At 64.3% G+C, this 46,846-nt stretch carries 38 protein-coding genes, 3 tRNA genes and 2 pseudogenes; 18 read left to right on the plus strand and 25 right to left on the minus strand.

Annotation, left to right across the window (positions count from 1 at the left end):
- Positions 1–3,318: 3,318 nt before the first annotated feature.
- From ABFP37_RS08005 to rpmH, 8 genes are all read right to left on the minus strand, one after another.
- Complete coding sequence (locus ABFP37_RS08005) at positions 3,319–4,443, minus strand: ParB/RepB/Spo0J family partition protein (RefSeq protein ID WP_347033204.1); 1,125 nt, start codon at positions 4,441–4,443, stop codon at positions 3,319–3,321.
- Positions 4,444–4,612: 169 nt separating this feature from the next.
- Positions 4,613–5,578 carry a ParA family protein gene (locus ABFP37_RS08010; protein ID WP_347033205.1) on the minus strand — a complete coding sequence of 322 codons (966 nt, stop codon included), beginning with the start codon at positions 5,576–5,578 and terminating at the stop codon, positions 4,613–4,615.
- Positions 5,579–5,751: 173 nt separating this feature from the next.
- Positions 5,752–6,402: a 16S rRNA (guanine(527)-N(7))-methyltransferase RsmG gene (gene rsmG / locus ABFP37_RS08015; RefSeq protein WP_078028423.1), complete on the minus strand. Its 651-nt coding sequence runs from the start codon at positions 6,400–6,402 to the stop codon at positions 5,752–5,754.
- A gap of 19 nt (positions 6,403–6,421) precedes the next feature.
- Positions 6,422–6,985 carry a R3H domain-containing nucleic acid-binding protein gene (locus tag ABFP37_RS08020; RefSeq protein ID WP_078028424.1) on the minus strand — a complete coding sequence of 188 codons (564 nt, stop codon included), beginning with the start codon at positions 6,983–6,985 and terminating at the stop codon, positions 6,422–6,424.
- Positions 6,985–7,962, minus strand: coding sequence for a membrane protein insertase YidC (gene yidC / locus ABFP37_RS08025; protein WP_078028425.1), 978 nt, complete (start codon positions 7,960–7,962; stop codon positions 6,985–6,987). The genes ABFP37_RS08020 and yidC overlap by 1 nt, the downstream gene beginning before the upstream one ends.
- Positions 7,963–7,978: 16 nt before the next feature.
- Positions 7,979–8,437, minus strand: coding sequence for a membrane protein insertion efficiency factor YidD (gene yidD, locus ABFP37_RS08030; RefSeq protein ID WP_347033206.1), 459 nt, complete (start codon positions 8,435–8,437; stop codon positions 7,979–7,981).
- A complete protein-coding gene (gene rnpA / locus ABFP37_RS08035; protein ID WP_347033207.1) occupies positions 8,367–8,777 on the minus strand; it encodes a ribonuclease P protein component in 411 nt (136 codons plus the stop codon). Before rnpA ends, yidD begins: the two co-directional genes overlap by 71 nt.
- A 40-nt stretch (positions 8,778–8,817) precedes the next feature.
- A complete protein-coding gene (gene rpmH, locus ABFP37_RS08040; RefSeq protein ID WP_062008104.1) occupies positions 8,818–8,955 on the minus strand; it encodes a 50S ribosomal protein L34 in 138 nt (45 codons plus the stop codon).
- 470 nt (positions 8,956–9,425) lie between these two features.
- Here rpmH and dnaA point away from each other — a divergent pair, with 470 nt between their 5' ends.
- The 11 genes from dnaA to ABFP37_RS08095 all read left to right on the plus strand — a co-directional run bounded on the left by dnaA (position 9,426) and on the right by ABFP37_RS08095 (position 22,746).
- Positions 9,426–10,847 (plus strand): chromosomal replication initiator protein DnaA, encoded by a 1,422-nt coding sequence (gene dnaA, locus ABFP37_RS08045; RefSeq protein ID WP_078028428.1) that lies wholly within the window; start codon positions 9,426–9,428, stop codon positions 10,845–10,847.
- Between the two features lie 527 nt (positions 10,848–11,374).
- Entirely contained in the window at positions 11,375–12,499 is a 1,125-nt protein-coding gene (gene dnaN, locus ABFP37_RS08050; protein ID WP_078028429.1) for a DNA polymerase III subunit beta, read from the plus strand.
- A 105-nt stretch (positions 12,500–12,604) separates the two neighbouring features.
- Complete coding sequence (gnd, locus tag ABFP37_RS08055) at positions 12,605–13,489, plus strand: phosphogluconate dehydrogenase (NAD(+)-dependent, decarboxylating) (protein WP_078028430.1); 885 nt, start codon at positions 12,605–12,607, stop codon at positions 13,487–13,489.
- A gap of 59 nt (positions 13,490–13,548) precedes the next feature.
- A complete protein-coding gene (recF, locus tag ABFP37_RS08060) occupies positions 13,549–14,751 on the plus strand; it encodes a DNA replication/repair protein RecF (protein ID WP_347033208.1) in 1,203 nt (400 codons plus the stop codon).
- Positions 14,738–15,295: a DciA family protein gene (locus ABFP37_RS08065; RefSeq protein ID WP_078028432.1), complete on the plus strand. Its 558-nt coding sequence runs from the start codon at positions 14,738–14,740 to the stop codon at positions 15,293–15,295. Before recF ends, ABFP37_RS08065 begins: the two co-directional genes overlap by 14 nt.
- Before the next feature lie 487 nt (positions 15,296–15,782).
- Positions 15,783–17,789 (plus strand): DNA topoisomerase (ATP-hydrolyzing) subunit B, encoded by a 2,007-nt coding sequence (gene gyrB, locus ABFP37_RS08070; protein ID WP_221937613.1) that lies wholly within the window; start codon positions 15,783–15,785, stop codon positions 17,787–17,789.
- A gap of 59 nt (positions 17,790–17,848) precedes the next feature.
- Entirely contained in the window at positions 17,849–20,530 is a 2,682-nt protein-coding gene (gyrA, locus tag ABFP37_RS08075) for a DNA gyrase subunit A (RefSeq protein WP_078028434.1), read from the plus strand.
- A gap of 86 nt (positions 20,531–20,616) precedes the next feature.
- The gene (locus ABFP37_RS08080; RefSeq protein WP_347033209.1) at positions 20,617–21,201 is read left to right on the plus strand and encodes a DUF3566 domain-containing protein; all 585 of its coding nucleotides are present in this window, start codon (positions 20,617–20,619) and stop codon (positions 21,199–21,201) included.
- Between the two features lie 99 nt (positions 21,202–21,300).
- A tRNA-Ile gene (locus ABFP37_RS08085) sits at positions 21,301–21,374 on the plus strand.
- Between the two features lie 256 nt (positions 21,375–21,630).
- A tRNA-Ala gene (locus tag ABFP37_RS08090) sits at positions 21,631–21,706 on the plus strand.
- 116 nt (positions 21,707–21,822) lie between these two features.
- A complete protein-coding gene (locus tag ABFP37_RS08095) occupies positions 21,823–22,746 on the plus strand; it encodes a DMT family transporter (protein WP_347033210.1) in 924 nt (307 codons plus the stop codon).
- A gap of 85 nt (positions 22,747–22,831) precedes the next feature.
- Here ABFP37_RS08095 and ABFP37_RS08100 read toward each other — a convergent pair whose 3' ends face one another.
- Both ABFP37_RS08100 and ABFP37_RS08105 read right to left on the minus strand, forming a co-directional pair.
- A complete protein-coding gene (locus ABFP37_RS08100) occupies positions 22,832–23,707 on the minus strand; it encodes a glycosyltransferase family 2 protein (protein ID WP_078028473.1) in 876 nt (291 codons plus the stop codon).
- Between the two features lie 159 nt (positions 23,708–23,866).
- On the minus strand, positions 23,867–24,820 hold the full coding sequence (locus ABFP37_RS08105) for a hypothetical protein (RefSeq protein ID WP_347033211.1): 954 nt from the start codon (positions 24,818–24,820) through the stop codon (positions 23,867–23,869).
- 155 nt (positions 24,821–24,975) lie between these two features.
- Here ABFP37_RS08105 and ABFP37_RS08110 point away from each other — a divergent pair, with 155 nt between their 5' ends.
- Together ABFP37_RS08110 and ABFP37_RS08115 are read left to right on the plus strand one after the other, a co-directional pair.
- Positions 24,976–25,521 (plus strand): peptidylprolyl isomerase, encoded by a 546-nt coding sequence (locus ABFP37_RS08110; RefSeq protein ID WP_078028438.1) that lies wholly within the window; start codon positions 24,976–24,978, stop codon positions 25,519–25,521.
- A 242-nt stretch (positions 25,522–25,763) separates the two neighbouring features.
- Positions 25,764–26,411 (plus strand): rhomboid family intramembrane serine protease, encoded by a 648-nt coding sequence (locus ABFP37_RS08115; protein ID WP_347033212.1) that lies wholly within the window; start codon positions 25,764–25,766, stop codon positions 26,409–26,411.
- Positions 26,412–26,472: 61 nt separating this feature from the next.
- Here the strand turns inward: ABFP37_RS08115 and ABFP37_RS08120 are convergent, their stop codons facing one another.
- The gene (locus ABFP37_RS08120; protein WP_347033228.1) at positions 26,473–26,979 is read right to left on the minus strand and encodes an IS5 family transposase; all 507 of its coding nucleotides are present in this window, start codon (positions 26,977–26,979) and stop codon (positions 26,473–26,475) included.
- 890 nt (positions 26,980–27,869) lie between these two features.
- On the opposite strand from ABFP37_RS08120, the gene ABFP37_RS08125 reads away from it, so the two are divergent.
- The gene (locus ABFP37_RS08125) at positions 27,870–28,343 is read left to right on the plus strand and encodes a carboxymuconolactone decarboxylase family protein (RefSeq protein WP_078028440.1); all 474 of its coding nucleotides are present in this window, start codon (positions 27,870–27,872) and stop codon (positions 28,341–28,343) included.
- 280 nt (positions 28,344–28,623) lie between these two features.
- On the opposite strand, the gene ABFP37_RS08130 is transcribed toward ABFP37_RS08125, so the two are convergent.
- Both ABFP37_RS08130 and ABFP37_RS08135 read right to left on the minus strand, forming a co-directional pair.
- Complete coding sequence (locus ABFP37_RS08130) at positions 28,624–29,223, minus strand: DNA-3-methyladenine glycosylase I (RefSeq protein WP_347033213.1); 600 nt, start codon at positions 29,221–29,223, stop codon at positions 28,624–28,626.
- Positions 29,224–29,236: 13 nt separating this feature from the next.
- Positions 29,237–29,488 (minus strand): cell division protein CrgA, encoded by a 252-nt coding sequence (locus ABFP37_RS08135; RefSeq protein WP_078028442.1) that lies wholly within the window; start codon positions 29,486–29,488, stop codon positions 29,237–29,239.
- A gap of 175 nt (positions 29,489–29,663) precedes the next feature.
- On the opposite strand from ABFP37_RS08135, the gene ABFP37_RS08140 reads away from it, so the two are divergent.
- Complete coding sequence (locus tag ABFP37_RS08140; RefSeq protein ID WP_078028443.1) at positions 29,664–30,458, plus strand: class E sortase; 795 nt, start codon at positions 29,664–29,666, stop codon at positions 30,456–30,458.
- Between the two features lie 168 nt (positions 30,459–30,626).
- On the plus strand, positions 30,627–31,268 hold the full coding sequence (locus tag ABFP37_RS08145; protein ID WP_347033214.1) for an aminodeoxychorismate/anthranilate synthase component II: 642 nt from the start codon (positions 30,627–30,629) through the stop codon (positions 31,266–31,268).
- A 66-nt stretch (positions 31,269–31,334) separates the two neighbouring features.
- Here ABFP37_RS08145 and pknB read toward each other — a convergent pair whose 3' ends face one another.
- Genes pknB through ABFP37_RS08180 form a run of 7 tightly spaced genes read right to left on the minus strand, consistent with a single transcriptional unit; the run spans position 31,335 to position 41,001 of the window.
- Positions 31,335–33,230: a Stk1 family PASTA domain-containing Ser/Thr kinase gene (gene pknB, locus ABFP37_RS08150; RefSeq protein ID WP_347033215.1), complete on the minus strand. Its 1,896-nt coding sequence runs from the start codon at positions 33,228–33,230 to the stop codon at positions 31,335–31,337.
- A gap of 51 nt (positions 33,231–33,281) precedes the next feature.
- Positions 33,282–35,087, minus strand: coding sequence for a protein kinase (locus ABFP37_RS08155; protein WP_347033216.1), 1,806 nt, complete (start codon positions 35,085–35,087; stop codon positions 33,282–33,284).
- 38 nt (positions 35,088–35,125) lie between these two features.
- Positions 35,126–36,580, minus strand: a complete 1,455-nt coding sequence (locus ABFP37_RS08160; protein ID WP_078028448.1) for a penicillin-binding protein 2 — start codon at positions 36,578–36,580, stop codon at positions 35,126–35,128.
- A complete protein-coding gene (locus ABFP37_RS08165; protein WP_078028449.1) occupies positions 36,577–38,022 on the minus strand; it encodes an FtsW/RodA/SpoVE family cell cycle protein in 1,446 nt (481 codons plus the stop codon). Before ABFP37_RS08165 ends, ABFP37_RS08160 begins: the two co-directional genes overlap by 4 nt.
- A complete protein-coding gene (locus tag ABFP37_RS08170) occupies positions 38,019–39,776 on the minus strand; it encodes a PP2C family serine/threonine-protein phosphatase (RefSeq protein WP_347033217.1) in 1,758 nt (585 codons plus the stop codon). The genes ABFP37_RS08165 and ABFP37_RS08170 overlap by 4 nt, the downstream gene beginning before the upstream one ends.
- A gap of 2 nt (positions 39,777–39,778) precedes the next feature.
- Entirely contained in the window at positions 39,779–40,261 is a 483-nt protein-coding gene (locus tag ABFP37_RS08175; protein ID WP_078028451.1) for an FHA domain-containing protein, read from the minus strand.
- Positions 40,258–41,001: a DUF3662 and FHA domain-containing protein gene (locus ABFP37_RS08180; protein WP_078028452.1), complete on the minus strand. Its 744-nt coding sequence runs from the start codon at positions 40,999–41,001 to the stop codon at positions 40,258–40,260. Before ABFP37_RS08180 ends, ABFP37_RS08175 begins: the two co-directional genes overlap by 4 nt.
- A gap of 399 nt (positions 41,002–41,400) precedes the next feature.
- Here ABFP37_RS08180 and ABFP37_RS08185 point away from each other — a divergent pair.
- Positions 41,401–41,483 (plus strand) — tRNA-Leu (locus tag ABFP37_RS08185).
- A 78-nt stretch (positions 41,484–41,561) separates the two neighbouring features.
- On the opposite strand, the gene ABFP37_RS08190 is transcribed toward ABFP37_RS08185, so the two are convergent.
- A complete protein-coding gene (locus ABFP37_RS08190; protein WP_347033218.1) occupies positions 41,562–42,473 on the minus strand; it encodes a 2-hydroxyacid dehydrogenase in 912 nt (303 codons plus the stop codon).
- Between the two features lie 338 nt (positions 42,474–42,811).
- Here ABFP37_RS08190 and ABFP37_RS08195 point away from each other — a divergent pair.
- Positions 42,812–43,312 (plus strand): annotated as a pseudogene (locus ABFP37_RS08195) (ABC transporter substrate-binding protein); the annotation flags it as partial.
- A gap of 108 nt (positions 43,313–43,420) precedes the next feature.
- Here ABFP37_RS08195 and ABFP37_RS08200 read toward each other — a convergent pair.
- From ABFP37_RS08200 to ABFP37_RS08215, 4 genes and pseudogenes are all read right to left on the minus strand, one after another.
- Positions 43,421–43,603: pseudogene (locus ABFP37_RS08200) on the minus strand (MFS transporter); the annotation flags it as partial.
- 268 nt (positions 43,604–43,871) lie between these two features.
- Positions 43,872–44,576, minus strand: coding sequence for a FadR/GntR family transcriptional regulator (locus ABFP37_RS08205; RefSeq protein ID WP_078028454.1), 705 nt, complete (start codon positions 44,574–44,576; stop codon positions 43,872–43,874).
- 10 nt (positions 44,577–44,586) lie between these two features.
- Positions 44,587–45,714 carry a mandelate racemase/muconate lactonizing enzyme family protein gene (locus ABFP37_RS08210; RefSeq protein WP_347033219.1) on the minus strand — a complete coding sequence of 376 codons (1,128 nt, stop codon included), beginning with the start codon at positions 45,712–45,714 and terminating at the stop codon, positions 44,587–44,589.
- 677 nt (positions 45,715–46,391) lie between these two features.
- On the minus strand, positions 46,392–46,846 hold a 455-nt coding region (locus tag ABFP37_RS08215; protein WP_347033220.1), incomplete at its 5' end, for a hypothetical protein.

The following is a 46,846-nucleotide window of genomic DNA, read 5'->3' on the forward strand; positions in this document are numbered from 1 at the left end:
GCATCAACTGACAGGATCAAGTCAGTAGTCGGCGACCGCTGAGCCTCCCGCTGCACGCCTGAGTCGTGAACTTTCCCACAGGCGCAGCATGACATTATTCACAGTCTTATCCACAGCTGTATCCACAGGCTTTTCCACAATCGTCTCTGGCGCGCATTCTGTCACGTCGGCGCCGGAAAGTGAAACTGATACGGCGCCGGGGTGGGACACCCGAAGGCCCCGTTCCGGGACTGGCGTGGGAACCGCTTTCCTGTTCCGATCCGCCGCCTCGCCTGGTACCAAGAAAATAAACTGATTCCGCTTAAACTCGCGCCGTATTTCTCAATATCTTGCAAGTCTCCAGTCTCGATATTTCGCGGCCTGCCTGTTTCACGTGAAACACGAAGCCGACACCGGGAAAGGGCACCTAACCCGAACTCGGCGGTGCGCCAGCCTGCTCAATTGTCTAACCATCTGGGCGAGCCGGGCGGGGCTCGTTACCAACAGAGTTATCCACAAGTTTATCCACTGTGATATCCACCGCAATATCCACTGGCCCAACAGCCTATACGGTCCTCTCGACGTCGCTGCTAGACCCCTGGCGAGGCCCGTCTCTGGTCAGTTCCGAACGGGGGGTCGCACATCGCGGCAAGTTTTCGGTTCGTATGCTGCCTCTACGCAAACACCGTCATTCCTGGATGACCCACCCAACACGATCATCTGGGAGGAAAGCGGCATGGCTGCAAGACCGGGTCCCGACACCGATCAACTGACCCGCACCGAGAGGCGGGAGCTGGATTCCGCAATTCCTGGATTCCTGGACTCCTGGACTCCTGGACTCCTGGACTCCTGGACTCCACGATAAACCCCATGATGGACACCTTCAGACAGAGCGCGTTGCCACCACATGTCGCTATGACGATCATGAGATCAAATATGAACCAATACTCACGACGTCAAGAGGCAGGGGAGTGAACGCACCGACAACGAGTCTGTGGACTAGCGCCGAGTGGTGTGGTCGGTCTACGTAGTCGCCTGACCCGTCCAGTCCTCTCGGTACGCCCGCGTCGGCCGCACGGACGTTTCACGTGAAACGTCGGTATCCAGGGCGGGGAAGCCACTGCCCTTGCGGGAAGCGAGAGCCGACGTGCGCTGGTTGAAGATCCCTGATGACCGTCGTGCTCTACCGCCGAGGGAACTACAGATGCATCGGGCTTGGCATGACCAGAGCGGCCATCCGGCTACTAGGGTTTCACGTGAAACCTTTGCCGCCGGTCCCTCGTGGCCGCTCCGCACTCACACGGCCCCTCTGATACGGGTGAGGGGTTCCAAGGACGGCCAGCGGCCCAGTATGCCACGCGGGCAGAGGACAGAGCCGTGAACAGCCGCACGTGCCGGGGAGTGCGAACTCGGTGATGCGCGCCGTGGATATAGGGGCGTCGATCCGTAGGTCTCCGTCTGAGCGTCCCGCCGTTGGCAGCTTTGGCCGCGCCCCGCCGGTCGAGCTCAGCGCCCAGGGGACTCTCCATGTTCGACGGGCAGTATCCTGCTCCTAGTCCTCTGGGCCGGCGACAGGATCCTTCAATCGCGCAACAACTCCCGCGGCATCGAAGCCGGGACTGTCGCGACAGGCGTCCTCGGAGACTATCAGCGCAATGGAGGCCACCGTCCCCACGCCATAGACCGGAAGGTTCATTTACGATGATTCACGGCCTGCCGGTTTTCCAGGACTGCCAGCAAGATCGTCCTGGTTCGAATCGCGCCTATGCGGCCGGCACGGAGCGCACCCGGCTGGCGATGGTGCAGTCCCATGACTTGTGGCAATCCTGCGATCCTGCGACGGCAAGCTGGAGCACTCACGGCGTTCCGTAGCCGAAAGACTTCCTGCAGCAATCTCGTACGTCCAAGTGTCCGCAGGGTTGAGAGTCTTGTCCGCCAGAGCGCTGGACGACTGGGAGACGGGAGCAGACGCTGCTGCACCCCCGATAGCAGTCCGAAGGCAGGCATGGCGGCCCGAGGGCGCCCCGTCCGTTGGCGTGTATGCCCGGCCATCTTCCTGACTGTCGTTCGCTGGCGGGGACGCACGGCACCGCGATCCACCACCCTGTAGACACGGTGGAGGTCTCTCGCGAACCAGACGGCCCGACCATGAGCATTTCCGCCGTTCCGACGCCTCCACATAGACGTGCGATCGTCGCCAGCATCGTGTGTAGACCGCTGATAGCGTTCCTTCCCTGGAGGGAAGGGTGCAAACTTTGTGTTCGTTTCGGAGTCGAACAGCCGATCGCCCGCGAGGGCCGATGTGATCCGGTGCTACCTGGCACGAAGTTGGGACGCCCGAATTTCGGACCCGGATAGGACCGTTTCACGTGAAACAACCTGGGGGAGCCACATGGATTACGCCTCTCCGCAGCAAACGACGCCCCGAACAGAGGAATCCAGCGGCCACGCCGCTCCCGAGGCCGGTCCGGACGTCCTGTATAGCCGGCCCGCACCCCGAAGACGATCGCGGCTGGTAGACACTGTCTGCGCCCAAGGTAAGCAGCCACGAGAGCCTCTATGCCCTCGCCGGCGGAAGCACAGAGGGCCACGTCGCGACTACGTGGACCGATGCGCGTTGCACCCGCGAGGCGCAGTGTGGCGGCATTTCGAGGCTAACCGGAGTACGAAATGCGCTGGGCAGCCCCAACATGCTCGGAAAGCCGCAAGTGGAAGACCAGTCCCGGCGACTCGGAGGACCGCCAGCACTTTGCGGCGCGGCTGATAGGTGCCTAGCCCCCGAACTAGAAGGGCAATCGGGTGCGGATCAGACTGCGGTTGTGTCGATCCGTAAGGTTTCGGACGCCCGCTGAACGGCCTTGGATACGCAGAGAGTGACAGATTCGGGCACCAACGAAGACAGAAAAATTGGCCCTGCAGCCCATTTGGGCACCTCAGCGCCGTGCACGAACCAGGCGACGGCCTGCCTGGTAGCGGCGTCGTATGCATCCGCTCACCCCGTAAACTCAGACGCGCTGGTTATTCTTTGGAAATGCTGTCCACCGAAACACTTCCCGCAACTTTGAAATGGAACGCATCAAAGGTGCCAGCCTGCACCGGCAAAGACCGCGGCACGCGGCGACCGCTGCACCGGTAAAGACCGCGGCACGCGACGGTATGGCGGCGACAAATGCGATCAGTTGCCTGGCTGCGCAGTCACGGAGAGGCCGCGACCTTGATCGACCGACTCGGCCCCGCCAGCGAGCAACAGTTCCACCAGGCAGTGGCCAGTTCGGAACACTCTGGGCAAAAGGAAAGGGCCCGTTTCACGTGAAACGGGCCCTCGGTAGTGCGGAATTCCTAGTTCTCGGCCCCAGGGGCCAACACATCCATGATTCGGTTCAGATCTTCCACGCTGGCGAACTCGATGCTAACGCGACCTTTTCGCGCGCCCAACGAAATCTTCACGTTTGTATCAAGACGATCGGAAAGTGAGGAAGCGAGATAATCCAGGCGTTCGTGGCGCGCACCGGGGCGGGGAATGTTGTTCTTCGCCGGTGCGGCAGGCTCACGATGGAGGGTCACCGCTTCCTCTGTGGCTCGCACGGACATGCCCTCGGCCACAATCTTCTGTGCAAGGCGTTCCATGGCTGCCGCGTCCGGCAATGACAGCAGTGCCCGAGCGTGACCTGCGGAGAGGATGTTGGCGGCCACACGGCGCTGTACCAGCGGTGGCAGCTTGAGCAGGCGGAGCGTGTTCGACACCTGCGGGCGCGAGCGGCCGATGCGGTCAGCGAGCTGCTCATGAGTTGTGCCGAAGTCCTCGAGGAGCTGCTGGTAGGCAGCGGCCTCTTCGAGCGGGTTGAGCTGACTGCGGTGCAGGTTTTCCAGGAGTGCGTCGCGAAGCAGGTCGTCATCAGTGGTGTCACGGACGATTGCGGGAATCGTATCCAAGCCTGCGGCCTGAACCGCCCGCCAGCGGCGCTCGCCCATGACGAGTTCATAAGGTTCGCCACCTTTTTCGGTTGAGGTACGCACCACAATTGGCTGGAGAACGCCTATTTCCCGAACTGAGTGAACCAGCTCTGCCATATCGTCCTCATCGAAGACGGTACGGGGCTGTTTACGGTTGGGGTGGATATCACCAACGGGGATTTCGGCAAACCGGACACCCGGGACCTCAACAAGTTCGACGTCGTTGCCGGCCGCACGCAGGCCCCCTACTGGAGCATCTTCCGATCCGGCACCATCCTCGGCGGACACATCACCCTTGGGCTTCACCGGGGTCGCCGCAGCAGGCTCGGACTTCGAGGCGGAAGCAGCCGGTCGCCGCTTGTCCACGGTCTTCTCGGTCGTCTCTCCGGTGCCGGCAGCTGCAGAACCCTTGGATTCGGAAGAGCGGCCGGGCGTGGTGGTCGAGGGTTCAACAGCGGTATCAGCCTCTGCGGGCGCAGACTTGCGCGCTTCCGGAAAGAAAAGGTCCACGGGGCGTGACGGCGCTGTTCCGCTACCCGCAGCGTTGGTGGAGGCGGAACTTGGTATGAGTGCGCCAAGACCGCGACCGAGCCCGCGTCGCTTATCGCTCATGGATAAATCCCTCCATTGGAAGAGCCCGGCTATGCCTGGCTCCGGCTGTTGCAGTGTTTGGAAAATTCTAGCGCTCAGCGATTTCCGCTGCGGCTTCCAGATAGGAAAGGGCGCCGCTGGAGGATGGATCGTACGTCATGACCGTCTGCTGATAGCTGGGTGCCTCGGAAATGCGCACAGAGCGCGGGACAACGGCACCCAGCACCTGGTCCGGGAAATGTTGGCGGACCTCCGCGGCCACCTGCGCGGCCAGGTTGGTCCGGCCGTCATACATGGTCAGCAGAATGGTGGAAACTTCAAGATCAGCATTCAAATGCTTCTGGATCATCTCGATGTTCTTCAGCAATTGGCTGAGGCCTTCCAGCGCATAATATTCGCACTGAATGGGGATTAGGACCTCGCCCGCAGCACAGAATGCGTTCACCGTCAGCAGGCCAAGGCTCGGCGGGCAGTCGATGAAAATGTAGTCCAGGCGTTCTTCGCCCTTTTTCTGGCGGGACTTGGCGTAAACGTCGATGGCTCGGCGGAGTCGCTGCTCCCTGGCCACGAGGGACACCAGTTCGATTTCGGCGCCTGCCAAGTGAATAGTGGCAGGAGCACAAATGAGGTTGCTGATGTCGGGGCACGGAGCCACGACGTCCTCCAGCGCCATGTCATTGATCAGGACGTCGTAGATGCTGTCGACTTCAGCATGATGTTCGATGCCCAGCGCGGTGGAAGCGTTTCCCTGCGGGTCGATGTCGATAACGAGGACGTTCAGCCCGGCGGCAGCCAGTGCGGCTGCGATGTTGACCGTGGTGGTGGTCTTACCCACGCCACCTTTTTGGTTTGAGACTGTGAAGATGCGGGTCTTCTCGGGCTTCGGGAGATTGCGGCCCAGGAGCCTCTCCCGGCGCTTGTTCTCATGCGCAAGTTCGCGGGCGATGGGGCTTGAGTCGTCCAAGGTGTCCAGTACGTTGCCGGTGGCCGGTGTTTCACGTGAAACCTTCGACGCGTTCAGGACCGCAACCGAATTCAAGTGATTCGAAGCCATAGCGACCGAGGGTACACCAAAGGCGCGCGCCGACCCCAAGGACACGAACGGGGGGATCCGCTGCGTGGAGGTTTCGCTACTGGTCACTGGGACACACTCACTCTCGTTCGGCTTTTGCTGCCGTTCTCTAGCCTAACCGCTACGCCCCCAAGACCTGTGGCAACGGGCCTTGGCTAGACGATCTTTCGCGTCTTCTTCACTACAATTCGAACGACGGTGGTGGGTTCCTCCAGCAGATCCTGCCCCACTGTCACTACGGAAGTCTGCACACCGCCAAGCTTGCGGATCACCTTGGCGGCCTTTTCAATTTCCTCGGCGGCGCTTCGCCCCTTGATGGCTACGACTTCACCGTCGCCATCCAACAGCGGAATAGTCAGGCCAGCCAGATTGCTCAGCGCCGACACTGCCCGGGCGGTCACAACGTCCGCCTTCACCATCCCGACAGCCAGTTCGGCCCGGGTGCGCATAACCGTAACATTGCTCAGGCCGAGATCGTCAACGACCTCCTGCAGCCAGATGACCCGCCGCTCCAGCGGTTCAATGAGGGTCAGCTCCAGATCCGGGCGGGCGATGGCCAGGCAAAGGCCCGGCAAGCCGGCTCCGCTGCCGACGTCGGCCACGTGGCTTCCGTGCGCAATTTCGCTCTCAATAACCGCACAGTTCAGGACGTGGCGTCCCCACAGCCGGGGAACTTCCCGGGGACCGATGAGTCCACGTTCGGTTCCCGACGTGGCGAGGTGCTCCACATACCGCTCGGCCAGGCCAAGGCGATCGCCGAAGATCTTTTCCGCTGCCTGGCGCTCGGCCGCAGTAATTTCCACCATCAGTAGTCCAGCCGGCTGTTCAGTCAGCAGAGACGACGATGTGCCGGCCGGCGCCTTCGCCCTCGGACTCGCTTACGAACCCGAGATCGGCAACGGCGTCGTGCACGATCTTGCGCTCGTAGGCGCTCATCGGCTCCAGTGCGACGGCCTCACCGGTTTCCTTGACGGACGCCACGGCATCCTCGGCGATCTTCTGCAGGTGGCCCGCGCGTTCTTTGCGGTACCCGTTGATGTCGAGCACCAGGCGTGACCGGTTTTCCGTTGCGGAAAGAACCGAAAGACGTGTCAGCTCCTGGAGTGCTTCCAGTACTTCGCCATCCTTGCCCACCAGGTTCTCCAGGCCGGCCGATTCTTCCTCGGTGACGATGGAGATGTAGGTCCGTCCGTTGCGGACCTCGATGTCAATGTCGCCGTCGATGTCGGCGATATCAAGCAGTTCTTCCAGGTAGTCGGCCGCAACGTCGCCTTCTTCTTCAAGGCGGCTCGCAGACGTACCCTTACCGGCGTTCACTGCCTCGGTGGCGTCGTCCTGGTCTTCGCTGACATCAGCGGAAAGTGCGTGCTCAGAGCTCTCAACAGACATTACTTCTTCTTCCTGTTCTTACGTTGTGGCTGTATGCGCTGGCTGCGGGCTTCCGAAACCGCAGCGGCGGCAGCGGCCTCAGCCTCGGCGTCGGCCTTCTTGCCTCCCAGGATGGGGAGCACCGGCAGGCCCTTCGCGGCACGGCGCTCGGCCAGGGCCTTCGCGGCGGGGGATCCCGGCGTGGGCATGCGGCGGATGACAAAGAACTGCTGGCCCATGGTCCACAGGTTGGTGGTGGTCCAGTAGATGAGGACACCGATGGGGAAGTTAATTCCGCCGACGCCGAAGACGAGGGGAAGGATGTAGAGCATCATCTTCTGCTGGCGCATAAACGGGCTGGCCATGGCCTCTTCGGACATGTTCTTGGCCATGATCTGCTTCTGCGTGATGAACTGCGACGCCGTCATGGCCAGGATCATCACGATCGAGAGGATCCAAACGGCAACCTCACCGCCTGCGGTGCTGCCGTGAAGCAGGGATGCGGAGAGCGGAGCGCCAAAGATGCTGGACTCGTCGAACTGCCTGACCTGCTCGACGCTCATGGCACCGATGCCCTGGCCGCCGGCCTTGGCCGTACTGATGCCGGAGAGCACCTGGAACAGGGCGAAGAAGAACGGCATCTGGATCAGCATCGGAAGGCACGCCGAGAACGGGTTGGTCCCGTGCTTCTTGTACATGGCCATCTGTTCCTGCGCCATGGCCTGGCGGGACAGCTGATCGGTCTTGCCCTTGTACTTGTCCTGCAGTTTCTTCAGGTCAGGCTGCAGCAACTGCATGCCTCGCTGGGCCTTGATCTGCTTGACGAACACGGGGATCAGGGCGGCACGGATGACCAACACCAGCCCAATGATGGACAGCGTCCATGTCCAGCCGTTCGCGGCCGGCAAGCCGATGAAGCTCAGTCCGTCATGGAAGCCGACCATAATGACTGAAACCAGCCACTTGAACGGAGCCATGATTGTTCCAAAGATGTCCATGCGATATCCCTATTCGTTAGGCCGCAAGGCGGCCTTCTCCATCAGTCCGAGCAGCCAGGTACTTATCCGGGTTGTTCAGCACAACAATTGTGGGGGTCTGGTTGTCTGGCCATTCGCGGTGGCCGGCGGGGACATGGTCCACTCCGCCGGCGTTCCAAGGGTGGCAGCGCACCAGTCGCTTGGCTGCAAGCCAGCTTCCCCTGACGGCTCCGTGAACCGTGATTGCCTCCAGCGCATAGGCCGAGCACGAAGGAAAGAAGCGGCAGACCTGCCCGTACAAGGGCGAAATCACCTTGCGGTAGGCCATCAGCAGAAGAATGAGGATATTGCGCGGCAGGTTCCAGACGAATCTGCCGGCAGCCGCTGCAGCGGACTTAAGGAAGGGGACGACGGCGCCAGTCAGGTCAAGCACGCTGTGTCCCTTCCTGTGTTGTTCCGTTCGATCGCAATGCAGCCGACTTTGGATGGCGGCCACCCAGCCGCCTCATGGTTACTTCCAAGGCAGCGTTGTAATCCGCCAGCAGTTCCTGCCAGCTGGCAGTCGCCGAGGCAGGCAGGGCACGCACCACAATAGCGAACCCGGTACCGTACTCGCGCAGCGAGACAGCACCGGCTTCCCTAAGTCTCCTCTTAACGAGGTTCCTGGCAACAGCGTTCCCGACACCCTTGGAAACGATGAACCCGATTCTGCTGGGTTCATCGGCCCCGATAGTTGCCGTATATAAGACTACGTTCCGGCGTCCATTGCGGACGCCGGAACGTACAGTTGTTGAAAAATCGGTTGAAGTCCTCAGACGGTTCCTGGTGGCCAGCACCGTTAAACTCGCAAAGGAAAGATAACCGACGAGTCAGTATTTAGGCCGACAGTTCGATGCGGCCCTTGCCGCGGCGGGCGGCCAGGATGGCGCGGCCTGCACGGGTGCGCATACGAAGGCGGAAGCCATGCTTCTTGGCCCGACGGCGGTTATTCGGCTGAAAAGTCCGCTTGCTCACGTTAGTTACTCCAGTGGATCAAAGGTGCGCCCACCCGATCAAAAAAGGGGAAGAACTGGCCGACGCTAAGTTTTGTATGTGTCTGCTTCCCCCGATTTCCCGGAACGCTGGGCGTCTGGAAGGTCAAAATGGGGTCAGAAAGCAGGCACAAAGGACTCCACAACGTTAGGCCAAACTGCGACCCCGAGTCAAACCGGGAGGTGGCCCGCCACCTTTCCCCAACTGTGGCTAACCGGTGTCCCCAGCCTGTGGATGAAGTGGGTCACAAGCCCCTTTTTCGAACCACAACGGTGTAATTATCCACAAGCCACTTCCCAGCTATCTTCTGGCCTTTTCATCCCCTAGAGTGGCCCAGTAGCCGATTATCCACGGACTGTGCATAACCCTGTGGATGAAGCCGGGACAGCACCCTGGATCCAGGCTTGCGGCTGCATGTAATGCAGGTAAGCAAGCTTTGAGGAACCCGATTGATGACAGTAGACGAAGCCAACCACGCCAATACTGTCGGAAGTTCCTGGCGGCGCGTGGTGACCCTTCTTGAGCAGGACGACCGTGTTTCCCCGAGGCAGCGCGGCTTTGTCATCCTGGCCCAGGCGCAGGGCCTCATCGGTTCCACCCTCCTCGTGGCCGTGCCCAATGAACTCACCAGGGAAGTGCTGCAGACCCAGGTCAAGGACGCACTCGACGACGCGCTCCGCAATGTTTTCTCAGACGACATCCGCTGCGCCATCGACGTTGACACCGATCTGGTGCCCGTCCACGAAGAGCCGGAACCCGCCGTCGAGCTTTCCCTCGCTGCCGACCCGTCGGTGGAACTGAAGCCGCAGCCCATGCTGCCGAGCACTTCCCACGAGTTCGGCCGGTTGAATCCCAAGTACGTTTTTGACACCTTCGTGATCGGCTCATCGAACCGGTTCGCCCATGCCGCCGCCGTGGCGGTGGCCGAAGCGCCCGCGAAGGCCTACAACCCGCTGTTCATTTACGGCGACTCCGGACTGGGCAAGACCCACCTGCTGCACGCGATCGGCCACTACGCCCGGCGCCTCTACAGCGGCATCCGCGTCCGGTACGTGAACTCCGAGGAATTCACCAACGACTTCATCAACTCGATCCGTGACGATGAGGGCGCCAGCTTCAAGACCACGTACCGCAACGTGGATGTGCTGCTGATCGATGACATCCAGTTCCTCGCCGGCAAGGACCGGACCCTGGAGGAGTTCTTCCACACCTTCAACTCCCTGCACAACAACAACAAGCAGGTTGTGATCACGTCCGACCAGCCGCCCAAGCTGCTGGCCGGCTTCGAGGACCGCATGAAGTCGCGCTTCGAGTGGGGCCTGCTGACCGACATCCAGCCGCCGGAACTCGAAACCCGCATCGCCATCCTCCGGAAGAAGGCCCTCAGCGAAGGTCTCTCCGCTCCGGACGACGCCCTGGAATACATCGCTTCCAAGATCTCCAGCAACATCCGCGAACTCGAAGGCGCCCTCATCCGCGTCACGGCCTTCGCCAGCCTCAACCGCCAGCCGGTGGATGTTGCCCTGGCCGAGATGGTCCTCAAGGACCTCATCACCGATGACGGCGCGCAGGAGATCACCTCGAGCCAGATCCTGACGCAGACGGCCGAGTACTTCAAGCTCAGCATGGAAGAGCTCTGCAGCAAGTCACGGACCCGGACGCTGGTCACGGCCCGTCAGATCGCGATGTACCTGTGCCGCGAGCTGACGGACATGTCGCTGCCCAAGATCGGCCAGGAACTCGGCGGCCGGGACCACACCACGGTGATCCACGCCGACCGCAAGATCCGCGAGCTTATGGCTGAGCGCCGTGTGATCTACAACCAGGTCACCGAGCTGACCAACCGGATCAAGCAGCAGCAGCGCGACTCCTGACCCTCGGTTCTTAACCTTATTAACAGGCACGTGTGGATAACCCTGTGGACAGTTAAGGGGACAACCGCGGTTAATGGGCTTAAAACCCTTAAGGTGTCTGTGGATCACGGAAACGGCCAAAAATGTTATCCCCATCCACAGCCTGTTTAAAACGTGCTCCGCCCACAGTCCATGAACAGGGCTTAACCGCGGATTCCAGCAGTGGGACGGGGTTATCCACAGTTTCCACAGCAGTTATTAACACTACTAATCCCAAAAAATTGAAATTCCCTCAAACAACAATCTCGTTCCCTGCCCCACACGCCTCCGGGCCCCTGCCCCCGAGGGGCCGAGGTCATTGACGGGGATGGGGAAATCCCCGATGTTCCGGCTAAGCTGTCAGCAGCGCTCCCATCCTCGGGTCTTCCAGTGGTCCAGCAAGTGCGGACCATGCAGGTTCCGGCGTTCCGGGAGCAACGGTTTTGTGGACTCCACGCAGGAGTTCCCGTTCAGAAAATGGCAGCAGCAATGAAAGGCGGCACCCTTCCGTGAAGTTCAGAGTCGAACGGGACGTCCTGGCAGAAGCCGTAACGTGGACAGCCCGATCGTTGTCTCCGCGGCCGCCGGTACCGGTCCTGTCCGGCCTGCTCCTCAAGGCCGAGTCCGGAACTGTGAGCCTGTCGAGCTTTGACTACGAGACGTCGGCCAGGCTTGAAATCCCTGCCGACATCGCGGAGGAAGGCACCATCCTGGTCTCGGGCCGGCTGCTCGCCGACATCTGCCGCAGCCTTCCGTCCGCCCCCGTCGAGGTGGTAACCGACGGCAACAAAGTGACGCTTACGTGCCGCCGAAGCAGCTTCCACCTGGCCACCATGCCGGAAGCCGAATATCCGCCGCTGCCGGCCCTGCCCACCATCAGCGGCACTGTCGCCGGCGATTCCTTCGCCCAGGCTGTTTCCCAGGTGATCATCGCCGCCAGCAAGGACGACACCCTGCCCATCCTCACCGGCGTGCGCATGGAGATCGAGGATGACCTCATCACGCTCCTGGCCACCGACCGCTACCGCCTGGCCATGCGGGAAGTGCCGTGGAAGCCGGTCACCCCCGGCATTTCCACGAGTGCGCTGGTCAAGGCAAAGACCCTCAACGAGGTTGCGAAGACGCTCGGCAGCAGCGGGGACATCAACCTCGCCATTGCCGACGACGACAGCCGCCTCATCGGGTTTGAAAGCGGCGGACGCACCACGACATCGCTGCTGGTCGACGGCGACTACCCCAAGATCCGCTCCCTGTTCCCGGACTCCACGCCGATCCATGCCACCGTGCAGACCCAGGAACTGGTCGAAGCAGTCCGGCGCGTGTCACTCGTTGCCGAGCGCAACACCCCCGTCCGCCTCGCGTTCACCCAGGGCCAGCTCCACCTTGACGCCGGCACCGGCGAGGATGCGCAGGCCTCCGAGGAACTCGAAGCGCAGCTGTCCGGCGACGACATCACCGTGGCGTTCAACCCGCACTACCTCGTTGAGGGCCTGAGCGTCATCGAAACGAAATACGTCCGTTTCTCGTTCACCACCGCGCCAAAGCCGGCCATGATCACCGCTCAGGTTGACGCCGACGGAGACGACCAGGACGACTACCGCTACCTCGTGATGCCGGTCCGGCTGCCCAACTAAGTAGCAGCTGATGTCGTCAAGGGCACCCAAAACGACACCCAGTGCGACCCAGTTGGGTGCACCACCGCAGCACCTCCACCACCAGCGCAGAAAAGAGCTCACACCGTGCACATCGGACTGATCGGCCTTGGCAAAATGGGTTTCAACATGCGCGAACGGCTGCGCAAAGGCGGCGTTGAGGTCACGGGCTACGACCGCAACCCCGACGTCGCCGATGTGTCCTCCGTCGACGAACTCATTGCGGCCGTTCCGGTTCCGCGCCTGGTCTGGGTCATGGTCCCGTCCGGGGACATCACTGACGCTGTCATCACCGAACTCAGCGTGAAGCTGCAGCCCGGCGATTTGGTGATCGACGGCGGCAACTCGCGCTTCACCGAGGACCAGAAGCACGGCGCCGCGCTGGCCGAAAAAGGAATCCGCTTCGCCGACTGCGGCGTCTCCGGCGGCGTCTGGGGACTCCAGAACGGCTACGGCCTGATGGCCGGCGGAGATGCAGAAGACATCGAGCGCGCGCTGCCCGTTTTTGACGCCCTCCGCCCGGAAGGCGAGCGGGCCGACAGCTTCGTCCATGTCGGTGGCGTCGGCGCAGGCCACTACGCCAAGATGGTGCACAACGGCATCGAGTACGGCCTGATGCAGGCTTACGCCGAGGGCTATGAGCTCCTCGCTGCCAAGGACATCATCACCGATCTTCCCGGCACTTTCCGGGCCTGGCAAAAGGGTACGGTTGTCCGTTCCTGGCTCTTGGACCTCATGGTGAAGGCCCTGGACGAAGATCCGGGCCTGGCCTCGATCGATGACTACGTCGAGGACTCCGGCGAGGGCCGCTGGACCGTGGAGGAAGCCATCGCGAACGCGGTTCCGGCCCCGGCCATCACCGCCGCGCTGTTCGCGCGCTTCTCATCTCGCGAGGACAATTCACCGGCCATGAAGATGGTGTCCGCCTTGCGCCAGCAGTTTGGCGGTCATGCCACCCGGCCGGCCAAGTAACACCGAGCCCGGGATCCGCAGGGTCCCGGAATGAGGGCTCCCGAGAATTTGAAGATCTTGTGTACCTAGAACACCTGTCCCTGACCGATTTCCGCAGTTACGCCCAGGTTGACCTCCGGCTGGAACCCGGCGTCACCGTCCTGGTGGGTTCCAACGGCATTGGCAAAACCAACCTGATGGAAGCAATCGGCTACCTGGCGACGCTGAGTTCGCACCGGGTCAGTGCGGACGCCCCGCTGCTGCGCTTCGGAACCGAACGGGCCATGATCCGGGCTAAACTGGTGCGCGGGGAACAGTCCACGGTCCTGGAGCTGGAGATCAACGGCGGCCGGGCCAACCGCGGACGCATCAACCGCAGCAACCCGGTCCGCGCGAGGGACCTCCTGGGCATCTGCCACACGGTCCTCTTCGCTCCCGAGGATCTGGCACTCGTTAAGGGTGATCCTTCCAGCCGGCGACGCTTCCTCGACGAGTTGCTGGTCAGCCTCGTGCCCCGGCACGCCGCTACGAGGAGCGACTACGACCGTGTGCTCAAACAGCGCAACGCCCTGCTTAAATCTGCGCGTGCCGGCAAGTTCACGTCCGGCCATGAGGCCACCCTGGATGTCTGGGACCAGCACATGGCGCGCGCGGGAGCGGAGCTGCTGCATGCCCGGCTGGAACTCGTGGAGCGCCTTCGCCCGCATCTTAACAACGCGTACGCCCAGCTCACCGACGGGTCCAAGGCCGCGGACGCCGTCTACCGGTCCACGCTCCAGAACATGATCGACGACGACGGCGCACCGGCGGCCGCAGGAGCCGAATCGTCTGCAGCAGGAGACCCGGTTGAGGACCTGCGGCTACTGTCCGTCGATGAGCTCACCGAACGTTATGTGCGCGCCTTCGCGGCGTCCCGCCGCAAGGAACTCGAGCGGGGCATCTCGCTCGTGGGACCGCACCGGGATGAACTGGAACTGGTCCTCGGCCAGGCACCCGCCAAGGGATATGCCTCGCATGGTGAGACCTGGTCCATGTGCCTCTCCCTGCGGCTCGCCTCCTACTACGTCATGCTGGACGACGCCCGCACCGGTGGTTCGGCGCCCATCCTCATCCTGGATGACGTTTTTGCCGAGCTCGATGTGCAGCGGCGGCGTAAACTGGCCGCAATCGTTGCTGGTGCCGAGCAGGTGCTGGTGACCGCCGCCGTCGATGCCGATATTCCGGAAGAACTGACCGGGCGGCGGGTGAAGGTTATCCCGGGAGGAATCGATGAACAGGGATAAGGACGGCGGCCTGCAGCCCGGCCGCGATCCCGATGAAATCGATGCCGCGCAGTCGGCCCTGAACAGAATGCGCGACGCCGCAGCCGCCCGCGGCGAGGTCCGCCGGGCCGCGCCGCGCTCCGGCAGCAGCCAGAAGCCCCGCACCTCCGGGCGGAGCACGCGCGGCTTCAGCCAGTTCCATTCCACCGGCCGTGATCCCTTGGGGCTCGGTAAGGTGGTGGGCCGGCTGGTGGCAGAGCGCGGCTGGACCTCACCCGTTGCCGTCGGTTCGGTCATGGCGGAATGGCCGACCCTCGTAGGCCCGGAAATCGCGGCGCACTGTACGCCCGAAAGCTTCACCGACACCACGCTGCACGTGCGGTGCGACTCCACGGCCTGGGCCACCCAGCTCCGGCTGCTGAGTATCAGCCTGCTCGACAAGTTCCGAACAGAACTGGGCGACGGCGTGGTCACCAGCATTCAGGTCCTTGGGCCGGCGGCGCCGAATTGGCGCAAGGGCGGGCGCACGGTCAATGGCCGCGGGCCCCGGGACACGTACGGATAGCCTGCTATCGCAAGGGATCGCGGCCCGGCCCGGTGCCGGATCCCTTGAAAAATGCGCAAACGGCGTGTAGGGCGTTCAAACCGCCGTGAGTCGTATAGGAACCCAAAGACGGGACCGCTGGGGCCTTGCAGGCGGGGTCAATGGCCAGCGAGCGGCACATTGCCAGCCGTTCGAGGCCCCGGAATGCGGGAATCGTGCCCCTTTCGCGATAGAATCTCCGTAGATAACTGGGCGCCGGTGAAACGTTGACTGAGTCCGTTTTCCCGCGCGATTCCAGCGGCGGAAGACGGGTCCGCAGGTCAATCGAGTAGCCGGCGCTATCAGTGACGTGCCTGTCGGCGGAAGCCTTTCCCTCGGGAGACGGCATCAGCCGGCCATCATCGAAACAGAGGAGTCGAAAGCGCCTGTGGCTAACGACAATGCAGATATCCAGGCAGTGGAAACCGCAACGGAAGATGCCCCGACGCCTGACACGCCGGCGGAAGCGGTGACACCGCGGGAATACGGTGCCAGCGACATCACCGTTCTCGAAGGCCTTGAGGCCGTGCGCAAACGGCCCGGCATGTATATCGGTTCCACTGGCCTGCGCGGCTTGCACCACCTTGTTTACGAAGTGGTGGACAACTCGGTGGACGAGGCCCTCGCCGGATACTGCACGCACATTGAGGTCGTCCTCCAGGCCGACGGCGGCGTCAAGGTATCCGACGACGGCCGCGGCATTCCGGTGGACATCCACCCGAGCGAAGGCAAGCCCACCGTCGAGGTGGTCATGACCATCCTGCACGCCGGCGGCAAATTCGGCGGCGGCGGATACGCCGTGTCCGGCGGCCTCCACGGGGTAGGCATCTCCGTGGTCAACGCGCTCTCCCGCTGGGTGGACACCGAAGTCCGCAGACAGGGCCACGTCTGGCGGATGTCCTTCGCCGACGGCGGCAAGCCCCAAGGAGACCTGGTCATGGGCGAGGAAACGGACGAAACTGGCACCACCCAGACGTTCTACGCCGACCCGACCATTTTCGAATCAGTCGAGTTCGACTTCGAGACGCTGCGTGCACGCTTCCAGCAGATGGCCTTCCTCAACAAGGGCCTCCGCATCACACTCACGGATGAGCGCGTCACCACCAAACCCGGCGAGGACGACGATCTGGACCTCGACGCCGTGGCCACGGAGGGTGAAGTCAACGCCGAGCACCGCACAGTGGTGTACCAGTACAACGACGGCCTGCTGGACTACGTCAAGCACCTGAACTCCGGCAAGAAGGTGGACGTCGTCCACGAGGACGTCATTGCGTTCGAAACCGAGGACACGGAACGCAAGATCGCCGTGGAAATGGCTATGCAGTGGACCAACGCGTATTCGGAGAGCGTCCACACCTACGCCAACACCATCAACACGCACGAGGGCGGCACCCACGAAGAGGGCTTCCGGGCCGCGATGACCTCGCTCATCAACCGCTATGCGCGGGACAAGAGCATCATCAAGGAAAAGGAAGAAAACCTCACCGGCGATGATATCCGCGAGGGCCTGACGGCGGTCATCTCCGTAAAGCTGGCCGAGCCGCAGTTCGAAGGCCAGACCAAGACCAAGCTGGGTAACTCCGAGGTCAAGGGCTTCGTGCAGCGCGTGGTCACCGATCAGCTCGGTGACTGGCTGGAGCGCAATCCCGGCCCCGCCCGCGACGTCATCCGCAAGGCCATTTCCGCGGCCCAGGCACGCATGGCCGCCCGCAAGGCCCGCGACAACGCGCGGCGCAAGAGCCCCCTGGAATCCTTCGGCATGCCCGGTAAGCTCTCGGACTGCTCCTCGAAGGACCCGTCGAAGTGCGAGGTCTACCTGGTGGAGGGCGACTCCGCCGGCGGATCCGCCAAGCGCGGGCGAAACCCGGAGACCCAGGCAATCCTGCCCCTCCGCGGCAAGATCCTCAACGTGGAGCGTGCGCGCCTGGACAAGGCCTTGGGCAATAACGAAGTCCAGTCCATGATCACGGCCTTCGGCACCGGCATCGGCGAGGATTTTGACCTGAGCAAGCTGAGATACCACAAGATTGTGCTCATGGCCGATGCCGACGTGGACGGGCAGCACATCACCACCCTGCTGATGACCCTGCTCTTCCGCTACATGCGCCCGCTCATCGAAAACGGCTACGTCTACCTCGCGCAGCCTCCGCTGTACAGGATCAAGTGGTCCAACGCGCCGCACGACTACGTATACAGCGACCGCGAACGTGACGCCGTGCTTGTCTCCGGGCAGGCGGCCGGACGCCGTATCCCGAAGGACAACGGGATTCAGCGCTACAAGGGCCTCGGCGAGATGGACTACACCGAGCTTTGGGACACCACGATGGACCCCGACCGGCGTACCCTCCTGCAGGTCACTATGGAAGACGCCGCGGCCGCGGACCAGATTTTTGCGGTCCTGATGGGCGAGGACGTCGAATCGCGCCGTAACTTCATTCAGCAGAACGCCAAGGATGTCAGGTTCCTGGATATTTAGCGTTAGTTCGCGCCTAATATTCCAGATCCGACATATACCTGAAACGGAAAATACAGATTATGAGTGACGAAACCCCCGAGGTTCCCGCGGAATCCGCAGATGCCACGGAGCCGGTGCTGGAAGGCGACGTGCTGATCGACCGCGTGGAGCAGGTTGACCTCCAGACGGAGATGCAGCGGTCCTACCTCGACTACGCCATGGCCGTCATTGTGGGCCGCGCCCTCCCTGACGTCCGGGACGGCCTCAAGCCCGTGCACCGGCGCGTGCTCTACGCCATGTTCGACGGCGGCTACCGCCCCGACCGCTCCTTCAACAAGTGCGCTCGTGTGGTGGGCGAGGTCATGGGCCAGTACCACCCCCACGGCGACACCGCCATTTACGATGCCCTGGTCCGCCTGATCCAGGACTGGACCATGCGCTACCCGCTGGCGCTGGGGCAGGGCAACTTCGGCTCACCCGGCAATGACGGCGCGGCCGCACCGCGGTACACGGAAACCAAAATGGCGCCGCTGGCCATGGAGATGGTCCGTGACATCGATGAGGAAACCGTCGACTTCCAGGACAACTACGACGGTAAGAACCAGGAACCCACCATCCTCCCGGCACGGTTCCCCAACCTGCTGGTCAACGGATCCTCAGGCATCGCCGTCGGCATGGCCACGAACATCCCGCCGCACAACCTCCGCGAGGTTGCGGACGGCGTCCAGTGGTACCTGGCCAATCCCACGGCGAGCCGCGAGCAGCTGCTCGAAGAACTGCTGCTGCGCATCAAGGGACCCGATTTCCCCACCGGCGCCACCATCCTGGGGCACAGGGGCATCGAAGACGCCTACCGTACCGGCCGCGGATCCATCACCATGCGCGCCGTGGTCAACGTGGAGGAACTGCAGGGGCGCACCTGCCTCGTGGTCACCGAGCTGCCGTACCAGGCCAACCCGGACAACCTCGCCATCAAGATCGCCGAACTGGTCAAGGACGGCAAGGTCCAGGGCATCGCCGACCTCCGTGACGAGACCTCGGGACGCACGGGCCAGCGACTGGTGATTGTGCTCAAGCGCGACGCCGTGGCAAAGGTGGTGCTGAACAACCTCTACAAGCACACGCAGCTGCAGGAAAACTTCGGCGCGAACATGCTGGCGATCGTGGACGGCGTGCCGCGCACTCTCAGCCTCGATGCCTTTATCCGGCACTGGGTCACCCACCAGCTCGATGTCATTGCCCGGCGCACGCGGTACCGCCTGCGCAAGGCCGAGGAAGAGGCGCACATCCTGCGCGCGCTCCTGAAGGCCCTGGACATGCTGGACGAGGTCATCGCCCTGATCCGGGCCTCCAACACGACGGAGGCGGCCCGCGACGGCCTGATGGAACTGCTGGATATCGATGAACTGCAGGCCAGGGCAATCCTGGACATGCAGCTCCGCCGGCTCGCTGCCCTGGAACGCCAGAAGATCCAGGACCGCCATGCCGAACTCGAGGCCATGATCGCCGAATTCAACGCGATCCTTGCCTCCGAGGAACGCCAGCGCGAGATCATCAGCACCGAGCTCGCGGAAATCGTGGCCAAGCACGGCGATGACCGCCGCACCAAGATCCTCATGGGCTACGACGGTGACATGTCCATGGAGGACCTGATTCCCGAAGAGGAAATGGTGGTTACCATCACCCGCGGCGGCTACGTCAAGCGGACCCGGAGCGACAACTACCGCTCGCAGCATCGCGGCGGCAAGGGCATCAAGGGCGCGCAGCTGCGCGGCGACGACGTCGTGGAGCACTTCTTCGTTACCACCACCCACCACTGGCTGCTCTTCTTCACCAACCTGGGACGCGTTTACCGGGCCAAGGCCTATGAACTCGCCGAGGCCGGACGCGACGCCAAGGGCCAGCACGTGGCCAACCTGCTGGCCTTCCAGCCGGACGAGCACATCGCCCAGGTGCTGGACCTGAAGGACTACCAGCACTCGCCCTACCTGGTGCTGGCCACCAAGCGGGGTCTGGTCAAGAAGACCCGGCTGGAGGACTACGACACCAACCGGTCCGCCGGCGTCATTGCGATCAACCTGCGGGACGGGGATGAACTAGTTTCGGCCCAGCTGGTCTCCGAGACGGACGACCTCATGCTGGTGTCCCGCAAGGGCCAGTCCATCCGCTTCACTGCCACCGATGACGCACTCCGGCCCATGGGCCGGGCGACGTCGGGCGTCACGGGCATGAAATTCCGTGAGGATGACGAGCTCCTGGCGGCAAACGTCATCACCGAAGGCTCCTACGTCTTTATCGTGACCGAAGGCGGCTACGCCAAGCGCACCGCCGTCGAGGAGTACCGTCTCCAAGGCCGCGGCGGCCTGGGCATCAAGGTGGCCAAGCTTGCCGAGGAACGCGGCGATCTGGTCGGCGCCCTCATCGTCCAGGAGGAAGATGAAGTCCTCGTGGTCATGGGTGGCGGCAAGGTAGTCCGGTCATCCGTGGCAGGAGTTCCGGCCAAGGGCCGCGACACCATGGGCGTCATCTTCGCGAAACCGGACAAGAACGACCGCATCATCGAAGTGGCCCGCAATAGCGAACGCGGCATTGAGGGAGAGGAATCTCCGGAGGATGACGTAACGTTGGCTGAAGGTGCCGGACCCGTAGACGGGTCCGCAGAGGCAGAAACAGCAGAGGCAGAGTCGGCAACCGCCACAGCATCCGAGGATGCGGGCAGCGACGCCGAGCTGAACGAAGACAACACCGGAGGTAACGAGTGAGTAATTCCGACTCATTTCCCAAGCCGAGCAGCAATGGTCCCGGCGGGATACGGCAGCCGGCATCCGCTCCCCGAGTGAATGCCCCGGTGCGTCCGCAGCAGAGCCCGGGCACGCCGTCGGGCGTTCCGGGACAGCGCCCCGCTGCTCCCGGTCAGCGGCCGGCGGGTGCGGGTCAGCGGCCCGCGCAGGGACAACGCCCTGCAGCCCCCGGGCAGCGTCCTGCGACGCCGGGCCAGCGCCCGGCCACTCCGGGTCAGCGCCCCGGCCAGGGCGCCCCCGGCCTGGTCAAGCCCGCCCCGAAGGCAAAGGTCCGCCGCGCGCGGCTCCTAGTCAGCAAGGTGGACCCCTGGTCCGTGCTGAAGATGGCCTTCCTGCTGTCCGTGGCACTCGGCATCGTCACCGTGGTAGCCGCCATCGTTCTCTGGACGGTCCTGGACCTCACGGGAATCTTTGACCAGGTGGACAGCCTCCTGGGGACGCTGGCCGGCTCCGAGGGCGGCGGCTTCGAACTGAAGAAGGTCGCGTCCCTGGGCCAGGTGGCCTCCTTCGCGACCATTATCGCCGTGGTCAACGTTGTGCTGCTGACGGCCCTGTCCATGCTGTCCGCGGTGCTCTACAACATTTCCGCGACCCTCGTGGGTGGCATCGGCGTCACGCTGACGGACGACTAAAAAGCCCGCGATTCCGCGGAAAAACTCCGGTGGAATGCCTCGATTTGAGATCGGGCCGGGATGTGCTGTAAAGTCATGTCTCGGCCCGATGAGGCATCGGGGCGTATAGCTCAGGCGGTTAGAGCGCTTCGCTGATAACGAAGAGGTCCCAGGTTCAAGTCCTGGTACGCCCACGGAACCTGCACAGGTTTCATGTAGTTGAGGTGGGATTCGAGAGAATCCGGCCGGAACGGGGTGCGTGTGAAGAAGTTGCTGGTTATTGCAGCTGCGGTCGCAGGCGTCCTGCTCTACAAGAAGGTGCAGGAGTCCGAGGCCCGGAAAACGGTCTGGAGTAAGTCAACCGATACGGTTGAATAGTCCGGATCCCCGGTCCGGAAGCTGGTTAGCCGGCCTCCGGAACTAGGGTATGATTGACGGGTTGCTTCTTATGGGGGCATGGCGCAATTGGTAGCGCACCTGCTTTGCAAGCAGGGGGTTCGGGGTTCGAGTCCCCGTGCCTCCACCATAAGAAAGTCCCGGCCAGGAATGGCCGGGACTTTTGCTTTAACCGGGTAGGAACGCAAGCGGCCGGCGCTCTCTGGGCAGGCCGAATCAGCTGCCGCGGCGCACTACTGTGGAACCGTGAACTTTTTCCTTGCGGCCCTGGGTGTCCTCGGCGTCGCTTCGTCGGGACCGCTCATCGCTGCAACGCTGGGTGCCACCACGGTGAGCGCCCTCGCCATCGCCTTTTGGCGCAACGCGATCGGCGCGGCCGTCATGGCCTCGCCCACGCTGATCAGGGAGCCCGACCAGTTCGGCCGCGTCACCGGCAAGGAATTCCGCTGGTCGGTCATTGCGGCTGTGGCCCTGGCCCTGCACTTCGCGTGCTTCATCACCTCCCTACAGCTGACGTCGGTGGCTGCTGCGACGGCGCTGGTGTGCCTGCAGTCAGCCTGGATTGCCGTCATACAGCTCGTGCGCGGCGTGAAGCACCGCTGGCAGGTGCTGGTGGGCCTCGGAATAGCCTTTGGCGGCGTGGTGGCCATCACCGGCTTCGACATGGGAGCCTCGCCCGAGGCACTGCTCGGCGACCTGCTGGCAATGGCCGGCGGCCTCCTGGCCGGGATCTACACGCTGGCCGGCGGGAAGGCCCGCCAGAGCATGACCACGGGGACGTACACCGCGCTCTGCTACGGCATGTGCGCCGCGCTGGTGGCGCTGCTGGCGCTCTCTACCGGCCAACCCCTGGTGGGGTTCGACGCCGGCGGCTGGCTGGGGATCATCGCGATCACCGTCTGCGCCCAGCTGGTGGGTCACACGGCGTTCAACCACCTGCTCGCCACCATGAGCCCGCTGCTCGTCTCGATGATCATCCTGCTCGAGATCCCCGGGGCAGCCCTGCTTGCGGCTTTCTTCCTGCATGAGACGCTGCTGGCCGGGACGTACGGCGGGCTAGCGCTGATCCTGGTGGGGCTCGCCGTCGTCGTGATGGGCCAGCGGAACGGCAAGGCGGGGCGCGGCAGGCCGCCGCTGGGGCGTCCGCTGGCGGAGCTTGGAACTGACTGAGCTGGAGACTGACTGGGCTGGGGACTGACTGAGCTCTGTCCTACGGCGCGGTCCGAGGCTGGGCCGGCCTGAATCCGGCCTGAGGCTACTGCCCGCCGCGGCGGGCAGGCTGGCTGGTGTTGACGGTGTGGATGGCGCGCAGCAGCTTGGCTGGGAAGTACACCGAGAAGAACACCACCATGGGAGCCTTCAGGGCCATTTTCTTCACGTTGTGGGCCTTGTAGGTACGGTCGAATCGGGTCACGTAGTAGCGGTAGTCACGCGGTGAGTCTTCCAGCCGGCGGGCCGACATTCCGGAGACCATCTGCGGCCAGTACTGGACCTTGAGGTCGTGGTCGGCCAGATGCAGGGAGAGGTCGATGTCCTCGTGCATCTCGTCCTTCTCATCGAGGCAGGTCTCGTCCCGGATGGTCTCCCAAGCAGAGCGCCGAAGGGCCATGTTCGATCCGAACAGGAAGTGGTACTGGTGCTTGGCCAGCTTCAGCATCAGCTGGCGCATCTTGTCGTCGGCCTTGAGGCCGAAGCGCCGCATGGGCATGTCGTAGTAGACAACCGGACCTGTGGCGGCCTGCGTGGACAGCTCGGCAAACGCCTTCTGTACCTGCTCCACCCAGTCTGGTTCCACCACGGAGTCCGCATCGATGCGGCCTAGGATTTCACCGGTGGCGTGGTCGAGGCCAAAGTTGCGCGTGGGGATGAGGCCCTGGGTCGTGTCCTGGCTCAGCAGGATGATGGGGCTCTCCGGGTACTCCTGCTGCATCTGCAGCACGATCGCAGCTGTGCGGTCCTTGGACATGTTGTCCACCACGATGATCTCGTGCGCGGGAACTGACTGGTACACCGCGGCGATGAGGCACTGCCGGATGACGCTTTCCTCGTTATATGCCGGTATCACGATTGATACGCCCGGCGGTTGCGGAGCATCAAGCGGGGCGTCCTCGGAAGATCTATCGGGTGACATCACCTCAAATTTAGCACCGATGGATTTCGTTCCGGCGGCCCGGCCCATCCTGGCCGATTGCGGCCTGACTCCGGGTGATGCGGCAGGAGGGGCCCCGCACCAGGCGGGACCCCTCCTTTTGCACGCCGTTGCGGGCGTGACGCTGTTACTTTTGGTTACTTACGTTCCGGCGGGCTTGCTGGCGCCGTTGTCCATGTTGGCGGCAATGTTCTTGACTGCCGTCTTGGCATCCGTGGGAGGTGTGCCGGCGCCGCCTTCAGGATCCTCGGCAACGTGCTTCGCCTTGTCGGGGCCCTCGTCGTCGTTGTCGTCGGAGGCCGCTTCGGCCGAACCGGCCGCGGACTCGCTGACGGTGGCTGCGGGAACGGGAGCAGGCGTTTCAGCCACCGGTGCAGACGCAGTGGGCGTGGACGGGGCCGGCGGGGTGGGTGTAACGGGTGCCGGGGTCTTCCAGGGATCCTCCACGGGCTTGGAAGCCTTCCACGCAGCGACGCCGGCGGCCACGGCCGCGGCGATCACAGCCACAATCAGGAGGCCCCGCTTCTTGGGCTTCTCCGGCTGCACCAGCGCCTTGCCGGTCACTGCCCTGCTGGCATCGGAGGCTGCTGTTTTCAGATGGCCACCGGCCACCTGGGCCTGCTCCTGGATGGTGTGGATGATGCCGGCGTCGCCGAGCTTCTGGGCCACGGCGTCCACTCGGGCAGGAGCGCCCTCCAGGGTGCGGTGGACTGCCTCGGAGGCGGTTCCGATCTGGTCCGAGAGGCGGGGAAGGTATTCCACCACCACGCGGTCGCGGGCCTGGGCAATGACGGGAGTTGCCCTGTCCAGGGCCTCGTGCAGCCGCGGCGTGGCTACCTCAACGGCGTCGTGGATCCTGGGTGCCAGCTGCGCCAGCCCGTCCTGCAGCCGCGGTGTCACGGTGGCGACGCCGTCGGCCAGGTTGTAGGCTGCCGATTTGAGCCCCTCCTGGATCTTGGGGGAAGCGGTGTCAATGCCATGCTGAAGGCGCGGCACAGCCCAATCGACGGCAGCCTCTACCTTGTCTTTCGCGGTGTCAACCGCTGAACTGACCGACAACTCCAGTTCGCGGGCAATACGATCCGATTTCTTCACAACTACCTCCCGATTAATGTGACGGCTCTGTCGCTAGCCTACGTTGATGATGACCCGGGCTGCTATCGTTCCGGCGGATTCAGCGCCGATTTCACCCAGCGCGGAACTGCCTTTACAGCCGCTTCCGCGTTGACCCTCCGTGAAACAATGGCGCTATGACTGCCACAGCAACTGCAAAAGCAACCATCCACACAAGCCTCGGCGACATCGTGGTCAACCTCTTCGGCAACCACGCGCCGAAGACCGTGAAGAACTTCATCGGACTGGCCACGGGCGAGCAGCCTTGGACGCACCCGGAAACCGGCGAAGACAAGACCGGTACGCCGCTGTACAACGGCACCATTTTCCACCGGATCATCAAGGACTTCATGATCCAGGCCGGCGATCCCCTGGGCCGCGGCGTCGGCGGACCGGGCTACAAGTTCGACGACGAGATCCACCCGGAACTGACCTTCAACGCCCCGTACAAGCTGGCCATGGCGAACGCCGGCATCCAGATGGGCAAGGGAACCAACGGTTCGCAGTTCTTCATCACCACCATCCCCACCGACTGGCTGCAGGGCAAGCACAGCATCTTCGGCGAAGTAGCTGACGACGAGTCCAAGAAGGTTGTTGACGCAATCGAGGGCGTCCGCACCGGAATGGGCGACCGCCCGGTTGAGGACGTCACGATCAACAGCATCGACGTCGAGCAGCTCTAACCCACACGATGAGTTACGGAATTCCGTCGGCAGAGCCGTCCGCGCAGGTTCCCGTGTGCCCCCGGCACCCGGACCGGCCCTCCTACGTGAGCTGCCAGCGCTGCGGGCGCCCCGCATGCCCAGAGTGCCAGCGGGCGGCCGCCGTCGGATTCCAGTGCGTTGACTGCGTCAACGAAGCAAAACGTACGACGCCGACTGCCAGAACGGTCTACGGCGGCGCCGTCGCGTCCGACAAACCTTTGGTGACGTTCGGGATCATCGCCCTGTGCGGCGTGCTCTATGTGCTGCAATGGCTGATTCCCGGCGACGAGGTCTACCAAAACCTGGCCTTCGCCACCGTCTACGCCACCCCGGAATACGGGGTGTTCGAGCCCTGGCGCATGCTGACGTCGGCCTTCCTTCATTCGCAGGGCTTTATCCTGCATATCGCGCTGAACATGTACATGCTGTGGATGTTCGGCCAGGCCCTGGAGCCGCTCCTCGGACGAGCCCGCTTCCTTGCCGTGTATCTCCTGTCCGCTATCGGCGGCTCAGTCGGTTATCTCCTGCTGACACCCGGCTACGTCCCGGGACAGCCCATCACAGGCGTCGTCGGCGCCTCGGGCGCCATCTTCGGGCTTTTCGGCGCCATGCTGGTGGTCCAGCGGCACCGCGGCGGAGACACCAGGCAACTCTGGGTACTCATCGCCATCAACGGCGTCATCGGTTTCCTGGTGCCCCAGATCGCCTGGCAGGCCCACCTGGGTGGCCTGATCACGGGTGGCCTCTGCGCTGCGGCGATCGCCTACGCCCCGCGTGGACCCCGCCGCAACCTCATGCAGGCAGGCGGCCTGGCCCTGGTCGCGGCACTGCTGGTGGCGGCCACCTGGTTCCGCATCATCGTCGGCTGAACCGCCAGACGCCAGCCCCGCACGGGCACAGACCGTCGCGCCGCGCCTAGGGCGTGTCTCCTTATTGGCGTAGCCAGATGACGACGGCGTAGAGGACGACGCCGGCTCGATAGGTCAGTGCGAGTTTGTCGTAGCGGGTGGCGACGCTCCGCCATTGCTTGAAGAGGCTGAAGGATCTTTCGACAGTGTTGCGGCCTTTGTAGGTCTCGGAGTCGAAGTTCACGGGCCGCCCGCCGCGTGAACCGCGGCGTTTGCGGTGTCCGATCTGGTCGGAGGGCTCCGGGATGACGGCTTTGATGCCCCGTCCGCGCATCAGTGACCGGTTCGCCCTGGACGAGTAGGCCTTGTCGCCCATCACGGCATCCGGCCGGGTCCTGGCGCGGCCGCCGCCGAGGCGAGGCACCCGGACGGCCTCCATTACGACGGGGAACATCGGCGAGTCACCACCCTGTCCGGGACCAAGAATCATCGCCAGGGGGCGGCCCTGGCCGTCGCAGGCATGATGGATCTTGGTGCTCAGCCCGCCTCTGGAGCGGCCGACCGCATGGTCAGGTTGTTCAGCAGACAGTTTCTTGTAATTCGGAAGTTCCCCCTGTGGTGCGGGGAAGGTTCGTCCCGTGCTGGTGAGCTCGGTTGATGGTCGAGTCCACCGAAACCGTCCAGTCGATCACCCCGGCGGCGTCCGCTTCGGCCAGAAGCTTCCCGTGGACCTGGTCCCACGTTCCGTCGGACGCGTATCGGCGGTGCCGCTTCCACACCGTCTGCCACGGACCGAACTCCGCGGGAAGGTCCCGCCAGGCAATGCCGCACCGGTACCGGTAAATGCTTCACCGTCCAGGCCTTTTCCCCCAGCCATACCCCGCCTCGTCCGAGGCGGGGTTTCTGGTTTGAACGGGTTTTCCACAGGGTTTATCCACACTGTTGGTAACTTACACGGCTGTAGTTCAACATTCGACGGCCCAAATTCCGCCGGGACTGGCGGTTCTTGCGCTCCGGGGGTCTGCGGCGTCCACACATGTGGATAACCCGCCACGGCGGAGTTGTGGTTAAGTGGACAACTTTGACGGGAAGACCACGCTCCGCGGTGCCGGAAGGCGATCTATCAGCACACGACGGGTTCTGGACGCTCCTGTCCCCACCACGGCGGCGTGAAGCCCGGCTTATGCGGGATGGACAGCCGGTGAACCCATGACGAACCGGACCGGCCGCGCACATTTTCAACAGGGTTATTCACAGTGTTAATAACTATCATGCATCTAGTTCGCGACAAACGCGTGCTGTGAAGGCCTAAATCGCGGCGATCGCCCACAAATATCCCACAGGTTATCCCCATCTGTGGATAACCTGTGGGAAGCTGCCTGTTGCTAAGTGGATAACTTCGCTCCGCGTGTAGTCTCGGATGAGTTGCCAGCCACGTGGACCCCGGAGGTCGTGGCCCGATGTTGCGAGGAGTATCCCGTGAGTAACCACTCCACCGAACATGTCTTCCTGGACAAGGAGCACCCTGCAGCCTGGCGCGCGTTGAACGGCCTGGGACTGAAGGCCAAGGAGGCTGCCCTCGAGGCTGGTTTGGACCCCAAGGTCATTGAGCTGCTGAACGTCCGCATCTCGCAGATCAACGGCTGCGCCTATTGCCTGGACATGCACGTGGCTGACGCCCTGAAAGGCGGTGAATCCGTGCAGCGCCTCGCAGTCCTGTCCGCCTGGCGCGACACCGCCCTGTTTGACGGCACCGAGCGTGCGGCCCTGGCCCTGGGAGAGAGCATCACGAACCTTCCGGACGCCCGGGAGCGGGACCTTGAGGACGGCTATGCGCGGGACCACCTGTCGGTCGAGCAGTACTCGGCAGTCAGCTGGTTGGCCATTGCCATGAACGCGTTCAACCGGGTGTCGATCACCAGCCAGCACCCGGTGCGGCGCAAGCAGGAGTAGCCAGGCAACGTTTTCCACAGACTTTCCACATCTGTTAATAACCCGCTGGCGCAACAATGGTGGCAGCGAAGGCCTTGGCGCGGCTTTCAGGTGGGCCCGGGGGCCGCGGCTTATCCACACTGTGGATATCGTTACCAACATGTGTGGACGGTGCCCATGGGTGGACTTCGGATGACCCGGGAACGGTCCTGTACGAGGACGATGTGCAGCTCGTCGTTGCGCCCGGCCTGAGCTAGCGAAACCGGAGTCAGCCATCCTCCGAGGTGTGGGCGGCGACGTGCTATGAGCGCCAGACTCCGGACGTACCGCGGCGGTGGCTGTCCACGAGGTGCGTGTCCACCATGCCGATGGCCTCCATGAGGGCAAACATGGTGGTGGGGCCGACGAAGGCGAAGCCCTTTTTCCTTAGCGCCTTCGAGAGCGCGATGGACTCCACCGACGTCGTCGGAACGTCGGCGTACGTGACAGGCTCCGGCGTGGAGGCCGGCTGAAACTGCCAGACGAAGTCCACCAGCCCGCCCTCGGCACGCAGTGCAATGGTTGCCTGCGCGTTGGTGATGGCGGCGCGGATTTTGAGCCTGTTGCGCACGATGCCCGGATCCTGGAGCAGCCGTTCGACGTCGGCATCGGTAAACGCGGCAACCGTCTCCGGGTGGAAATTGTGGAAGGCCGCGCGGAAGGCGGGACGCTTGCGCAGGATGGTGGCCCAGGACAGGCCCGCCTGGAACGCCTCCAGGCTGATGCGCTCGTAGAGGCCCTGTTCATCCCTTACGGGCAGGCCCCACTCGGTGTCGTAGTACTCGCGCATGAGGGGGTCCGACGAGGCCCACAGCGGACGTGCCAGGCCATCGTCGCCGATGATGATGCCTTCCACCGTCATGAAGTGGCGCGGGTCAGGAGCGCCAGCGGGTGGTCATCAGGAAGCCCGCGATGGCGATGCCGAAACCGGCCAGGATGTTCCAGGATTCCCAGGACTGGACGGGGAACTGTCCCTCGCTGATGTAGAACGTGATGATCCACAGCAGGCCGATGATCATCAGGCCGAACATGACGGGCTTAAACCAGACGGGGTTCGGCTTGTACGCCTGGGCGGAGACGGGCTCGGCCGGGCGGGCAGTCTTCTTACGTGGCTTTGACTCGGGCACATGTCCTCCTTGGCGGGCTGAATCAAGAGTGTGGACCGTGGCTTGATATCCTGCAGGAAGGAAATCGCCGGCGGTCGGGGTGCTCTTGGTCAAGTCTGAAGTCTTACTAGCAGCCAATTCTAGCTGTAGTTCAGGCCACACCGGCGCCCGCCGCAACCGCCTTGGAGGAGAACGCGTGGTACTGCAGGAGAAGGCGGCGCCCGCCGCCGTACCGGCCACCGGCGTCGTGATCCTGCGCAAAGCAGTCCAGATCTTCGGCGAGCTGCTCATCACGGCCGGCATCGTGCTCCTGCTTTTCGTCGCCTGGCAGCTGTGGTGGACCAACGTGGCTTCGGACGCCAAGCAAAGCGAAGTGGTCAAAGACTTCGCGCGGGAGCTGGGCGGCCCGGTCACTCCCGCACCGGTCCCGAGCCCGTCAGCCCCCGCGCCCGGAACCAAGGATTACGGCAAGCCCGCTGTCGGCACGGCTCCCGGCCACGGCGGGACGATCGGCATCATGTATATCCCCCGGTTCGGCGAAAACTACACCCGGCCCATCGTCGAGGGAACCACGGCGGACGTGCTGGACACCCTTGGCCTGGGCCACTACGGCAACACGTCCATGCCCGGGGCGGTGGGGAATTTCGCCGTGGCCGGCCACCGGCAGACGCACGGTGCCGTCCTGGACAACATCCACACGCTGGTGCCCGGCGACAAAATCTACGTCCAGACACGCGACGGCTACTACGTCTACGTATTCCGGAACAACCGGATCGTGATGCCCACCGACGCCGATGTCCTCCTGCCCGTGCCCTCGCAGCCGGGCGTCAGGCCCACGGAAAGCTTTCTCACCATGACCAGCTGCAACCCCCGGTTCGGATCCCAGGAACGGATCATCGCCTACTCCCTGCTGGACCACTGGCAGCCGGCCTCCGCAGGACCGCCGGCGGAGATCGCAGCCCAGGTGGCACGTGCCCGGGGGGAAGGCTGACATGTACGGCTGGATATTCCGTCACCTGCCGGGCCCCCTCTGGCTCCGCATTGTCACCTCAGTGTTGCTGATCGCCGGGGCCCTGTTCCTGATGGTCGAGTTCCTGTTTCCCTGGATGTCCCAGTTCACACAATTCACCGACTCAACGATTGGTGCGGCAAGCAACCCATGAGCACAACCAAGATCCTCGTCGTGGACAACTACGACAGCTTCGTCTACACCCTGGTGGGCTATCTCCAGGAGCTCGGCGCCGAAACCACGGTGGTCCGCAACGACGACGTGACGCTGGCCGAGGCCATCGAAATGGCGGAAACGCGCGACGGCGTCCTCATCTCGCCCGGTCCGGGCTCGCCGGCCGAGGCGGGCGTCTGCATCGAGCTGATCAAGTGGTGCGGAGAGCACAGCAAGCCGATGTTCGGCGTCTGCCTGGGGCACCAGGCCCTCGCTGAGGCGTACGGCGGGATCGTGACGCACGCGCCGGAGCTCATGCACGGCAAGACGTCGCTGGTGCAGCACGACGGTTCCAGCGTTTTCGCCGGGCTCCCCTCCCCCGTCACCGCCACGCGCTACCACTCGCTGGCCGCCGTTCGGGAGTCCATTCCCGACGTCCTCGAAATCACTGCCGAGACCGCCAGCGGCGTGGTCATGGGGCTGCAGCACCGCACCGCCCCGCTGTGCGGCGTCCAGTTCCACCCGGAATCGGTCCTCACCGAAGGCGGCTACCAGATGCTGGGCAACTGGCTCGAATCGCTCGGCATGAAGGGCGCAGCCGAACGGGCGGCCAAGCTCAGCCCCCTCATCCAGCACTAGCCAGCCGGAACTTCGCGGGCGCGGCGGCTTACGCCTGCGTCGCGGGACCGGTCAGCGCGCGGCCGCTCAGCTCTTGGTCGGCGACGGGCTCGGGGTGGGCGACGGGCTGAGTGTGGGCTTCGGCGCAGGAGCCTTTGAAACCGTGACGGTGATGGACTTTCCCTGTTCCACGAGGGCGTTGAGCGGATCGCTCTGCCCGGTTACCTTGCCGGGGACAACCTGGGAGTTCTCCACCTCCCTGATCACCGCGGTCAGGCCGATCGCCTTGAGCGCGGCCTCGGCTTCGGCCTGCGTCATGCCGCGCAGCTCGGGCATGGCCACCTTGCCTGTGGAAACCACAATTTCCACGGTGCTGCCGACGGCCACCTGCTGGCCGGGAGCCGGCTTGGTGGTGATCACAAGGCCTCCGGGCACAGTTGCGCTGTTGGCCATCGTGGTGGAGGGCGCCCCCACGAGGCCGGCCTGGCGCAGGATGTCGCGGGCGGCCGCCTCCGTCCGTCCCGGCAGGGTCGCCGGGACCTTAACGGCACTTGGACCCGCCGAAATATTCAGTGTCACGTCAGAGTCCGGTGCCAGCGACGATCCGGCCGGCGGCTCGGTTCCGATGGCTATGCCCTTCGCGATGGTGTCGTGCTGCACCCGCTTGATCTGCGGCCGCAGCCTCGCGTCGTACAGCAGCTGCAGGGCTTCAGTTTCCGTCCGGGCCTCCACCAGGGGGATGGCAATCCTGACTGGCTCAGCCGGCGGCTGGTTCATCATGTTGTACAGCCACAGGCCACCTCCTGCCAGAACCAGGAGCGTGAAGATCACAAACGTGGCCATCCAGGCGCGACGGCGGGACTTCTGTACCCCGGTGCGCTCCCGTTCGCGGGGGAGGCCAAGGGGCAGGTCATCCTGCTCGGCCGTCTCATAGACCGATGCGGCCTCCGCCGGCAGCACGGCATCGTCTCCGGTGCCGCGCGCCGGGCGGAACCGGCCGCCGGGAGCGTCGTCAAGGAAGCTGGCGCCGGTGACGGAAAAAGCGGCGGTCGCCGGTGTCCGGCGGGGTTCCGGAATGTGGTCGTTGGGGTCCGTCGGCGCCTCACTGGCTGACAGCGCAGGCACGGAGATGCCGTTCTTCGCGGCACGGAGCGCGCGCCGGAAGGCGGCGGCATCCTGGAAACGGTCCGCCCGGTTTTTCTGCAGTGCCTTCGCCAGGACGCTGTCCAGTGCTTCGGAAACTTCGGGATTGAAACTGCTGGCCGGCTCCGGTATCTCGCGAACATGCTGATAAGCCACTGAAACGGGGCTTTCACCAATGAACGGAGGCCGGCCGGTCAGCGTTTCATAGAGCAGGCAGGCGGCCGAGTACAGGTCACTTCGGGCGTCCACAGTCTCGCCACGGGCCTGTTCCGGGGAGAGGTACTGGGCCGTGCCCACCACCGCCTGCGTCTGTGTCATGGTGGCGGACGAGTCAGCCATGGCACGTGCGATGCCGAAGTCCATGACCTTGACCGTGTCCGAGTTTTCGCAGAACATCACGTTGGCCGGCTTGATGTCCCGGTGCACGATTCCGGCCTTGTGGCTGTACTCCAGGGCTGACAGCACACCCAGGGTGTAATCGATCGCCTGGTCAATGGTGATGTCCTTGGACCTGATCAGGTCCCGGAGCGTCTTGCCGGAGACGAATTCCATCACGATATAGGGAACGCGGACGTGATCCTGGGCGTCGCCGGGCACCGCGTGGTCGCCGGTGTCGTAGATGGCGACGATCGAGGGGTGGTTCAGGGCCGCGACGGCCTGGGCTTCACGCTTGAACCGGGCCTGGAACTGCGGGTCCCGGGCCAGATCCGCACGCAGCAGCTTGACGGCAACGGTCCGGCCGAGGCGCGTATCGACGCCACGGTGGACGTCGGCCATTCCTCCGCGTCCTATGAGCTCCCCGAGCTCATAGCGCCCGTTGAGGACGCGCTGTGGTGTCACAGGGATGCTATCCTCCCGGTGCGACGGAGTTCTTGGCGACGTGGTCACGGCTTACCTTTGGGTTGGAACGGTGCTGGGGGTGGCGGCTGGCGGGGAAACCAACGGGGCGGCGAGGTGGTAGGTCACCACGGATCCGGCCTCGACCTTTCGCCCGGCGTCGGGCTCGGACCTGACAAACGTGCCCGCTTCCTGCCCGGGGTCTCCGGCCTCTTCAGCGCCCTTGACCCAGCGCAGCCCGGCCTTTTCGATGGCGGCCTGCACCTCGGCTTCGCTGCTGCCCACGCTGATGTCGGGGACAGAAACCGATTCCGGACCCTTGGAGTACGTCACCTTGATGGTGTCCCCGACCTGCACAGGCCCGGCGGGATTGATGTCAGTGACCGTGCCGGGCGCCGCGGGATTGAAGACCTCGACGCCGTTCACCTGAAGGCCGAGGGCGATCAGGTCGTTGCGGACCTGGCCGTACGGCTTGCCAAGGTAGGCATCGGGTATCAGGTTGATGGCCTCCGGGGTGGTCTCGGTGGGCGTCGGCGACGGCGTGGTTTCCGTTGGGGTTGCCGAAGTTGCCGACGGCGTCGGGCTGGCACTCGTTGAAACAGTGCGGCTCGGGCTGCCTGACGCGGTGCCGGCGGGCGTCTTCGGGAACAGGATGCCGGCCTGGGTCAGCAGGACGCCCACGACGGCGAAGAGGACCAGCAGGATCAGTGCGATCAACGGCCAGGTCCAGGGGCTGCGCCCGCGCCGCTGCGGCTCATCCGCCGGTTCCTCGTCGTACTGTTCCTCTTCCTGGCTCCAGCTGCGCTCGGCGGCGAGGGCGTCGGCCCGCGAGAGTGTGCTGCCGGCACGCGTCGGCGCGTCCCCGGCTGCTGCGGCTGCGCCGGCAGCGCCGGCAGCGCCTCCCGCCGCCGCGCCAGCGGCCGCGGCGCCCAGCACCGGGAGTGCGGATGTCGCCGTCGTCGAGCTTTTTTCCGAGCCGATGACGCCGGTGGGAGCCGTGTGCGCCTTGACCGGGGCCGTGATGGGGCCGGTGGCGCCTTCGAAAAGCAGCATGCCGGGCACGGCGGCCTGGGCCGCGGGGATGTCGCCGTTGCGGATCGCCTCGGCGGCTTCGGACAGTTTGATGGCGTTGGCCGGACGGTTCTTCGGATCCTTGGCCAGCATGGACATCAGGAGGGCCCGGACCGGCCTCGGAAGGGTTTCCGGCAGCGGCGGCGGGGCGTCATTCACCTGCGCCAGGGCAATGGCGATCTGCGATTCGCCGGAGAACGGGCGGTGGCCCGAGAGGCATTCGTAGCCGATCACGCCGAGGGAATAGATGTCCGAGGCGCCGGTGGCTGTCTGGCCTGTTGCCTGTTCCGGCGCGAGGTACTGGGCGGTTCCCATGACCTGGCCCGTCTGCGTCAGCGGAACCTGGTCGGCCAGGCGGGCGATGCCGAAGTCGGTGACCTTGACCCGGCCGTCGGGGGTGATGAGCAGGTTTCCCGGCTTGATGTCGCGGTGCACCAGCCCCTGTGCATGGGCCACCGACAGCGCACGCGCCGTCTGGGCGATCATGGAAAGGGTGCGGTCCGGCGAGAGGACCTGCTCGTGTTCGATGATGCTGCTCAGCGGCTGGCCGGGGACCAGCTCCATGACCAGGTACGCGGAGCCCTCCTCCTCGCCGTAGTCGAACACATTGGCGATGCCCACGTGGTTGAGCAGGGCGGTGTGGCGGGCCTCGGCACGGAAGCGCTGGAGGAATCCGGGATCGCCCGTGTACTCCTCTTTGAGCACTTTGATGGCCACGATCCGGCCGAGGATGAGGTCCTTGGCCTTCCAGACTTCACCCATGCCGCCGATCGCAATACGCGTGGTCAACTGGAATCTGCCGCCGAGGGTGATTCCTGATGTAGGCCTCACTTATTCAACACCGCCTCAAAAATCTTCTTTGCGTTCGGACTGGTTAGCTGTGCGCCGGTGGAGATGTCCACGCCTTGCATGACGATCGTGACAGACACCTGCGGGTCGTTGGCCGGGGCGAACCCGGTAAACCAAGAGTTGTTCAATCCGGTGCCGAGTTCCGCGGTGCCGGTCTTGCCGGCGACCTGCACACCCGGGACTGCGGCTCCGCCGGCGATGCCCTCGCTCACCACGCTGGTCATCCACTGGGTGATCTGGCCGGCGATTTCCGGTGTGGTTGAGGTCCTCAGGGCCGTGGGCTTCGGTTCGTCCAGTACCCGAAGGTCCGGTGAACGTACGGCCTTGATCAGGTTGGGGGCCATCTGGACTCCGCCGTTGGCTATGGCCGAGGTCATCAGCGCGATCTGCAGCGGCGTGGCGCGGACGTCGCGCTGTCCGATGGCGGACTGGGCCAGCCCGGCATCGTCCAGGTTCTTGGGGAAGATGCTCTTTTGGTAGTCGACCTTGAGCTGGTCCCCGAGTTCCTGGCCCCAGCCGAACTTGGCGGCCTGCTCGGCGATCGCATTCTCGCCAAGGTCAAGGGCGATCCTGGCGAAAGGCGTGTTGCACGACTGCTGGAGCGCGAAGGCGAAGGTGGCGGTGTTCCGGGTGTAGCAGTTGCCGCCGGCGTAGTTGGGAAGCTTGTACTGGATACCGGGGAAGGACATCTCCGCCGGATTGGGCAGCTGGCTGTCCGCGTTGTATTTTCCGGAGGCCAGGGCTGCCGCAGTGTCCACGATCTTGAAGACCGAGCCGGGGGCCAGGACTGCCCCCGTGGGTCCGCTGACGGACTGGTTGAGGTTGACGCCCGGGACCTTGATGATCTCGTTGTAGGCAGCCTGCTCTTTGGCGGCGTCCTGGGTGGCGATCAGGTTGGGGTTGTAGGACGGCTTGCTGACCATGGCCAGGATGTTGCCGGTCTTGGGGTCCGTGACTACGATCGAACCCCGCTGGCCGTCCGGAATGAGGTCGTACGCCAGCTTCTGGATCTTGGGGTCGATGGTCAGCTCCACGGAGGCGCCCTTGGGCTGGTTGCCCAGGAAGAGCTGCCCGATCCGGTCCAGGAACTGCTGGTCCGAGCTGCCTGCGAGCTGGGCGTCCATGGCGCGTTCCAGCCCAGTCACTCCGTAATTCTTGGAGAAGTAGCCGGTGAGTCCGGCGTACAGCTCGGGCTGGGCGTAGGTGCGCTGGAATTTGCAGGTCTCGCTGGCCGGGACGGACTCGGCAATCGGTGTGCCTGCCACGAGGATGGCCCCGCGGTCATTGCAGTAGTTCTGCAGGATGGCGCGCTTGTTCCAGGCATTGGCCTTGAGTTCGTCGGCGCCAACCACCTGGACGTAGCTCAGGGCACCGAAGATCAGGGCGAACATGGCGATCGCGGCAATCCAGGAATGTCGAATGGCCTGGTTCACAGGTGTTTCACCGCCTCGGTGGGAGCGTCTGGAAGGATTTGGGTGGCGTTCTTGCCACGCCGGCCGCCGGAGGCTTCGGTTTTCTTCGCCTCAGGAACACCGCCCGGCTGCATGGGCGTCGTGTCCACCGGCCCGCGAGCCGTGTGCGAGATCATCAGCAGGAGGCCCACGATGATCCAGTTCGCCAGCAGGGAGGAGCCTCCGGCGGCGAGGAACGGTGTGGTAAGGCCCGTCAGGGGGATCAGCCGGGTCACGCCGCCGATGACCACGAAGCACTGCAGTGCCACCGCGAACGAGAGGCCGCAGGCCAGGAGCTTGCCGAAGGCATCGCGTGTCCCGAGGGCCGCCCGGAAGCCCCGGGTGAACAGCAGAAGGTACATCAGGACAATGGCGAAGAGCCCGATCAGGCCCAGTTCCTCACCGAAGGACGCGATGATCATGTCGCTGTTGGCAAACGGCACGAGGTTGGGACGGCCCTGGCCGAGGCCGGTGCCCACCAGGCCGCCGCTGGCCATGCCGAACAGACCTTCCACGATCTGGCCGCTGCCGCCGGGAGACCGGCCGAAGACTTCCTCCGTGAACGCGTTGAGCCACGCGTCGATGCGGAGCGCGACGTGCGAAAAGACCTTGGAGGCCACAAAGCCGCCGCCGAGGATCAGTGCGAGGCCGATCACCACCCAGCTGATTCGGCTCGTGGCCACGTAGATCATCACGAGGAACAAGCCGAAGAAGAGCAGGGAGGATCCGAGGTCGCGCTGGAAGATGAGCACGCCGATGCTTACGAGCCATGCTGTGATCATGGGGCCCATGTCCTTGAACCGCGGGAACTGCAGGGGCCCGATCTTGCGTCCGGCCAGCATGATGAGATCGCGGTTGGACGATAGGTAACCGGCGAAGAATATTGCCAGGGTGATCTTGGCGACCTCACCGGGCTGGAAGGTCATGGGGCCGAGCCTGATCCAGACCCGGGCACCCAGGATCTCACCGGCGGAAATGCCGGGCACCAGCGGCAGAATCAACAGCAGCGCGCTGGCGGCCAGCGAAATGTAGGTAAAGCGCCGCAGGACGCGGTGGTCCTTGAGGAACCAGATCACGGCAATGGCGACGGCCATGGCTATCAGCGTCCAGCGGAGCTGGTTGTTGCCGGTGTCCTCGCCGGGAGCGTCCAGCCGGTGGATCATCGCCAGGCCAAGGCCGTTGAGCGCCACCACGATGGGAAGTATTACCGGATCCGCATATTTTGCCCGGAAGCGGAGGACCACGTGGAAGACGAGGGCCGCCACCGCCAAAAGGCTTGATTGGAACCAGAAGTCAGTATCAAGTGCGGTTTGCCCGTCGACGCTGATCAGCGCGTTGGCGCCGATGCTGACCGAGAGGGCCAGCACCAGCAGCAGAAGCTCCACATTGCGCCGGGGTTTGGGCATGGTCTCGGCGATGGTCATTGGCCCGCCTCACAGGTCGCGGTTGGGGTGGGTGCAGCGGATGCCCCGGCAGTAGCGGTCGGCTTCGCGGTGGCAGCAGCCGTCGGCTTTGCAGTGCTGGTCGCCGTGGGCTTCGCGGTGGCTGCAGGGCGTGTGGCCCGCGGCGATGCGGACGGGGTAGGCGACGGAGTAATACATTCGTCCGAGGGCGCCGTGGTGCCCGTGCGTTCAAGGTTTTTGACGATGCGCTGGGCGTCGTAGAGATCGCGCGCGGGCACGGTCTGGCGGACCCGTTGCTGGGAGAACTGGGGCAGGGAATCCATCCGGATGTCCGTGACCGCCTCCAGCGTGGACAGCTGGATGGGGCCGAGGCGCTGTGAAACGCCGTTGAAGATGGCCACCCGCTGATCGAATTCGCCGATGTAGTAGCGCGTCTGGGTCCAGGCGTACCCCAGCCACAGGCCGACGGCGAGGACCACAAGCGCGGCCGCCGCGATGCCCATCGTGATCCAGCGCCGCGGACGTCTCTCGGGCCCGGGCTCCTCAGTGCCGTCGCGGTCCTGCTCGGATTTGTGGGTCAGGACGGTTGCTGCCCGGCGCGCCACGGTGCGGCCTGCAATGGTGGGAATGGAACCCGATTCGGCTGCCGTTACCGCTGCGCCGACCAGGAGGTGTGGCCTGGACGACAGCTCCTGGCGCAGCACTTCTGCCGATAGGTGTTCGCCCAGATGGGGATCTGTGCCGGTGCCGGGTTCCTTGGCCGGGGCGGATTCGGAATCTTCCGTGCCGGCCGCATCCGTTTTGTCATCCGCTTCGACATGCGGTTCAGCATCGTTCGCGGGCGCACCCGTGGACCCGGATGCCGGGGTCGGCGTGGCGGGCGCGTCGGCCGGTTTTGCGGGGCTGGCCGGAGCCGCAGCGCCTGGATCGGCGGCGGCAGCGGGCGTTGCGCCGGGTGCCCCGGCGGGAGGAACGACGTCGACGGCGGCTGTTCGGACGTCGTCGGGCGTTTCCTCGACAATTTCCGCCATGACGACGGTGACGTTGTCCGGGGCGCCGGCCTCGAGGGTGAGGTCCACGAGGGTTTCCACGCATTCGCGGAGGTCCTTCGTTTCCCGGACTGTCCGCTCCACGACGTGGCCTGCAACGTAGTTCAGGCCGTCGGAGCAGAGCAGCCAGCGTTCGCCGGGCTGCACCTCCAGCGTGTCGAGGTCCAGTTCGGGGCTCGCGTCGACGTCGCCGAGGACGCGCATCAGGACGTTCTTGTGCGGGTGGGTTTCGGCTTCCTCAGGGCGCAGGCGGCCTTCGTCGATCAGCCGCTGGACGAAGGTGTGGTCCACGCTGATCTGCTCAAATTCACCATCACGCAGGCGGTAGGCGCGGGAGTCGCCGATGTGGGCGAAGTGAAGCTGGCCCTCGGCCAGTAGCAGGGCCGTTACGGTCGTACCCATCCCGGCAAGCTTGGGATTGATGTGGACAAGTTCCGAGAGAAGGGAATTGGCGGTCTGGATTTCATCGGCCAGGACGGTACCGGCGTCGCCGTGGTATTCGTCCGTGTCCAGGTGGATCATGTCCAGAACCGTGGCGGCCGAGGCAACATCACCGCCGGCGTGCCCGCCCATGCCATCGGCCACGACGGCGAGATGCCTGCCCACGTAGGCGGAATCGTCGTTCTTGGCACGGATGCGGCCGACGTCGGAACGGGCGGCGTAACGCAAAATGAGCGGCCGCTTCGGGGCTGGTGCCTTCTCTGCGGGAATGTCCGGGGCGGCCATGGCTATGGCCTCAATTCGATGACCGTCTTGCCGATTCTCACGGGTATACCAAGGTCCACGGGAAGGGCCCGGGTGAGCTGTTGGTCGGCCAGATATGTGCCGTTGGTGGAGCCGAGATCCTCAATGAACCAGCGGCTTCCCTGCGGAAAGAGCCGGGCATGCCTCCCGGACGCATAGTCGTCCTCGAGCACCAGGGTGGCCTCCTGGGCCCGGCCCAGCAGGATGGGGCTCGCGGCCAGGGGCACGGTGGTTCCCTTAAGGGGTCCTTCGGTCACCACAAGTTGGCGGGCCTGCTGCTTGACGGGGGCGGGAGGCGGCTCGGCGAGTTCGGGGTTCTTGCGGACCTGCCGTGCCGTGGGCGCACCGGTGGCGGCCTTGCGGCCGATCATGAGGTCGCGGCGCATGGCAGAGACAATGCTGAAGATGAGGACCCAGAGAAGCAGGAGGAAGCCGAAACGCAGGGCGGTGATAGTCAGTTCGCTCATGGGCGGCCGCCAGTGTTGGCGGGCAGGAGGCGGAAGATGATTTTGGTCCGTCCCATCGTGATGGTGGAGCCGTCAGTGAGCTCCATGCTGCCGGCCACTTTATGTCCGTTGACGTAGCTGCCGTTAGTGGAACCGAGATCCACGGCCGTGGTGGTGCCGCCGGCCGTCTGGATTTCCAGATGGCGGCGTGAAACTCCGGTGTCGTCCACCAAAATGTCAGCTTCTGATGAACGGCCCAGGACGATAGAGGGTGCGTTGAGTGAATACCGCTGGCCGTCGATGTCCAGGACCGGCTGCAGGCGGACCGGCTGGCGGCTGGGCGCTGCGGGAACGTTGGCGCGGGGCGCCGCTGGTGCTGGAGCGCCGGCGGACTTTTCGGTTTTCGAGGTGATCTCGAAGTCTCCGGCCCGGTGTGCCTCGTCCCGCCGGAAGGAAATCCGGACGGGGCCCTGCAGTGTGTAGCCCTGGCTGCGGACATGGTTGATGACTACGTCGCAGAGTTCCTCGGCCAGCGGTGTGCCCCACTCCTGGGCCCGCTGGAAGTCGTCGTCGCTGAGCATCACGTCAAAGACATTGGGGGCAAGGGTGCGGCCGGCGGCAACAGTGATGGCTTTATGGTCCACTTCGCGGCGCAGGCGGCTGGCGATTTCCACAGGCTCAACCTGGGCCTTGGAACCGGTGGAGAAGACGCCGCGGACGGCCTTTTCGATGCCACGCTCGACTTTGTCAAGCAAACCCATGGTCCCTCTCCTTTCCTTGCAGCTGCGGGGCAGCACATCTCGTGGAACTCAACTGGCAACGCAGGTCACAACAGAACAGCGGGCCCGCCGGAAGCGGGCGCCTATACATCCGATACTACTTGCCACGCCTGCGAATGACCTTAATCCACAACGCGCCGGACGCTCGATTCGTTCATTTTGGAGGCCCCGGTGTTTGCGGGATCACACGCCCGTGGGCGCAGTCCCGCCGGGCTGCGGCGGCCATAGACGACGGCGACGACGCCTGCGGACGGGACCGGCACTGCGCCCCGGAAAGGCCCGATTGGCGTTTTGCCGGGATTGTCCGTTATGCTTGATCTCGCTGCTTTTACGAGGTTGAAACTCCGGATTCCGGGGCTGAAACTGTGTCGAAGAAGTTGCGCGCGAGTGGCGGAACGGCAGACGCGCTGGCTTCAGGTGCCAGTGTCCGAAAGGGCGTGGGGGTTCAAATCCCCCCTCGCGCACGCATCAGAAACACCCCGGTCTTTGGACCGGGGTGTTTCTTTTTGCCCTTCCGCAGGGCAGTCGTGCCCGGCCGTGCATCAAACGACAGGCGTGACCAGGGTTCCGTCCGCTGCGAACTGTGCGAGGTTCGCGAGCGTGAGGTCGGCCATGGCGGCCCGTGTCTCGTGTGTTCCGCTGCCCAGGTGCGGCAGCAGGACCACGTTGTCCATCGCCAGCAGATCCTGGGGCACCTTTGGCTCATCGGTGTAGACGTCAAGGCCTGCGCCGGCCAGCTCACCGGCGAGCAGGGCCGCCACCAGGGCCTGTTCGTCGACGACCGAACCCCGGGCGATATTGATGAGGTAGCCGTCAGGGCCGAGTGCCTCGATGACCGCACGGTCAACCACGTGTGCAGAGTCCGGGCCGCCGGCCGCTGCCACAATGAGTACGTCCGTATTCCTGGCCAGTTCCACCGGGGACGGCGCGTAGTCGTACGTTACCCCGGCCGCCTCCTTGCGGTTGTGGTAGCTGATGATGCAGTCGAAGCCTTCCAGCCTGCGGGCAATCACCTTCCCGATCCTTCCAAGGCCAAGGATCCCCACGCGCTTGCCGCTGGCATTGGTGGCGAGGGGAAAGTTGCCTTTACGGGTCCAATTTCCGCGCCGGACGTACCGGTCTGCGGCGCTGGTGCGGCGCAGCACATCCACGTAGAGGGCGATGGCGGTGTCCGCCACGCAGTCGTTGAGGACATCGGGCGTGTTGCTGACGGAAATTCCCCGCTCTGCCGACTGCTGGACGTCGGTGGTGTCGTAGCCAACGCCGAAGTTCACCACCGCACGGAGGTTAGGAAGGGCGCGCATCAGTTCGGTTCCCACGCCGAAGCGCCCCGATGTGACGGCGACGTCAAAGGTGCTGCCGCGGCGTTCCAGGAACTCGGCCTGGTCGGCTGCGGAATCGGGGAGCCGGACGGCGCCGTACGCGTCGACCACCGTGTCTTGGACAGTTTGCATGAGTGGCCCTACCTGCAGGACAGCGACGTTGTTGTTCATACCCTGCACAGTAGGTTCGGGGATCCATACGCGTCCAACATGCAATAAGCATGGATCGATGCAAGATGTGAATTGGTGGTCCAAATTTGGCGGAATAGCGGGGCAGTTGGGGGCGCGTGGTGCCCATCACATCGCCCCGGGATGCGGCGAAGGGCCCGACGCGGGGGCGGGCTGGCCCTCCGTCCCCTTGTGGTGTTTTTGGAATCACAACTAGCTTGAGTCCAGCGCGGCCCCCAGCTCCCTGTCCTCACCATCGTCAAAGCTGCAGCCTGCCGTGCTCCACTAATCCGGAGGATCCAATGACGTCTTCTTCAACACCCCTATTTTCCGCACCGGCGGTCAAATGGCCGGCCCTCGCGGCCGGGGCCCTGCTGGCGCTGAGCGGCTGCGCCGTGTCCAATTCCGAGGCCGCACCTGCCTCCGGAAGCGCTCTCCGCGTGGTCCTTGCCCAGGAGCCGCCGACGCTGGAGGCCTGCGAGTCAAACCTCACGTCCACCGGCGTGGTGGTGCGCTCAAACGTGACGGAGCCGCTGGTAGAGCGGAATCCCAAAACCGGCGAACTCGAACCCTTGCTCGCAACGGAGTGGAAAGCAACGTCAGCCACGGGATGGACGTTCAAGCTGCGCGAAGGCGTGAAGTTCCAGGACGGCACACCGTTCAATGCGGAAGCCGCGGCCTTCACGATCGACAGGGCCGTCAACTCCAAGCTCGGCTGCAACGTGGAAGGCTACGTGTTCGGCGATGCCGAGCTGAAGGTGAAGGCTGTCGACGCCACAACCCTCACCGTTACCACGCCCAAACCCGACCCCATCCTCCCGCTGCGCCTTTCCTTCCTTGAGGTGGTGCCGCACGAAGGCCATGAGGAAGGAGACGATGCCCCAGCTGATCATGATCCGTGTCAGCCACACCTTTGCGCCGAACTTCTCCATCATCACGTTGCTGGGGAGTTCGAAGATGGCGTAGGCGATGAAGAACAGACCGGCGCCGAAGCCGTAGGCGGCGGCGCCGATGCCCACGTCGGCTTCGAGGTGCTCATGGGCATAGCCGATGTTGGACCGGTTCAGCTGGTTGCATACGAGCATGACCAGCATGATGGGCAGAACACGCTTGAAAAACTTCTTCGTGGCGTGTGCCACGTCCGTGACAGCGGTGTCTACAGACTGCCTGGGTAATTCCTTTGAATAGGCGACGCGGGTCGACTGGCGACGGGCGATAGATCTGTGGCCAGCGCCACAGCGATTTCACTCACTGTATTGGCCACCCGCGATGCGCGTCCAACACAAAATTTGCATTACCGAATACCTTGAAGGAATGGCGAAGCCCCGATCGCAGGATGCCGCCCGTAGAGCGGCCCCGTTGTCAGCCGGCGGCCGGCGCCGGGGCGCGCAGGCGGCGCCGGGAATTCGCCAAATGGTTGCGCATGGCGGCCGACGACGACGATTCGTCACCTTCTGCGATGGCAGCGTAGATGGACCCGTGTTCGTGGACCACCTGGTCGAAGTGGTCGCGGGCGTAGTGCTCAACGCCCGTCATCAGCCGGGTCCGGGGCATGGCGATCATGGTCTGGCCCAGTGACGCGAGGCAGTCGGAATAGAACGGATTTCCGGAGGCCGCGGCGACCGCACGGTGGAAGTCGTAGTCGGATTTCATGGCGTGCGCCGGGTGCCCTACGCTGGCGGTGAACTCTTCGAGGGCTCGCAGGACAACCTTCAGCTGGCGGTCGGTGCGATTCCTTGCTGCCAGAGCGGCGGCCTCGGACTCGACGCCCATGCGGAACTCAAGCAGGTGCAGGCGGTCCTCCATGGTGACCACAGCGCGGGTGCCTCGGGCCGAGGTCGGCCCGTCCGGAGGCGGGGTCAGCGCAAAGCTGCCCCGCCCCCGCTCGGTTTCCACGAGTCCTTCGGCCTGAAGCCGGGTGAGCGCGGAACGGACCACCGTGCGGCTGACGCCGAACTCGCTGATCAGCGTGTTTTCGCTCGGCAGCTTGTCGCCGGGCTGTATGGCGCCGTCGACAATGCGGGCGCGAAGATCGGCGGCGAGGTCCGCGGTCAGGTTCCGGCTCATGGGTTCAAGATTACGCGCCGAACTCCACGGCCTCGGTGGTCCAGGCGCGTGCCTGGTCACTGAGGCTCACGCCCAGCCCCGGACGGTCGGGAACGATCATGCGGCCGTTCTTCGTTTCGAGGCGCTCGTTGAACAGGGGATCGAGCCAGTCGAAGTGTTCCACCCACGGTTCGCGCGGGTAGGCGGCGGCGAGGTGCAGGTGGATCTCCATGGCGAAGTGCGGGGCCAGGCCCAGGCCGCGTTCGTCCGCGAGGGCGGCGAGGCGGAGGAACTGCGTAATGCCGCCGACGCGGGGAGCGTCGGGTTGGATGATGTCGCAGCCGTTGGCGTTGATGAGGCCCTTGTGCTCGGCCACCGAAGCCAGCATCTCGCCGGTGGCGATGGGCGTGTCGAGGACGGAGGCGAGGTGGGCATGGCCCTCGAAGTCGTAGGCGTCCAGCGGCTCTTCAATCCACACGAGGTTGAATTCCTCGAGCTGGCGCCCCATGCGCAGTGCGGTGGCGCGGTCCCACTGCTGGTTGGCGTCCACCATGAGCGGCACGTCCCAGCCGATGTGTTCGCGGATGCCGGCGACGCGGCGAAGGTCCTCTCTGCTATCGGGGAGGCCGACCTTGATTTTGATGCCGCCGATTCCCTCGTTGATGGACTGGGTGGCGCGTGCTTTGACCTCATCCAGGGTGGCGTTGAGGAAGCCGCCGGAGGTGTTGTAGGTCTGGACGGAATCGCGGTAGGAGCCTAGGAGTTTGGCCAGGGGCAGGCCGGCACGCTTGGCCTTCAGGTCGTACAGGGCGATGTCGATGGCGGCCAGTGCTTGGGTTGCCACGCCGGAGCGGCCCACGGAGGCGCCGGCCCAGAGAAGCTTGGTGTAGATCTTGCCGATGTCGTTGGGGTCCTCGCCGATGATGCCTTCGGCGACTTCCTTGGCGTGGGCGTACTGGGCAGGTCCGCCGGCGCGTTTGGAGTAGCTGAACCCGATGCCGCTGTGTCCCTGCTCGGTGGTGATTTCGGCGAAGAGGAAGACAACCTCGGTCATGGGCTTCTGGCGTCCGGTGAAGACCTTGGCGTCGCTGATGGGGACGGCCAGCGGGAGCCTCGCCGTGGAAAGTTTGACGTGCCGGATGAGGTCGACCGTACTCATGGGTTCTCCTTGAAGACTAGGGGGCAACATCGCCCGCACTTCTTAGGCTACAAGTAGCAAACTTGTATTACAAGTAATGGCGGGAAATGGTCCCCGGGAGCATGCGGCAGCCGCACAGTGCGTTCTGCCGGCTCCGCACGGTCGCTGCCCCTAGCGCGGCCTCCCGGTGGGTTTAGTTGCGGTGTTGGTGGTTGCGGCGGGGTGTTTGTTTGGGGTCGATGTGGGGTGGGGGGGATGAACCAGGGGATGCCGGTTTGCATGTGGATGGTCCATTGTTCCTTGTGGATGAGGTGGTGGTGGTGGGTGCAGAGGAGTGTGCCGTTGTCGGTGTTGGTGGGTCCGCCGTGTGACCAGTAGGTGGTGTGGTGGGCTTCGCACCAGGGGGCGGGGATGGTGCAGTTGGGGAAGGTGCAGCCTTGGTCGCGGGCGGTGATGGCTTTGCGGATGTGGGGCGGGAAGATGCGGGTGGTGCGGCCGATGTCGAGGATGCGGCCTTCGCTGCCGAGGAGGATGGGGATGATGTCGGCGTCGCAGGCGATTTTGCGGATGGTGGCGGGGGTGACGGGGCCGGTGTAGGTGAACGTTCCGGTGCCGGTCGCGGTGCCGGGTGGCCCGCCCGCGGGGGATCCGGGCTGGTTGCCGCCGGTGGACCGGGGACGGCGATTCGCGGTGGTGTTCTAGCGGGCTCCGTTGGTGGCGGTGGTTTCGAGGCGGTCCAGGAGGTCCTGGTAGCTGATGGTGACCATGACCTGGGGCCGGAGGCCGCCGGTGGCGGGCAGGGTTGCGGTGGCGAGGGCGGTTTTGCAGGCGCCGATGAGGCCGTCGAGGAGTTGTTGGGGCCGGGTGCGGCGTTCCAGGTGGGCGGTGTCGGCGGCGGCCTCGGCTGCCGCGCCGAACCCCGGCCCCGTGTGCAGTGTCGCCGCCGTCGAAGTGTTCGTGTCCGTCCCTCCGGCCGTGTCCGCCGCCGCGGTGTCTGCGTCCGTGGTGGTGACGTCGGCGCCCTCTCCGCCCTCTCCGCCGTTTCCGGGGCCGGTGGTGGGTGGGGTGCGGGGGTTGGTGGCGGTGTTCATGACGGTGAGGAGGTGTTCGTATTGGTCGGCGGTGGCGAAGATTTCGAGGTGGTGGAGTCCGC

The organism is Burkholderia sp. RS01 (assembly GCF_039748055.1).
In the GTDB taxonomy this organism is placed as follows: domain Bacteria; phylum Actinomycetota; class Actinomycetes; order Actinomycetales; family Micrococcaceae; genus Arthrobacter.

Bases quoted from the DNA above. Each gene is read 5' to 3' on its own strand.
- ABFP37_RS08110 (WP_078028438.1), top strand. From the start codon at position 24,976: ATGACTGCCACAGCAACTGCAAAAGCAACCATCCACACAAGCCTCGGC.
- ABFP37_RS08065 (WP_078028432.1), top strand. From the start codon at position 14,738: ATGAACAGGGATAAGGACGGCGGCCTGCAGCCCGGCCGCGATCCCGAT.
- ABFP37_RS08020 (WP_078028424.1), bottom strand. From the start codon at position 6,985: ATGTCTGTTGAGAGCTCTGAGCACGCACTTTCCGCTGATGTCAGCGAA.
- ABFP37_RS08205 (WP_078028454.1), bottom strand. From the start codon at position 44,576: ATGAGCCGGAACCTGACCGCGGACCTCGCCGCCGATCTTCGCGCCCGC.
- ABFP37_RS08170 (WP_347033217.1), bottom strand. From the start codon at position 39,776: ATGGCCGCCCCGGACATTCCCGCAGAGAAGGCACCAGCCCCGAAGCGG.
- gyrA (WP_078028434.1), top strand. From the start codon at position 17,849: ATGAGTGACGAAACCCCCGAGGTTCCCGCGGAATCCGCAGATGCCACG.
- ABFP37_RS08145 (WP_347033214.1), top strand. From the start codon at position 30,627: ATGAGCACAACCAAGATCCTCGTCGTGGACAACTACGACAGCTTCGTC.
- ABFP37_RS08165 (WP_078028449.1), bottom strand. From the start codon at position 38,022: ATGACCATCGCCGAGACCATGCCCAAACCCCGGCGCAATGTGGAGCTT.
- ABFP37_RS08130 (WP_347033213.1), bottom strand. From the start codon at position 29,223: ATGACGGTGGAAGGCATCATCATCGGCGACGATGGCCTGGCACGTCCG.
- ABFP37_RS08175 (WP_078028451.1), bottom strand. From the start codon at position 40,261: ATGAGCGAACTGACTATCACCGCCCTGCGTTTCGGCTTCCTCCTGCTT.
- dnaA (WP_078028428.1), top strand. From the start codon at position 9,426: ATGACAGTAGACGAAGCCAACCACGCCAATACTGTCGGAAGTTCCTGG.
- yidC (WP_078028425.1), bottom strand. From the start codon at position 7,962: ATGGACATCTTTGGAACAATCATGGCTCCGTTCAAGTGGCTGGTTTCA.
- rsmG (WP_078028423.1), bottom strand. From the start codon at position 6,402: ATGGTGGAAATTACTGCGGCCGAGCGCCAGGCAGCGGAAAAGATCTTC.
- ABFP37_RS08180 (WP_078028452.1), bottom strand. From the start codon at position 41,001: ATGGGTTTGCTTGACAAAGTCGAGCGTGGCATCGAAAAGGCCGTCCGC.
- ABFP37_RS08210 (WP_347033219.1), bottom strand. From the start codon at position 45,714: ATGAGTACGGTCGACCTCATCCGGCACGTCAAACTTTCCACGGCGAGG.
- ABFP37_RS08100 (WP_078028473.1), bottom strand. From the start codon at position 23,707: ATGTCACCCGATAGATCTTCCGAGGACGCCCCGCTTGATGCTCCGCAA.
- ABFP37_RS08010 (WP_347033205.1), bottom strand. From the start codon at position 5,578: ATGGCTTCGAATCACTTGAATTCGGTTGCGGTCCTGAACGCGTCGAAG.
- ABFP37_RS08190 (WP_347033218.1), bottom strand. From the start codon at position 42,473: ATGCAAACTGTCCAAGACACGGTGGTCGACGCGTACGGCGCCGTCCGG.